The organism is Microbacterium canaveralium, from assembly GCF_047238045.1.
GTDB lineage: Bacteria > Actinomycetota > Actinomycetes > Actinomycetales > Microbacteriaceae > Microbacterium.
In genome coordinates, this window is record NZ_JBDFMA010000003.1 from 1,754,751 (window position 1) to 1,810,414 (window position 55,664).

The window sequence follows — 55,664 nt, forward strand, 5'->3', positions numbered from 1 at the left end:
CGATCGACGCGCGGAACGTGTCGTCGGCATCCCAGAAGGCGAGCGTGTCGCGCTCGATCTCGGGGAAGCGGGGGCTGGGGACAACGGATGCCGCGGCGTCGGCCGCCGGTCCGAAGGATGAGGGGCGTGGGTAGGTCATGTCTCTCCGCAGGTCGCGATCCACCTGCAGGGACGATCCGTTCGGACCGCGGTACCACCCCGCATTGCGCCCACCGGGGTGGGCGCCGCTCTCACTGCGGCTGTGACGGGCCTGACCCGCTCGGTTCTACTGGGGGCGGTGACCCCGTTCTTCCGAGAGCTCCCCGGTGATAGCCGGATCGGTGCTGATACACCCATTCTACGCCGACGCGCTCGGGTCGGCGGGCTCGTCTCCGACAAACCAGGGTCCGGGCGCGGGAATGCCGGAGCGAACGCGGGAGTTTCTGGACTCGTGCCAAGATCTATCCCCGTGACCTCTGCTCCCCCCGTCCCCCGACCGACCTCCTCCGCACCCGCACGCCGCGTCGCGTGGGCGTCGATGATCGGCACCTCGCTCGAATCCTTCGACTTCTACGTCTACGCCTACTTCGCCGCGTTCTTCGTGGGACCGCTCTTCTTCGATCCGCTCGGCGGCATCGGCGCGACCTTCGCCGCGTTCTCGACGATCGCGCTCGCCTTCGTCGTGCGGCCGATCGGTGCCATCATCTTCGGTCACATGGGCGACCGGCTCGGCCGTCGCACCACGCTCCTGTGGACCGTGGGCATCATGGGCGTCGCGACGGGCCTCATCGGCGTTCTACCGACGTACGCCCAGGCCGGCTGGTTCGGGGCCGTGCTGCTGCTGGTGCTGCGTATCGCGCAGGGCCTTTCGCTGGGCGGAGAGTGGGGTGGCTCGATCCTTCTCGCGACCGAGCACTCCAGCCCGGTGAAGCGCGCGTTCTACGCCGCGATCCCGCAGCTGGGCTCGCCGGTCGGATCGATCCTCTCCGCGGTCGTGTTCATCGTGATGACCTTCGCACTCCCGGCCGATCAGCTCGCCGCCTGGGGCTGGCGCATCCCGTTCCTGCTCGCCCTCCCCCTGCTGCTGGTCTCGCTCTACCTCCGCTGGTCGATCGACGAGACGCCCGTGTTCGAGAACGTCGTGGCGACCGGTCGCCGCGACCGCGTCCCGTTCCTCGCGATGTTCCGCGCGCAGCCGACCGTGGTCGTCGTGGCCATCGGAGCGGCGCTGCTCGGCATCGGTTCCTACTCCCTGATGAACACCTACACGATCAACTACGGCGTCGAACGCCTCGGCTTCAGCTTCCAGGACCTGCTCGTCGCCACGACGATCGGTGCGCTCCTCCAGCTGGTCACGATCCCGCTGTTCGGCGCGTGGGCCAACCGCATCGGCTCGGCCAAGGTGGTGGCGTGGGGCGCGCTCGGCACGCTCCTCATCACGTTCCCGATGTACTTCCTGCTGCAGTTCGCGACCTTCCCGATCCTCGTCGCCACGATGATCGTCGGCGGCATCCTGCCGACCATGTCGTGGGCGGCCCTGGGCGGTCTCATGAACGACCTCTTCCCCGCCCACTTCCGTTACTCCGCGCTCTCGATCGCGTACGCCGTCGCGGCGACGATCTCCGGGTTCATCCCCCTCGCCACCGTCGCGCTCGGAAACGCCACGGGCTTCGCGTGGTGGCATCCTGGGGTCGTCCTCGCGATCCTCTCGGCCGTCACTCTCGTGGCGGCCTGGATCGCCGTGCGGCGCCGCCCGGTGGCCGAGACGGTCTGAGCGGTCGCCGCCCACTCACCGCCGCGCGCCGTCGTGCGGTCTTCGGCGGAGGTTCAGTGGGCTGAGCGGTTGCGGGGCGCGGCGGTCGCTCAGTGATTCGCGCAATCTCAGTCGGCATCCGGGATTCGGGCTGAGGTTGTGCGGATCGCTGAGGTTCTGAGGGGCGCCGAGGGTGTGAGGGCTCTGTGGCTGATCGAGTGCGAATCACCGAGCTTCTGCATCGCCGCACCCGGAGCGTGCCTCCGTCACCCCCGCATCCGCAGCCCGCAGCAGCGCCGTCGCGTGCCGCGAGGGCCGGCTGACCTCCCGGTAGACTCGATCGGCATCCCACAGTCAGGCACGCACACACGGTGCCGCACATATCGCTTGAGGAGTACCCATGTCGCAGATCCCGGACAAGCCCGCCCTGGAGGGCCTCGAGCAGAAGTGGGATGCCGCGTGGACCGAACGCGGCACGTACGTCTTCGACCGGGCCCGTGCGGCCGAGGTGGGCCGCGCCGGTGTCTTCTCCGTCGACACCCCTCCCCCGACGGCATCCGGAAGCCTGCACATCGGGCACGTCTTCAGCTACACGCACACCGACGTCAAGGTGCGGTTCGAGCGCATGCGGGGCAAGACGGTGTTCTACCCCATCGGCTGGGATGACAACGGCTTGCCCACCGAGCGTCGCGTCCAGAACTACTACGGCGTTCGCTGCGACCCCTCGCTGCCGTACGACCCCGACTTCACGCCCCCGATCGCGGGTGGCGACAACAAGAGCAGCAAGGCAGCCGATCAGGTTCCCATCAGCCGCCGCAACTTCATCGAGCTGTGCGAGCTGCTGACCGTCGAGGACGAGAAGGCGTTCGAGGCGCTGTGGCGCGACCTCGGACTCAGCGTCGACTGGGGCCAGACGTACCGCACGATCTCGGACGACGCGATGCGCACCAGCCAGCTGGCGTTCCTGCGCAACGTCGAGCGCGGCGAGGCGTATCAGGCCCTCGCCCCCACGCTGTGGGACGTCGACTTCCGCTCGGCGATCGCGCAGGCCGAGCTCGAAGACCGCGAGCAGCCCGCCGCGTACCACCGTCTGGGCTTCCACAAGACGGACGGCTCCGGCGACGTGTTCATCGAGACCACCCGCCCCGAGCTGCTTGCCGCGTGCGTGGCGCTGGTGGCCAACCCCGCCGACGAGCGGTATCAGCCCCTCTTCGGCTCGACCGTGCGCACGCCGCTCTTCGACGTCGAGGTGCCGGTGCTCGCCCACCCGCTCGCGCAGCAGGACAAGGGCTCGGGCATCGCCATGATCTGTACGTTCGGCGACGTCACCGACATCATCTGGTGGCGTGAGCTCGACCTCCCCAACCGCACGATCATCGGCAAGGACGGCCGTATCGTCGCCGAGGCCCCGGATGTCATCGTGACGGATGCCGCGAAGGCGGCGTACGCCGAGCTCGCGGGCAAGACCGTGTTCAGCGCCAAGAAGCGCATCGTCGAACTCCTCCAGGAGTCGGGTGAGATGGAGGGCGACCCGAAGCCCTTCACGCACCCGGTGAAGTTCTTCGAGAAGGGCGACCGTCCGCTCGAGATCGTCTCGACCCGCCAGTGGTACATCCGTAACGGCGCGCGCGACGCCGAGCTGCGCGAGCGTCTCATCGCCCTCGGGCGGGAGATGTCGTGGCATCCCGACTTCATGCGCGTGCGCTTCGAGAACTGGACCAACGGGCTCACCGGCGACTGGCTCGTGTCGCGCCAGCGGTTCTTCGGCGTGCCGATCCCGGTCTGGTACGGCCTCGACGAGAACGGGGAGCGCGACTACTCCCGCGTGCTGACCCCCGACCTCGCGGCGCTTCCCGTCGACCCCACGACGGACGTGCCCCCGGGCTACACCGAGGACCAGCGCGGCGTCGCGGGCGGCTTCGACGCCGAGCGCGACATCCTCGACACGTGGGCGACGTCCTCTCTCACGCCGCAGCTGGCCGGTGGCTGGCAGCGCGACGAGGAGCTGTGGAACCTCGTCGCCCCGTTCGATCTTCGTCCGCAGGGCCAGGACATCATCCGCACGTGGCTGTTCTCGACGATGCTGCGCAGCGCTCTCGAAGACGGCCGGGTGCCGTGGACGGATGCCGCCATCTCGGGCTTCATCGTCGACCCCGACCGCAAGAAGATGTCGAAGTCCAAGGGCAACGTCGTCACACCGGCCGACGTGCTGCAGCAGCACGGCTCCGACGCCGTGCGGTACTGGGCGGCGTCCAGCCGCCTCGGCACCGACGCGGCCTTCGACCCGCAGAACCCGACGCAGATCAAGATCGGTCGGCGCCTGGCGATCAAGCTGTTGAACGCGGCGAAGTTCGTGCTGTCGTTCCCGGTGCCCGAGGGGGCCGAGGTCACCCACGCGCTGGATGCCTCGATGCTCGCCACCCTCGACCGCGTGGTCACCGACGCGACGGCGGCGCTGGAGTCGTACGACCACGCCCGTGCCCTCGAGATCACCGAGTCGTTCTTCTGGACCTTCTGCGACGACTACCTCGAGCTCGTCAAGGAGCGCGCCTACGACCGCTCCGATGTCGGTCAGGCGTCGGCCGCCCTCGCGCTGCGCACGGCCCTGTCGACGCTCGTCCGCCTGTTCGCTCCGGTGTTGTCGTTCGCCACCGAAGAGACCTGGTCGTGGTTCGAGGAGGGGTCGGTACACACCGCCGCGTGGCCCGAGCCACTCGGCATCGAGGGCGACGCCGTCGTGCTGACCGCCGTGGGTGAGGCACTCATCGGCATCCGACGCGCGAAGACCGAGGTGAAGGCCTCGCAGAAGACGCCGGTCCTCTCCCTCACGATCCACAGCCCGCACGTGGCGGCATTGCGCCTGGCCGAGGGCGATCTCCGCGCCGTGGGCCGGATCGAGACGATCACCTTCGTCGAGGCCGACACCACCACCGTCACCGACATCGTGTTCGCACCGCAGGAGGACTGATGCAACTCGGAACCCGCTGGACCGCCCGCGAGCAGCCCCCGGCCGCCGTGCCCGCCGTTCTGCACGCGCAGATCGCGGCCGTCGAGGCGGCGCTGAACCCCGATGGACTCAGCGCCCCCGCTCCGCGATGGACGCTGACCTTCCTCGAGGGTCGGCCGGTCGCCGAGCTCGACACCGGCGTGATCGTCTCGCAGGATGCCTCGGGCGAGGTCACCGTGCGCTACGACACCGACGACGAGTTCGCCTGAGGTCTCAGCGGGGCGTGAGGTAGCGCCACACGTCGTCGCTCATCTCCCGCGATGCCCGCCGTGCCGTTCTCAGCGCAGGCTCCGCCTCGGCTCGGAGGGCACGGTGGCGCATGCGCTCCTCGGCGAACCTCGACATCGCGTGGGCCAGCGCGAGGAGTGCCGCTTCTGCGCGTGTCGGGCGGACCGGTTGCGCGACGGCAGACGTCGTGGTGGCGCTCATGCGCTGCCCTTCTCGATCGGAAGGGGGAAGACGTCCGCGCGCATCGTGACGGCGCGCACGTCGTCGCCGGTCTGGTTCCGGTAGCGCTTCACGGTCTCGTCGATGAGTGCCTGCACACGGGCGATGAGCTCGGCGGACTGTGCAGGCGTGAGCCTCGCCGTCGCGGTCGTGATGACCGACGCCTCACGCCACTCCTCCGGTTCGTCCCAGCCGTGCGCCACGAAGTGCATGAGCTGCTGATGCCGCAGGGCGAGCGTCTCGGATTGCACGACCTCCATGACCGCGCGCCCGGACGGCGTGTTCTGCATCTCGGGATTGGTCAGCGTCACGCTCCCCGCGGGCCGCTCCCACCATCTTTCGCGCGCGGTCCCGCGACCCGCGACCTCACGGATGAGATCGTGGCGCGCCAGCGCACGAAGATGGTAGCTCGTCGCCCCGGTCGACTCCCCCGTGAGCTCGGCGAGACTGCTCGCCGTCTGAGGACCGTACTGGCTGAGGATGTCGAAGAGTCGGACGCGGAGGGGATGCGCCAGCGCGCGGAGCGCCCCGGCATCCAGGACCCGCCCTTCCTGCGTTCGTTCTTCCGTCATGTTGCAAAGATACCTTTGCAGACAGTTGTTTGCAACGTTCTCTCTGCATCCACGTCCGAGAGCACTTAGGCTGGAACGATGACGGATGCCGTGACCAATCCCCTCCTCGCTCCGACGCCGCTCCCCTACGATCTGCCGCCGTACGGCAGCATCCGGGTCGAGCATTACCTTCCGGCCTTCCATGCCGCGTTCGCGGCGCAGCGGGCCGAGGTCGACGCGATCACCGCGCAGACCGACGCGCCGACGTTCGAGAACACGCTGGTGGCCCTCGAGCGCAGCGGCGCCCTGCTCGACCGGGTCGCCCGCACCTTCTACACCGTCGCGTCCGCCGACGGAACGGCTGAGGTGCAGGCCGTCGAGGAGGAGCTGGCGCCCCTCATGTCCGCACACGGCGACGCGATCCAGCTCGACGCGGCGCTCTTCGCGCGCGTGACGGCCGTGCACGACGCGCTCGACACCCTCGACCTGGATGCCGAGAGCCGGTACCTCGTGGAACGGCGCCACCGCGAGATGTCCCTCGCGGGTGCGGGCCTCGACGACTCCCAGAAGCAGCGCCTGACCGATCTCAACCAGCGTCTCTCGACCCTCACCACGACGTTCGAGAAGAACCTCCTTGCCGACACCAACGACCTGGCCGTCGTGTTCGACGACGCCACAGAGCTGGACGGGCTGAGCGACGGCGAGCTTTCGGCGGCCGCGCAGGCCGCGACCGAGCGCGGACTCGAAGGCCGCTACGTCGTCACCCTCACGCTGTACACGGGCCACCCGTACCTCGCTTCGATCACGAACCGCGAGAGCCGTCGCCGCCTCCTGGAGGCGTCCCGCGCTCGCGGCACCCGCGGCAACGCCCACGACAATCGTGCGACGCTGCGGGAGATCGTCCGCTTGCGGGCCGAGCGCGCGGCGCTCCTCGGCTATCCGTCGCATGCGGCCGCGGTCCTCGCGGATCAGACCGCCGGATCCCCGGACGCGGTGCACGACCTGCTGCGCCGGCTCGCGGTGCCCGCGGCGGCGAACGCCCGTGCCGAGCAGGAGGCGTTGCAGCGCATCGCCGATGGCGACGGCATCCGGATCGAGGCGCACGACTGGGCGTTCTACACCGAGAAGGTCCGTGCCGAGCAGTACGACCTCGATCGTGCCGCCCTGCGCCCGTGGTTCGAGGCCGAGCGCGTGCTGCGGGACGGGGTGTTCTCGGCCGCCGAGCAGCTGTACGGCATCCACATCGCCGAACGCCACGACCTGCAGGGATATCACCCCGACGTGCGTGTCTTCGAGGTTCACAACGCCGACGGCAGCGAGCTCGGGCTGTTCCTCCTCGACCTCTACACCCGTGATTCCAAGCGCGGCGGCGCGTGGATGAACTCGATCGTCACGCAATCGCGCCTTCGGGGCACGGCGCCGGTCGTCGTGAACAACCTCAACGTCAACAAGCCCGCGCCGGGCACGCCGACCCTCCTGACGCTCGACGAGGTCACGACGCTCTTCCACGAGTTCGGGCACGCCCTGCACGGTCTGTTCGCCACCGTCACCTACCCGCATTTCGCCGGCACGGCGGTGCACCGCGACTTCGTGGAGTTCCCCAGCCAGGTGAACGAGATGTGGATTTTCTGGCCCGAGATCCTCGCCCACTACGCGCGGCACCACGAGACGGGCGAGCCGCTGCCCGCGGACGTCGTCGAACGGCTCCACACCTCGGAGGCCTTCAACCAGGGCTTCGCCACGAGCGAGTACCTCGCGGCATCCTGGATCGACCAGGCCTGGCACGGGTTGTCGGTCGACGATGCGGCGCGGGACATCGACGTGTCCGCGTTCGAGGCGGCGGCTCTCGCCGACATCGGGCTCGACAACCCCGCGGTCCCGACCCGGTACGCCTCCACGTACTTCGCGCACGTCTTCTCGGGCGGATACAGCGCCGGGTACTACTCGTACATCTGGAGCGAGGTCCTCGACGCCGACACCGTCGAGTGGTTCCGCGAGAACGGCGGCCTGACACGCGAGAACGGCGACCGCTTCCGCCAGCGTCTCCTGGGTGTCGGCGGATCGGGCGATCCGCTCGCGGCCTACCGCGACTTCCGCGGCCGGGATGCCGAGATCCAGCCGCTGCTCGAACGTCGCGGCCTCATGGTCTGACGGGGGTGCGGGTGTCGGTGGGAGCACCGGCACCCGGAGAGCGTCGAGCGTCGACGGCGTCCGCGTCAGGCGCTCTTGCGCTTCTGCGCCAACACCACCGTCGCGGGAACTCCGTCTTCGACGGATGCGCGAGTGATGACGACCTTCGCGACGTCGTCCGCAGACGGCACGTCGAACATGACCGGACCCAGCACGTCCTCCAGGATCGCCCGGAGCCCGCGGGCACCGGTCTTGCGGGCCACGGCGAGGTCGGCGATCGCGCGCAGGGCCTCTTCCTCGAACTCGAGCTGGACCCCGTCGATCTCGAACATGCGCTGGTACTGCTTCACCAGAGCGTTGCGCGGAGCCGTGAGGATCTCCATCAGGGCATCCTGATCGAGCGGCGAGACGGATGCCACGACCGGGAGGCGACCGATGAACTCGGGGATGAGGCCGAACTTGTGCAGGTCTTCCGGGAGCACCTCGCTGAAGAGGTCGGGCGCGTCCTCCTTGCGGTGGAGCGGAGCGCCGAAACCGACGCCGTGCTTGCCCACGCGCGCCGAGATGATCTCCTCCAGACCCGCGAAGGCCCCGGCCACGATGAACAGGACGTTCGTCGTGTCGATCTGGATGAACTCCTGGTGCGGGTGCTTGCGGCCGCCCTGCGGCGGAACCGACGCGACGGTGCCCTCGAGGATCTTCAGCAGGGCTTGCTGCACACCCTCGCCGGACACGTCGCGCGTGATCGAGGGATTTTCGGCCTTCCGCGCGATCTTGTCGACCTCGTCGATGTAGATGATCCCGGTCTCGGCACGCTTGACGTCGAAGTCGGCGGCCTGCAAGAGCTTCAGCAGGATGTTCTCGACGTCTTCGCCGACGTATCCGGCTTCCGTGAGGGCCGTGGCATCCGCCACCGCGAACGGCACGTTGAGACGCTTCGCGAGCGTCTGCGCCAGGTACGTCTTGCCGCATCCGGTCGGGCCGAGGAGCAGGATGTTGCTCTTGGCGATGTCGATCTCTTCGGCGCGCTGCTCGGCCGGCTGCAGGGTGCCGTGGGCACGCACGCGCTTGTAGTGGTTGTAGACGGCCACGGCGAGGGCGCGCTTGGCGGGCTCCTGACCGACGACGTACTCCTCGAGGAAGCCGAAGATCTCACGCGGCTTCGGCAGATCGAAGTCGGCGACCTCGCCCGAGGACGATTCGGCCATGCGCTCTTCGATGATCTCGTTGCAGAGCTCGACGCACTCGTCGCAGATGTAGACGCCGGGACCGGCGATCAGCTGCTGCACCTGCTTCTGACTCTTGCCGCAGAAGGAGCATTTGAACAGATCGGCGCTTTCTCCGATGCGTGCCATGCTCGTGCCTCCTCATCCCCGGCCACTCGCCCGAGTGACTTTGAGCCTAACCTCTGCTCGGGACATTCGAGGGCATTTGTGCGAGGTGCCGCGATTGTGATCGCCGACGGCGGACAATGCCGCCGTCCCACGCGAGTCGCCCCGAATCGTCACCTCCGGCACGTCCCGAGCGACGACTCCTGGTGGCTCACGGGGCGGAGGGGCCGAGTGCCCCACCGGGAACGACGATGCCCCGCCGGTGGTATTCCGGCGGGGCATCGAGGGAGGCGCTCAGGCAGTCAGAGCCGCCGGGACGCGCTTGCGAGTCGTCAGCACCTGGTCGACGATGCCGTACTCCATCGCCTCCTGGGCCGAGAGGATCTTGTCGCGGTCGATGTCCTTGTTGACCTTCGCGACGTCCTGGCCGGTGTGCCGCGCCATGGTCTCTTCGAGCCACGTGCGCATGCGCATGATCTCGGCGGCCTGGATCTCGATGTCGGACGCCTGTCCGTGACCCGACTCGCCGACGGCGGGCTGGTGGATCAGGATGCGGGCGTTCGGCAGAGCCAGACGCTTGCCGGGGGCGCCGGCCGCGAGCAGCACCGACGCCGCCGAGGCGGCCTGACCGAGCACGACCGTCTGGATCTGCGGTGACACGTACTGCATCGTGTCGTAGATCGCGGTCATGGCCGTGAACGAGCCACCGGGCGAGTTGATGTACATGATGATGTCGCGGTCGGGGTCCTGCGACTCGAGCACGAGCAGCTGGGCCATGACGTCATCGGCCGAAGCGTCGTCGACCTGGACGCCCAGGAAGATGACGCGGTCCTCGAAGAGCTTGTTGTACGGGTCCTGACGCTTGTAGCCGTAGGCCGTCCGCTCCTCGAACTGGGGCAGGATGTAGCGGCTGTTCGGCATCTGCGCGGCGCCGCCGCCGAAGGTGGGAGTGTGCATTACGGTGTCCTTTCCTCTCGCCCTCGGCCTCAGGCCGCGGTCCCGCCGCCACCGGCGACGTCGGTGGCGTGCTCACGCATGTGGTCGACGAAGCCGTACTCGAGCGCTTCCTGCGCCGTGAACCAGCGGTCGCGGTCGCCGTCGGCGTTGATCTGCTCGACGCTCTTGCCGGTCTGCGCGGCGGTGATCTCGGCGAGACGCTTCTTCATGTCGAGAATCAGCTGCGCCTGCGTCTGGATGTCGCTCGCGGTTCCGCCGAAGCCACCGTGCGGCTGGTGCAGCAGCACGCGGGCGTTCGGCGTGATGTAGCGCTTGCCCTTGGTGCCGCTGGTCAGGAGCAGCTGGCCCATCGACGCGGCCATGCCGATACCGACCGTGACGATGTCGTTCGGCACGAACTGCATCGTGTCGTAGATCGCCATGCCGGCCGTGATCGAGCCGCCGGGCGAGTTGATGTAGAGGTAGATGTCCTTCTGCGAGTCCTCTGCCGCGAGCAGCAGGATCTTGGCGCAGATCTCGTTGGCGTTCTCGTCACGCACCTCCGAACCGAGCCAGATGATGCGGTCCTTGAGCAGCCTGTCGAAGACGCTCGTTGCCATAAGGGGTTCGGGCATTTGTGCTCCTCTTCCGGTGATCTGCAACGAATCTACCGGCGGGATTCGGGGCGGGTCGCCGTGTTCGCCGCGGGCGGATCAGGCGTGTCCGTCCGCGATCTCGCGGGCGTATCCGGTCACGGAGCGGGTGTAGAGCGGAAGGTGCGGGGCGAGCGTTTCCAGCGCGATGGATGCCGCCCGCTCGGCCTCCCCCGCCGACACGAGCGCGAGCGCGTAGAACGCCGCTGCGGCGTCGTGCAGAGGTCCGCGGGGCTGGCGCTCGTACTCGGCGCGCAGCAGGGCGAGCGCCTCGTCGATCTTGCCGAGATTGCGGATGGTGCTCGCCAGCTGGATCGTCGCACGCGTCCGGCGCTCCTCGTCCAGGCCTCGGTCGAGGGCACGACGGTAGAGCACCTCGGCCTCGGCCTCGAGGCCGGCCGAGTCGCGGGCGCCGGCCCGCTCGAACAGGGCGACGGGGTCGTCCTCAGGACGTTCGGTGGCCAGCGCGTCGATCCGCTCGACGACCTCGGCCTCGCTCAGGGTGTCGTCGCTCCACACGCCGTCGATGCGGTCCTGCCAGTCGTCCACGAGTGTTCTCCCCTGTGTCGGCGCGGCGCCTTCTTGCCGCAGTCACTCGGCGGAACAGGCGGTGACGAAAACAGGGGGCGGATGCCGTGGCATCCACCCCCTGTCCTCGAACGGTGTTACTCGCTGTCGGCGGCCTTCTTCTTGGCCGGGGCGCGCTTCTTGGCGGGGGCCTTCTTGGGGGCCTCCTCGGCGGCGGCCTCTTCGGCCTCGACGACGGCGTCCGCGTCGGCTGCGGCGTCGGCGATCTCCTGCGCCTCCTCGACGACCTCGTCCTCGGCGTCGGTGGGCTCTTCGCCCTCGACGGCGACGAAGCCGGTCAGGTCGACGGGCTTGCCGTCCGTGTCGACGACGGTGACCTTGCCGAGCGCGATCGCGAGCGCCTTGTTCCGGGCGACCTCGCCGACCATCGCGGGGAGCTGGTTGCCCTGCTGCAGCGCGTTGACGAAGTCCTGCGGGGCCATGCCGTACTGGGCGGCCGACTGGATCAGGTACTGCGTCAGTTCGTCCTGCGAGACCTGGACATTGGCATCCTCGGCGATCTTGTCGAGGATCATCTGGGTGCGGAACTGCTTCTCGCTCGCCTCGGTGACCTCGGCGCGGTGCACGTCGTCCTCGAGGCGGTTCTCGCCCTCGAGGTGCGTGTGGACCTCGTCCTCGATGAGCTGCGGCGGCACCGGGATGTCGACGGCCTCGATGAGCGCCTCGACGAACTTGTCGCGCGCGGCGGCACCCTGCGTGAAGACCGACTGCTCCGAGACGCGCTCGGCGAGCGAGGCGCGCAGCTCTTCGAGGGTGTCGAACTCGGATGCCATCTGCGCGAAGTCGTCGTCGGCGTCGGGGAGCTCGCGCTCCTTGACGGCCGTGATCGTGACCGAGACCTCGGCCTCTTCACCGGCGTGGTCGCCACCGACGAGCTTGGAGCGGAAGGTGGTCTGCTCGTCGGCGGTCAGCGATTCGATGGCCTCGTCGATGCCCTCGAGCAGTTCGCCGGAGCCGACCTCGTACGACACGCCCTCGGCGCGGTCGATCTCGGCGCCGTCGATGGTGGCGACCAGGTCGAGCTCGACGAAGTCGCCCGTCGCGGCGGGACGGTCGACGGTGACGAGCGTGCCGAAGCGGGCGCGGAGTCGGTCGAGCTCGGCATCCACCGCGGCCTCATCGGCCTCGAGGGCGTCGACGGTCACGGTGATCGTGTCGTACGCGGGAAGGTCGAACTCGGGGCGGACGTCGACCTCGACGTCGACGATGAGGTCGCCCGAGTAGTCCTTGAGCTCGGGGAGCTCGACGATCTCGGCGCTGGGGCGGCCGATGACACGCAGCTCCTGGTCTTCGACGGCCTGGCGGTAGAACCCGTCGAGACCCTCGTTGACGGCGTGCTCGATGACGGCGCCGCGACCGATGCGCTGGTCGATGATCGGCGCGGGCACCTTGCCCTTGCGGAAGCCGGGGATCTGCACGTCCTGAGCGATGTGCTCGTAGGCGTGGGCGATGCTCGGCTTGAGCTCTTCGGGCGAGACCGTGATGTGGAGTTTGACCCGGGTCGGGCTGAGCTTCTCGACGGTGCTGTTGACCATGCGGTGTGTTCTCCTCGTGTGGCCCGCGCGCACGCGGGGGCCGGCTAGGCCTGTGGTCTGTGGGGCCGTTGCGTCGGGGCGACAGGATTTGAACCTGCGGCCTCCCGCTCCCAAAGCGGGCGCTCTACCAAGCTGAGCTACGCCCCGGGGCGACGCGCATGACGCGTTCGACGAAACGACCCCTGAAAGTCTAGTCGATCGACGTGCGGGGGCCGGTGCGAGAGCCTCGCACATGTCGAGACTCCGGCCCGAGTCCCTTGATGGATGCCGCGCCCCGGTGCTCGAAAACAGGGGATGCCACGAGAACAGACCGTTTCGGGCGAGGATCGCCCTGTCGTCGGCGAATCCCCTGTTCTGGTGCCACCCGTGTTCATGACTGGGTCTGTCGTGAAGTAGAGTTGTCGACGCTGCGGTGCGCCGCCGCGGGGATGTAGCTCAATGGTAGAGCCTCAGTCTTCCAAACTGATGGTGCGGGTTCGATTCCCGTCATCCCCTCCATTTCGTCTTTCAGCTGAGCGCTGAGTCGTCCCCCAAGACCGCGCGGAACGAGTCCGGCAGCACGACGTTCTCCCCCGCTCCCGCGAAGAACCCGGCCACCTGCTGTGGTCGGTATCCGGCGATGCCGCAGCCCACCTCCGTGACGAGGAACCGCAGCTCCGGATGCTCCGCCGCGAAAGCGACGAAACGTCTGGCCTGGTCCTCGAACACCGCCAACCCCGACATGGTGTCGATCCCGTACGACTGGCCCTGCAGCCCCTCGGACTGACCCCACACGGCACCGAAGCGGTCGAGAGCGAACCGCGCCGCACCGCCGCCGTGAGCTCCCGATGCGTTGGAGCCGAAGACGAAGATCTCACCGGGTTCGAGCGTCTCGATGTGCATGGCGCCACGCTACGCGCGGGCTGCCGACGGTGCAGGGGGTTGCCGGACCGTAGGCTCGCAGGAATGATCGCCTGGGCGAACCGCTGGCAGATCCCGGTGTACCTCGGGGCGATGCTCGCGGGTGCCGTGGCCGGTCTCGTCGCGCCGGGAACGACACCGGTGCTGGAGGCGCTCGTCACCCCGTTCCTGATCCTGCTGCTGTTCGCGACGTTCCTCTCGGTTCCCTTCGCCTCGATCGGTCGCGCGGTCCGCGACCTGCGATTCCTCGGCGCGGTGCTGGCCCTGAACTTCGTCCTCGTGCCCCTGTTGGTCTTCGGTCTGTCGCGGTTCGTCGCCCACGACCGGGCTCTGCTCGTGGGAGTCCTCCTGGTTCTCCTCACGCCGTGCATCGACTACGTCATCGTGTTCACCCGATTGGCCGGTGGTGAGGCATCCCGGTTGTTGGCCGTGTCCCCGGTGCTCATGCTCGCGCAGTGCGCGCTGCTGCCCGTCTTCCTCGGTCTGTTCGCCGGGAGCGAGGTCGTGGCCACGATCGACGTCGGCCCCTTCGTTCTGGCATTCGTCGCGTTCATCGCGCTACCGCTCGGCCTGGCGGCGCTCATGCAGCGGTCGGGCCGCCGGTTCGCCGCAGCCCGCGTCGTCGAACGAACGATGGATGCCGCCATGGTTCCACTCCTCGCCCTGACCCTGGTCGTGGTCGTCGGTGCGCAGATCGACAGGGTCCGCGCCCACGCGGTCGCGCTGCTCGGCGTCGTGCCGGTCTACGTCGCGTTCCTCGTCGTCGCGCCGGTGCTCGGCATCCTCGTCTCCCGACTGTTCCGGCAGGACGCCGGCTCGGCCCGCGCTGTCGTGTTCTCGGGGTCGACGCGCAACTCCCTCGTGGTCCTGCCGCTCGCGCTGGCCCTCCCCGAGCCGTTTGCCCTCGCCTCCGCCGCCGTCGTCACGCAGACGCTCGTCGAGCTCCTCGGGATGGTCGTCCTGGTGCGGGTGGTGCCGCGCGTCATCGTGCGGTGAGTCAGAGCTGAATCGCCGCGGCGTGCCGCTCCGAGTGCCCGAGGTACGTTTGCGCGTTGCGGAGGATGCCCTCCCGCTCCTCGGGCGTCAGCGCGCGTCGCACCTTCGCGGGGACGCCGGCGACGAGCGATCCCTCGGGGATCACGGCGCCCTCGAGGACGACCGCTCCCCCGGCGACGAGGCATCCGGGCCCGATGTCGGCGCCCGAGAGCACGACGCTTCCCATTCCGATGAGCGAACCATCGCCGATCGTGCAGCCGTGCACGACCGCGTTGTGCCCCACCGAGACATCGGCGCCGATCGTCACCGGGCGGCCACGGTCGACGTGGACCGAGACGTTGTCCTGCAGGTTGCTTCGCGGGCCCAGCACGATCGCCGCCGCGTCGCCGCGGACCACGGCGTTGTACCAGACGCTCGACCCCGCGCTCAGGGTCACCGCGCCGATGATGCGGGCACCGGATGCCACGAACGCCGTCTCGTGGACCTCCGGCGTCGCGTCGGGAAGGGCGAGGACCGTGGCATCCGCTGAGATCTTCATGCGCCGAGACTATCGGTCGACTGAGGTGAGGATTGCCTTCCCACCAGGGATTTAGCCCAGCCTCATCTTGCTTGCGGAATGTTCTGGGGTGAGTAGCGTTGCTGTCATCACGACTTCGGTACGACCCTCAGGAGATCTCATGAGCACCGTTCAGACGCCCGCCGCCACCACCGTCGACTCGACCATGGCCTCCAGCACCGCCCAGTTCCTCTCGCCCGTCGTCCTCGGTCTCGAGGCCCTCGTCGTCAACGGCAAGCAGGCGCACTGGCACGTCCGCGGGTCGAACTTCATCGGCGTGCACGAGCTGCTCGACACGGTCGTCGCCCACGCGCAGGACTGGGCGGACCTCGCCGCGGAGCGCATCGTCGCCCTCGGCCTGCCGATCGACTCGCGCCTCTCGACCGTCGCCGCCAAGGCCAAGGAGACCGCGGTCCCCGCCGGTTTCGCGCAGTCGGACGTCGTCATCCGCGCCGTGATCGCCGACATCGACGCCGTGCTCGTCGACATCCAGACCGCGATCGACGGTCTCGACGAGACCGACCTGTCGAGCCAGGATGTCGCGATCGAGATCAAGCGCGGCCTCGACAAGGATCGCTGGTTCCTCTTCGCGCACCTCGCGGCCTGAGTCTCTCTTCGAAAGGGGGCGACGCTTCGGCGTCGCCCCCTTTCGCTTCGCGTGAGGGCACGTCGCGCGGATCAGGGATCAGGACGCGTGCGTCACGCGTCCGGCGAGCAGCGTTGTGCGAACCGACATCGCGCGCAGAGCACGCTCGTCGGCCGTCCGCGGGTCGGCATCCACGAGCACCAGATCCGCGGGGGCACCCGGCGTGATCTCGGCCGGGGCCGTCGAGCCGCCGGCGGTGGATGCCGCGATCGCGGTGTCGATGTCGACCCGCTGGTACGGCTGCCACGCGTCGCGGCCATCGCGCGTGCGGAACACGGCTGAGGCGATCGCCGCCCACGGATCCAGTCCCGCCACAGGAGCGTCGGAGCCGAAGCGCAGGTTGGCGCCGCTGTCGGCCAGCGCCCGCAACGGGTACGGCTGAGCCGATTGCTCGGCCCAGATCGCATCCGTCATATCGCGGTCGTCGAGCGCGTGCTCGGGCTGCACACTCGCCGCCACGCCGAGTCTCGCGAACCGTGGGATGTCGGCGTGGGCCACGAGCTGAGCGTGCTCGATGGTGCCGACCGCACCGGTACGGGCGTACGCGTCGAGGGCGTGGGCATTCGCGACGTCGCCGATCGCATGGATCGCGCACTCCAGACCGGCCGCGGTCGCGCGTGTCATGAGGTCGACGAGGTCGTCGGGCGGGATGGTCAGCAGACCGTGGTTGTGGACCTCGCCCGGGTAGTGGTGGGCGCACGCGGCGGTCCGTGTCCCCAACGAGCCGTCGGTGATGGCTTTCAGCGGACCGACGCGCACGAGGTCGTCCGTCGCCCCGCGGACGGGGTCGCCCGTGCGCAGCCCCTCCGCGATCGCACGGTCGAGATGCCGCGGATACGTGCCGTACGACACCCGGAGGGTGTCGAAGCCGCGCGCCACGCGCCGCTGCCACGGCTCGTCGTTCCACGTCATGTCGAGGTCGACCAGGCCGACGAGCCCGCGAGCGGCGGCCGCGCGCGCCATCCGCTCGACGGCACGGTCGGCGAGGTCGGGGTCGACGGCGTTGATCCGTCGCGAGATCTCGAACGCGTCCTCTTCGCGCAGAACACCGGATGCCGGTGGCAGATATCCCTCGCGGCGGAAGGCCGCGGAGTTCATCCACACACTGTGCACGTCGGCGTTCACGAGGTACGTCGGGATCTCGCCGGTGGTGGCATCCAAGAGTGTGAGCGTCGGCTCATCGGGCCACAGGCCGTCACGGAAGCCGACGCCGACACGGCGACCTCCGTCACCGGCCGGCGACGACCCGATGATGGTGGCCGCCTCCCGCGCCGAGCCCGCGTCACCCAGAGGGACACGATCGGTCGTGAGCGCCCACTGCACGACGTGCACGTGGTGGTCCCACAACCCCGGAAGCAGCCAGCCTCCGTCGCCGTCGACGACGACCCCGCGCGGGCGAAGGTTGCCCGTCGGCGCGATGTCGAGGATGCGCCCGGCCGCGAGCACGAGATCGACGGGCTCGTCGGGGGTCGGGAGGAAGGCACGGCCGGGCCCGGCGACACGCACCGCCCGAACGAAGCCCGCGGTCTCGCCGATCATGCGCGCGGGCGCGCATCGGCGGCGCGGCGCATCTCTGCGGCGAGGGCCGGGTTTGAAAACGGCCCCTCGCCAAGCCCTTCGATGATGGTGTCGACGACCTCGGCCGGGCGGTTCTGACTGAGCTTCCGCTTCGCCACCACGCGGGTCGGGGTGAGACGGAACCCGACGGTGCCCGCGGCGAGCCGGTCCACGAACGCGGGATCGTTCGGCGCACGGTACAGCCCACGACCCTCCGCGCCCTCGAAACGCTCCACCAGCCGGTCGAGCACCCGCAGGTTCTCGTCCGGTGTCAGCAGCTCCGGGATGCCACTGAGGTGGGCGGAGACGAAGTTCCACGTCGGCACCGCCGGGACATCGCCGTACCACCGGGGCGAGATGTAGCCGTGCGGCCCTTGCACGACGATGAGCAGCTCACGGTCACCGAGACCGAGGATCGCGTCGTCGGGCTTTCCCACGTGTCCCAGGATCGTGAGGTCGTCGCGGTCGTCGTCGAGGAGGACGGCGTAGTGGGACGCCACCAGGCCGTCGGCACCGGTCGAGACCAGCGTGACCCACGGGTGACTCTCGATGAGGCGTCGGATCTCGCCGACATCGGTCATCGCGAAACTCGGATTCTGCCGCACCGGATCAGCCTAGAGCGCTCAGGCCTGGCACTTCGGGCACCAGTACAGCTTGCGTCCCGCCGCTTCCTCGACCAGCACCGTCGTGCCGCAGACCCGGCAGGGCAGCCCGGCGCGGTGATAGACCCAGTGCCGGTCGTCGCGGTGCGCCATGGCTTGCCGGTAGGCCTCGGGGTCGAGGTCGTCCATCGTCATCATCTGCCCGGTCTCGACGCCGATCGCGAGCAGCCGCACCCAGTCGCGCCACATCTCACGGACCGTCTCCTCGGGCACCTCACGGCCGGGGGTGTGCGGGTTCTGGCGGGCGCGGAACAGGATCTCGGCCCGGTAGACGTTGCCGATCCCGCTGACCACGGCCTGATCCATCAGCAGCAGACCGATCGCGGTGGGCTTGCGCTGCACCGTCGCGACGAACCGCTCCTCCCCCTCGACGATGTCGTCGACGAGGGGATCGGGCCCGAGTTTCGCGATCGTCGCCGCAACCTCATCGGGAGTCTGGAGTTGGCACGCGGTGGGGCCGCGGAGATCGGCGCACGTCGTCTCGGTCAGCAGACGCAGTCGCACCGCACCGACGACCGGCGGTGGCCACTCCGTCTGCTCCTCGAGGCCGGTCGTCTGCTCCGACATCCGGACGCGGGCACGCCGGGGAGCCCCGATCGAGGTGAGGGAGTTCTCGCCGGCGGCATCCAGGATCGGCTCATCCAGGACGGTGCCGCGCTGGTTGGTGTGGCCCATGCGGCCGTTCGCGGACGCGATGGTCGCGTCGATCGCCACATCTCCGGCGAAGTCCCACGCGCCGTACATGCCGAGGTGCACGCGCAGCCACACGTCGGGGTCGAACCGCAGGAACATCTGCTTGCCGACGGCGCGGACCTCGACCGCCTCCCGGCCGTCGATGACGGACGCGCCCTCGGCGAACCGGCCCTGAGGACTGGATGCCGCGACCGTGCGCCCCACGATGTTGCGGTCGAACTGCCGAGCGATGCGGTGGACGGAATGCCCTTCGGGCATCAGCCTGCCTCGGGGTCGAACGAGTCGCTCGCGTCGAGCACGTCGGGCTTCGTCTCCGACTCGCGCGGATCGGGCAGCAGGATGCCGTCCTGCTCGTACGCGGCCAGCTGCGCGATGCGGCGGGCGTGGCGCTCTTCGCCCGAGAACGGGGTCTCGATGAACCGGTCGATGAACGACGCGGCCTCGTCGAACGTGTGCTGGCGGGCGCCGATGGCGATCACGTTCGCGTCGTTGTGCTGGCGCGCCAGCTCGGCGGTCGCGATGTTCCAGACGAGGGCGGCACGGACCCCGAGCACCTTGTTGGCCGCGATCTGCTCGCCGTTGCCCGAGCCGCCGAAGACGACGCCGAGCGTCTCGACGCCGTCGGCCTGATCGCGCACGACCGCCTGAGCGGCGCGGATGCAGAACGCCGGGTAGTCGTCGAGCGGGTCGTACTCGATGGGGCCGTGATCGACGACCTCGTGGCCCTGGGAGGCGAGGTGGTGCTGCAGCTGGGTGGAGAACTCGAGACCGGCGTGATCGGTGCCGATGTGAATGCGCATGGGCCCATCCTAAAGAGAGCCGCCGACACCGTGGGCGCACACGACGACGCCGCCCACCCCGAGTCGGAGCGAGCGGCGTCGAGGCATCGTCAGGGCCGCAGTCCCGCGGCGACGGGCTTGAACCCGGCGCGGACGTTCTCGCAGCACCCCGGGCGGCAGACGTCGTACCAGGGGCCGAGGTCGGTCACGTGCGGACGCTCGGACTTCGGCGTGCCGGCGAGGCGCTCCTCGACCAGGTCGACGAGGCCGGAGACGTACGCGGGGTCGACGCCCGGAGTGGGCGTGCGGACGGCGCGGATGCCGGCCTCCTCGGCCGCCTCCATCGCCTCGGTGTCGAGGTCCCACAGCACTTCCATGTGGTCGCTGACGAATCCGAGCGGGACGATGACAACGGCCTCCGCCCCGCGGCCGGGGAGCTCGGCGATCACGTCGTTGACGTCGGGCTCGAGCCACGGCTGCGATGCGGGGCCGGAACGCGACTGGTACACGAGTTCCCACTCGACGTCGGCGACGGCCGCCGCGACCTCGGCCATGACGTACGCGGCGACAGCCTTGTGCTGCGCCTCGTAGGCGCCACCCTCGCCGAAGTCGACGTCACGGGGGCCGGACCGCTGGGCGTCAGCGGTCGGGATCGAGTGGGTGGAGAAGAGCACGCGGATCTTCTCCGGCGCGATGCCGTCCGCAACGTAGGAGGACACGGCATCCTTGACGCCCTCGACGAAGGCGGAGACGAAGCCGGGGTGGTCGAAGAACTGCCGCACCTTGTCGATCGTGACCGTCTCGCCGAGCCCGGTGGCCTCGAGCACGCGGGCGTAGTCCTCGCGGTACTGGCGGCAGCTGGAGAACGAGCTGTACGCGCTGGTCGCGATGGCGAGGAGAGTCGTGTCGCCGGCGTCCGCCGCCTCGGTGACGGCCTCCTCGAGGTAGGGCGCCCAGTTGCGGTTGCCCCAGTAGACGGGGAGGTTCAGTCCGCGGCGCGCGATCTCCGCCTCGAGAGCGGCCTTCAGCGCGCGGTTCTGCGCGTTGATCGGGCTCACACCGCCGAAATGGCGGTAGTGATGGGCGACCTCTTCGAGGCGCTCATCGGGGATGCCACGCCCGCGCGTGACGTTGCGCAGGAACGGGATCACGTCGTCCTGCCCCTCGGGCCCGCCGAAGCCGGCGAGGAGGATGGCGTCGTAGGCCACGGGCGTCTCGACCCACTTGGGTCCGGATGCCGCGGCAGGAGACGCGTAAAGGACGGTTTCGGGGGTGGTGTCCGTGTCGGTCGTACTCACCCCGACATCCTCCCACCAACCTCATCAGCCCGGCCCTGGGGTATCTCGACACTAGGCTTATACGGTTGTCGTCGGCGCCAGCAGTGCCATCCGCGACGATCCACCCACATCCTCGGGAGAACGCCAGTGCCAGGAGAGAACCTCACCCGCATCGAAGCGCAGGAGCGCCGCGCGATCGTCGACACGCACGAATACGACGTGCGGCTCGACCTCACTCGTGGCGACGAGGTGTTCGGTTCGGTCACCACCGTCCGCTTCACCGCGACCGAGGGGGCATCGACGTTCATCGACCTCATCGCGCGCACGGTCAACACGGTCACCCTCAACGGCCGCAGCCTCGACCCGGCCGAGGTCTTCGCCGACTCGCGCATCGCGCTGGACGGCCTCGCCGCCGAGAACGAACTCGTCGTCGATGCGGACTGCGAGTACACGAACACCGGCGAGGGCCTGCACCGCTTCGTCGACCCCGTCGACGGCGAGGTCTACCTCTACACGCAGTTCGAGGTGCCCGATTCGCGTCGCGTGTTCACCGTCTTCGAGCAGCCCGACCTCAAGGCCGAGTTCACCTTCACGGTGACGGCCCCCGCCGCCTGGAAGGTCGTCTCCAACTCCCCCACACCCGAACCGCGCGAGGTCGGAGACGGCGTCGCCGAGTGGAGCTTCCCCGCGACGCCGCGCATCTCGTCGTACATCACCGCCCTCATCGCGGGCCCCTACGAGTCGACGTTCTCCGAGCTCACGAGCGCTGACGGCCGCGTCATCCCGCTCGGCGTGTACGCCCGCAAGAGCCTGTGGCAGTACCTGGATGCCGACTACGTCTTCGACAAGACCCGTCAGGGCTTCGCGTACTACGAGGAGAAGTTCGGCTTCCCCTATCCCTTCGCGAAGTACGACCAGCTCTTCGTGCCCGAGTTCAACGCGGGCGCGATGGAGAACGCCGGCGCCGTGACGTTCACCGAGACGTACGTGTTCCGCAGCAAGGTCACGGATGCCGTGAAGGAGCGTCGCGTCGTGACGATCCTGCACGAGCTGGCGCACATGTGGTTCGGCGACCTCGTCACCATGAAGTGGTGGAACGACCTCTGGCTGAACGAGTCGTTCGCCGAGTGGGCCTCCACCATCGCGACAGCCGAGGCCACCGAGTGGGAGGCGGCCTGGACGACCTTCAACGCGATGGAGAAGACCTGGGCCTACCGCCAGGACCAGCTGCCCTCGACGCACCCCGTCGTCGCCGAGATCAACGACCTCGAAGACGTGCAGGTGAACTTCGACGGCATCACCTACGCCAAGGGCGGGTCGGTCCTCAAGCAGCTCGCCGCGTGGGTCGGCATCGAGCAGTTCTTCGCGGGCGTCGCGGCGTACTTCCAGAAGCACCAGTGGTCCAACACCGAGGTCGGCGATCTGCTCACCGAGCTGGAGACCACGAGCGGCCGCGACCTGGGCGACTGGGCCAAGAAGTGGCTCGAGACGGCGGGCGTCAACACGCTGTCGCCGCTCATCGAGCAGGACGACCACGGATCGCTCACGCGCTTCGCGATCGTCCAGACCGCCCCGTCGGACTACCCGACCATCCGTCCGCACCGTCTCGGCGTCGGCTTCTACTCGCTCTCCACGTCCGGCCGTCTCGAGCGGGTGCACCGCGTCGAGCTCGACGTCGACGGCGACCGCACCGAGGTACCGGAACTGCGTGGCATCCGTCGTCCCGACCTCGTGCTGCTGAACGACGACGACCTCGCCTACGCGAAGATCCGTCTCGATGAGCGCTCGCTCGCCACGGCCATCGCGCACCTGAAGGACATCGCCGACCCGCTCGCGCGCTCGCTCGTGTGGGGCGCCGCGTGGGATCAGACCCGGGATGCCGAAGCCTCGGCGACCGACTACATCGACCTGGTGCTACGCAACATCGGTTCCGAGACCGAGTCGACGACCGTGCGCACGACGCTCGCGCAGCTCCAGCTCGCCGCGAACAGCTACGTCGCCCCCGCCACGCGCGCGACCGCCCGTGAGCGTGTCGCGGACGGCCTGTGGGAGCTCGCCCAGTCCGCGGAAGCGGGCAGCGACAGCCAGCTGCAGTTCGTCACCGCGTTCGCCTCGGCGGCGGCCACGCCGGCACACGTCGAGACGGTCCGCTCACTGCGCGACGGTGAGACGGTGCTCGACGGGCTCGAGATCGACACCGACCTGTCGTGGCAGCTGCTCGTGGCCCTCGCTGCGGGCGGTGCAGTCACGGCGGACGACATCGACGCGGCCCGCGCCGCCGACAACACTGCGAAGGGTGGCGAGTTCGCGGCGCAGGCCAAGGCCGCGCTGCCCACGGTCGAGGCCAAGCAGGAGGCCTGGAGCTCGCTGATCGACAGCGCCGACGCGCCGAACACCATCGTGCGTTCGGCCGCGCTCGGGTTCACGCACCCCGCGACGGTCGACGTGCTCGCGGAGTTCGTCCAGCCGTACTTCGACATGTTGCTGCCGATCTGGGAGAGCCGCAGCTACCAGATCGCGCAGTACCTGATCGTGGGGCTGTACCCCGCCGCACTGGCGAACACGCAGCTGCGCGACGCCACGCGCGCCTGGCTCTCGGCGCACAAGGACGCCGCTCCGGCGCTTCGTCGCCTCGTGAGCGAGAACCTCGCGGGTGTCGAGCGCGCTCTCGCGGTGCAGGAGCGCGACGCGCAGTAGGGCAACGGCCTCGACGGACGCCCTCTCCCGCTTCGGTGGGAGGGGGCGTACCTCTTGCGATGTACTCCCCCACCCGCGGGATCCACCCGCGGACGGACGCGCCGACGGCCCGTGCTTCCTAGCGTGGAAGCATGATCGTCGCAGACCACCTCACCAAGAGATTCGGTACCCGCACCGCCGTATCCGATGTCTCGTTCACCGTTCCTCCGGGGCGCGTCACCGGGTTCCTCGGCCCCAACGGCGCGGGCAAGTCCACCACGATGCGCATGATCGTCGGACTCGACCGCCCGAGCGCGGGCAGCGTCACCGTCAACGGCACGCCGTACGACCGGCTCCGCGCCCCTCTCACCGAGGTGGGCGTCCTCCTCGACGCCAAGGCCGTGCACACCGGACGCTCGGCACGCAACCACCTGCGCGTCATGGCCGCGATCCACGGGATCGGGCCGCGACGTGTCGACGAGGTCATCGAGCTCACCGGCATCGCCTCCGTTGCCGACAAGAGAGCGGGGGGCTTCTCGCTCGGCATGGGCCAGCGCCTCGGAATCGCCGCGGCGCTTCTGGGCGATCCGCACACGCTGATCCTCGACGAGCCGGTCAACGGTCTCGACCCCGAGGGCGTGCGGTGGGTGCGCGAGTTCGTTCGCCACATCGCGGCCGAGGGCCGCACGGTCCTGCTCTCCAGCCACCTGATGAGCGAGATGGCTCTGACCGCCGACCACGTGATCGTGCTCGGGCGCGGACGCGTCCTCGCCGATGCGCCCTTGGGTGAACTCGTGCGGTCGTGGACCACCGAGGCCGTGCTCGTCCGCTCCCCCGAGCTCACGCGGCTCGTCGAGGTGCTGGTGCCGGAAGGAGTCGCGACGACGCTCGCCGAGCCGGGGCTCGCCCACGTCGTCGGCGCCTCCGCGGCCGTTGTCGGCGACATCGCCGCCCGCCACGGCATCCCCCTCCATGAACTGACCCCGCGCAGCGGCTCGCTCGAGGACGCCTACCTCGCCCTCACCGATGACGCGATCGAGTACAAGACGAAGGAACTCGTATGACCGCCCTCACCGCGCCTCGGCGCACGACGTTCACGGATGCCACGACCGGTCCGACATTTCTCCGGACGCTCCGCGCCGAACTGCTCAAGCTGACGACGCTCCGCTCGACGTGGTGGTCGCTCGCGATCGCGGCCGCCCTGTCCGTGGCCATCGCGTGGCTCTTCGGCTCGGCGTCGGACGGTGGCGACCCGATCCTGGGTGTCGTGGTCTCGGCACAGTTCACGATGCTCGTCGCCGGCGTCCTCGGTGCCATCGCGGTCACCGGCGAATACGCCACCGGCATGATCCGCTCCACCCTCACCGCGAATCCTCGTCGTGTTCAGGTGGCCCTCGCCAAGAGCGTCGCGATCGCGCTCGTCGTGGGCGCGGCGACCGCGGTCACGTACCTCGTCTGCCTCGCGGTCACGGTGCCCACCTCATCGGTCGCCATCGTCTGGTCGGACCCGGCCCGAGCCGTGCTTCCTCTGGTGTTCGGGATCGCTGCGATGGTCGCGTACGCGCTCATCGGCATGGGCTTCGGGCTCCTCATCCGCAATGGCGCCGGCGCGATCGCCGCCACCGTGGGGGTGCTGTTCGTCGCCCCGATCGCGGTGAACCTGTTCGCCCTGGGCGGCGCGTCGTGGCAGTGGGTGGTCGACCTCGGCCGGTACCTCCCGGTCGCCGCCGGATCCGACCTCACGGCGATCCCTACGGGTGACGTTCTGGTCCCGGCCCTCACCCTCGCCGCGTGGGTGGTCGGGCTCGTGGGGGCGGGGATGGTCCTGCTCCAGCGCCGCGACGCCTGACCCGAGGGGGTCGACGGATGCCTCGGTGCCCAGGTGGCACCGAGGCATCCGTCGTTAGCATGAAGGGGATGCCTGTACTCGCCAGCACACCGGAACCCAGCCCCACGCCCAACGGTCTGACGGACCCTTCCACCTGGGCGTGGCTCGGGGAGCGCCTGCTGGAATTCGGCGGCGTCATTCTCCGGATCGTCGGGATCATCATCGGCGTCATCGTCGCCGCCTGGGTCCTTCGCGTCATCATCCGCCGTGTCGTCGACCGCATCGTCAACGGCGCCAAGAAGAACGCCCGCGTCGACGACACGCAAGCCCTCGACCGGTCTCCGCTCGCGGCTGTCCGGCTCGTGCAGCGCACACGAACCCTCGGCACGATCCTGCAGAACATCGTCAACGTCGTGCTCGTGATCGTCGCGCTCGTGTGGATCGCGGGCATCGTGGCGCCCAACGCCCTGGCATCCCTCACCCTCCTCACGGCCGCGATCGGTGCCGGACTCGGCTTCGGCGCGCAGAACATCGTCAAGGACGTCCTGAACGGGATCTTCATCGTTGCGGAGGACCAGATCGGCATCGGCGACGTCGTCGATCTGGGGCTCGCCACCGGCATCGTGGAGTTCGTGAGCGTCCGCATCACGCATGTGCGTGACGTCAACGGCACGCTCTGGTACGTCCGCAACGGCGAGATCACTCGCATCGGCAACATGTCGCAGGGCTGGTCGCGCGTCATCATCGACCTGGCGGTGCCGGTGGATGCCGACATCGACGACGTCGAGAAGGCCATGCTCGGTGCCGCCAAGGCGCTCGCCAAGGAGCAGAAGTGGCGCTCGCGCATCATCGAGCAGCCCGAGATCTGGGGCTTGGAGTCGATCAGCGGGGACGCCCTGGTCATCCGCCTGGTCATGAAGACCCGCTCGAGCGCGAAGGACGACGTGGCGCGCGAACTCCGGGTCCGCCTGAAGCGAGCGATCGACGACATGGGGCTCACGCTGCCTCAGCTGAACTCCATCGTGCTGACCGGAGCCGAAGGCGCTCAGAGCGTGCGCGGGGCCCACCCGCCGAAGACGAAACCGACCCCCGTCACCACCGCGACCGAGCGGCCCGTCTGGCGACCGCGGCGGAAGAGGCTGGCCGTGTCGGACACGGTGCTCGACGCGGATGCCGTAGCCACCGAGATTGCGGCCGAGAAGGCCCGTGCGAAGAAGGCGAAGCCGGTCGCGAAGGCCGAGACTCCCGCGCCGCCCGCAGACGCCCCGCCCGCAGACGCCCCGCCCGCAGACGCCCCGCCCGCAGCCGACGACAGCGTGCACAAGCCCACTCCCCCCGCCGTGCGGGCCGACGACGACGGAGCCTCCGCGTGAGCGAACCGATCAGCTTCTACGAACAGGCCGGCGGGATGGACACGTTCCGGCGCCTGGTCGACGCGTTCTACCGCGGGGTCGCCCACGACGACGTCCTCAAGCCGATGTATCCCGAAGAAGACCTCGGGCCTGCGGCCGAGCGTCTCACGCTGTTCCTCGCGCAGTACTGGGGTGGGCCGACCACGTACAGCGAGAACCGCGGGCACCCGCGCCTGCGCATGCGGCACAATCCCTTCCACGTGAACCCCGACGCGCGCGACCGGTGGCTGCGGCACATGCGGGCGGCCGTCGACGAGATCGCGCTTCCTCCGGCCCTCGAAGCACCCATGTGGGACTACCTGGAGCGCGCCGCCCACGCGATGGTCAACACGTTCGAGCCGCGCGGTATCGGACCCGTCGAGGGCGGGCGCCCCGCTACGGGACTCCCCGTCCGCGCGGCGGAAGCCCCGCGCGGGGAGGGCGGAGCGCCGGTCGGCTGATCGACGGCGGCGCACTGTTTCGGCGGTGCGTTCGCTTGCGGAGAGCGGCGCGAGCAAGCGCAGCCCCCGCGAGCGAGGCGTCAGCGGTCGAAGATATCGCCCAGACCCGGGAGCTCGAACCCGGAGATCCGTTCTCCCAGGCCGCTGAGACCCTCACCTGCGCCTGAGATCGCCTCCTGCGCGCCACCGGCGGCCTCACCGATCGCCTCGGCTCCGAGCCCCTCGGCGAGAGCAGGGACTTCGACCCCGGATGCCATCGCCTCCAGGTCGACGCCTGCAGCGATTCCCGAGAAGTCGACGCCCGCCCCCACCGCCTGAGCGATCAGCGGCGCCGCCACCGCACTCGCGACCGCCCCGCCGGCGACGACGGCGAGGAGCCCTCCGGCACCGAGGACGCCCGCTCCGACGAGTCCGCCGCGGCCGGTCCGGGCGAGCAGAGCCGACATGCCGCCGGGGCGCTGTGCCTCGGCGCGGCCCGCCGCGCGGGCGAGGTCGGCGGGGGCGTCGCTGCGCGGCCGGTCGTGCGGTGCGAATTCGGCATCCATCCGACCGCGCACGTGGGCGCGTTGCGCCGGGGTGAGGCGTTCGAACGCCTCGCGATGGAGCCGCTCCACCTGGTCGGGGTCGGCGGTGCGAAGGAGGTAGTCGTAGCGGGCGATGGCGGCGCGGTCTTCCGGGGGGAGCGCGGCCGCGGAGACGGTCGGCGGAGCGTACCGATGACCGGTCTCCGTCGCCCCCGCAGCGCCGGGTACCGCATCCGCGCGCGTGACCCGAGCAGGTGCGGCGGGGGTCTGCGACGAACGGCGGTCGCCCGTGACAGCATCCGCGGCCGTCCGGACGAGGTCACGCCAGTCCGTTCCCGCGGCCGATCCGCTGCGGGACGAGGGCCGCGAAGAGCCGGTCTTGTCGACGGCGCGGGCGGCGAGATCGAACAGGCGGGAGATCTTGGACATGGGGACACCTCTCGACGGGCGGCACGTGGCCGCGACGTCAAGGTCTCTTCCGTTCCGAGGAACCGACGTGCCCGGAGCCCAACCGTGGGCTCGTGATGACGAGGACGTCGTCGAGGAATACTCCCCTTGCGTAGAACCGACGGTAGCGCCGGTGGCTATGAGGCCGCTGGATCAGCGACCCGTGGCCCGCACCGCCGTGAGCCCGGAGCGCACCGGCCCGCGGACGAGCACGTGTCCGCGGGTCAGCGTCACGCGCGTCCACACGCCGCTCGTACGGACCGCGGCCTCCTCGGCCCCGGCGATGAACCCCAGCGCGTAGGCCGCGAACGCCGTACCCAGCGGCAAACCCCCGAGGGCATCGTCCGGTTGACCCCACACCTGAGCGCGCACCGTTCGCACGACATCCTCGCCCGGGTCGGCGGGCAGGGCATCGGCGACCGCAGCGATCCCGTACTGCGCGCGCGCCGCCAGGACGGCGCTGTCGAGGGCGTCGGACTGCAGCCAGCCGCCACGAGGCGGGGAGACACCGGCCCAGGCCGGCGCGCTCGCGATCTCGGGCAGCACGACCGCTGAGGCATCGTCGGGGGCGATCGAGAGAGCGGATGCCTCGACCACCAGGTCGCACTGCAGCTCCGGGTCGACGGGTGACACCCGCAGACCGAGCACGGTGGGCGTGGCATCCAGGAGCCCGCGGGGCGCCAGCGGAGCCGCGGTCGTGACGAGGACGCCGCCGTCTGCGCGGAGCCGGACGGAGCCGTCACCGAGCCGAACGGATCGGGACGCGAACGTGAGCAGGTCGGCTGCCGCCTGCGGATCGGGGAACATCAGGCGGGCGGACACCCGCCCTAAACTATCAAGCGACGCAGACCTCTGCGCGAGACGGGAGTGAGCGTGACCGACGCCATCGACCCCGTGGCCTCGCTGCTCGCGGTGCTCGACCTCCGCGACGCGGGAGCACGGACCACCGAGGACATCTTCACCGGTGTCTCGCAGCCGATGCCGTCGGGTCGTGTGTATGGCGGCCAGGTGCTGGCGCAGTCGATCGTCGCCGCGTCGCGCACCCTTCCGCCCGAGCGCACCGTGCATTCGATGCACGGATACTTTCTTCGGCCGGGCGACCCCGCTGCCGGCATCACGTTCTCGGTCGACCGGATCCACGACGGGCGGTCGTTCTCGACTCGGCGCACGCAGGCTTTCCAGGCCGGCGTGCCGATCTTCTCGATGATCGCCTCGTTCCAGGACGAGGGGCCGGGCCTCGAACACGCCGAACCGATGCCCGTCGGCATCCCGTTCCCGGAGGACCTTCCGCCGTTCGACGACAGCCAGCTGCACCCGGTCAGCCGCAAGCTCTTCTCGGAACGACCGGTGGATGTCCTGCATGTGCCGTCGCCCGTGTACACGTCGGTCGAGGGCCCGCACGTGCCGCGTCAGGCCGTGTGGATGCGCACGCGACGCGAGCTCCCCGACGACCCGGCGGTGCACCGCGCCGCGCTGGCGTACCTGAGCGATCTGACGATCCAGGAGACGATCCTGCGCGGTCACGGAGTCCCATGGAGCGTACCGGGCCTCCGGGTGGCGAGCTTGGACCACGCGATGTGGTGGCACCGGCCGGGGCGCGTCGACGACTGGCTGCTCTACGTGCAGGAGTCGCCGAACGCCCGCGGCGGCCGCGGACTCTCCACCGGGCGCATCTACACGCGCGAGGGGACGCTGCTGGCGAGCGTCGCCCAGGAGATCATGGTGCGGGTGCCGGGCGAATAGCCGGTCAGCGCGCGGTGCCGCGCCGGCGGTACTCGATGGGGTCGCCCACGTACGGGCCCCAGGCGGATCGCTCGGTCTCGCTCCACCGGATGGGGCGGCCGCTGGCCGTGTCGACGAGCACGACCACCGCGGTGGCGCGGGCATAGAGAACGGGCGCGTCGTCGCTGATCGGGCTGAAGACCTCGAAGCAGATGTCGGCGCTGGAGCCGCCCATCGCACCGATCCACAGGCGCACGTCGAGCGGTCGCTGACTGTACGGCACCGGGCGGAGGTACTCGATCTCCTGCCGCGCGATGAGGGTCGCTCGCTCTCCCCCGCTCTCCAGCACGCTCATGTCGAACACGGCGGTCGGCAGGGCGTCCCCGGCTTCGTCCCCGCGCCAGAACGCGCGGAGTCGTGCCTCTTCCAGCAGCTTCAACATCGACGTGTTGTTGACGTGCCCGAGTGCATCGAGATCTCCCCACCGCAAGTGGATGGGGATGTGGAGCCGCTCGGGCCCGGCCGGAGCCGAGCCCGAGGAGGGCGTCAGGTCAGTCACGCGTGAGCTTGCGGTAGGTCGAGCGGGAGGGGTTCGCCGCATCGGCGCCGAGACGCTCGACCTTGTTCGCCTCGTAGGCCTCGAAGTTGCCCTCGAACCAGTGCCACTGGTCGGGGTGCTCGTCGGTGCCCTCGTAGGCGAGGATGTGCGTGGCGATGCGGTCGAGGAACCACCGGTCGTGCGTGATGACCACCGCGCAGCCGGGGAACTCGAGCAGAGCGTTCTCGAGCGAGCTCAGGGTCTCGACATCGAGGTCGTTGGTCGGCTCGTCGAGGAGGAGCAGGTTGCCGCCCTCCTTCAACGTCAGCGCGAGGTTCAGACGGTTGCGCTCACCACCGGAAAGCACGCCGGCCTTCTTCTGCTGGTCGGGTCCCTTGAAACCGAACTTCGACACGTAGGCCCGCGAGGGGATCTCGGTCTTACCGACCGTGATGATGTCGAGCCCGTCGGACACGACCTCCCACAACGTCTTCTCCGGGTCGATGTTCGCGCGCGACTGGTCGACGTAGCTGATCTTGACCGTCTCGCCGATCTTCAGCGTGCCGCCATCGAGGGGCTCGAGACCGACGATCGTCTTGAACAGCGTGGTCTTTCCGACACCGTTGGGGCCGATGACGCCGACGATGCCGTTGGGGGGCAGGTTGAAGCTCAGGTTGCTGATGAGAGAGCGGTCGCCAAAGCTCTTCTCGAGCTTCTTCGCGTCGATCACGATGCTGCCGAGACGAGGGCCGGCGGGGATCTGGATCTCGTCGAAGTCGAGCTTGCGCGTGCGCTCTGCCTCGGCGGCCATCTCCTCGTAGCGCGCCAGACGCGCCTTCGACTTCACCTGGCGGCCCTTGGCGTTGGACCGCACCCACTCGAGCTCTTCCTTGAGGCGCTTGGCGAGCTTGGCGTCCTTCTTGCCCTGGACGTCGAGACGCTGGCCCTTCTTCTCGAGGTAGGTCGAGTAGTTGCCCTCGTAGGGGTAGAGGTGACCGCGGTCGACCTCGGCGATCCACTCCGCGACGTTGTCGAGGAAGTACCGGTCGTGGGTGATGGCGATGACGGCGCCCTTGTAGGCCTTGAGGTGCTGCTCGAGCCAGAGCACGCTCTCGGCGTCGAGGTGGTTGGTGGGCTCGTCGAGCAGCAGCAGGTCGGGCTTCTGCAGCAGCAGCTTCGCGAGGGCGACGCGGCGGCGCTCACCACCGGACAGCGGCACGACCGACGCGTCGGCCGGCGGGGTGCGCAGGGCGTCCATCGCCTGCTCGAGCTGAGAGTCGAGGTCCCACCCGTCGGCGGCGTCGATCTCTTCCTGCAGGGTGCCCATCTCGGCCAGCAGCGCGTCGAAGTCGGCGTCGGGGTCGGCCATGAGCGCCGAGATCTCGTTGAAGCGGTCGAGCTTCGGCTTGATCGCGACTCCGTCCTGGATGTTCTCCAGCACGGTCTTGCTGTCGTCGAGTTCGGGCTCCTGCATGAGGATGCCGACGGTGAATCCGGGACTCAGCCGGGCCTCGCCGTTGGACGGCGTGTCGAGGCCCGCCATGATCTTCAGGATCGTGGACTTACCGGCCCCGTTCGGGCCGACCATGCCGATCTTGGCGCCGGGTAGGAACGACATCGTGACGTCGTCGAGGATCAGCTTGTCGCCCACGGCCTTGCGGGCGCGGACCATGGAATAGATGTATTCGGCCATCGAGGACGTACCACCTTCGATTGAGGATGAGGGCCGCGCCCTCCCGGGTCGCGGAGTCGAATGTCTGCGCTGCGCCCGGGTGCGCGGAAGTCGTCTCCAGCCTAGCAACGCCACCCTGAGCGGTGCCCCGCCGACGCACTCGGCCGAACGATCACCAGTCGATGGCGCGGGTCTGACCGATCAGGCATCCCCCGGTCGACAGACCGGGCAGAACAGCGGCGACGGGATCGCCGATCGCGGGACCGACCTGGCCGACGAGGCACTCCTCGCCCCACCGCACCGAGAACTCGATGCTCTCGGCCGGGTTGCCGATCGTCGTCTGGTCGGGGGTGACCTGCATCGCCGTCTTGTCGAAGCCCGCGGCCACGAGCGCGTCGACGTAGGCGCGGCCCGAGGCCTGTGCCGGGCCGCCCCACACGTCACGGGTGACTCGGGTGAAGAGCGGCAGGTTGTCGGTGGCGGAGCCGTTCGACTCGAGGGTCGGAGCGATCGTCGGAGACGGAGCAGGGGCAGTTTCCGCGGAGCCCGACGTCGTCGCCGAAGGCGCCGTCTCGGGCGGCGGGGGTTCGTTCGCCGTGCACCCCGCGAGGGCGACGACCGCGGCCAACGCCAGCGCAGCGACCGGACGGGGATTCAGGCGGATCACCCGCTCGAGTCTACGGACCGCCCGCGCACTGCCCGTGCCGCTCAGAACGGTGTCGCGTCGCCCACCTCGACGAGCGTGGAGTCCGAGCCGCCGCCGCGCGCCTCCGTCACCGAAGACGTGTCTCCGAGCCCTGCCGGCTCCTCGCCGGGGACCGCCCAGGCGTCCGCGTCGCTCGCGGTCTCGGCAGCCGATCGTCCCTCCGGCGTCGTCGCTCCGTCGCCCGGAGACCGTTCGGGCCGACGGAAGGCCGAGACACCCCAGCGCAGGTCGTGCCCGACCGCGTCGGCGGTGACATCGGCGCTCACGCCACGCTTCGCGTCCGTCTCCCACTCCCGCAGCCGTAGTCGGCCGGCGACGATGACGCGCTCCCCTTTGTGGAGCGATGCCAGGGCGTTGCGGCCCAGCTCGCCGAAGACGGAGACGGCGTAGTAGTTCGTGTGGCCGTCGATCCACTGGCCGCGCTCACGGTCGAAGCGCCGCTCGCTGACCGCCAGCCGGAAGGCGGCGATCGGATCGCCGCCACGGGTCGCGCGCTCCTCCGGATCTCCGACGATGTTGCCGACGAGGGTGATGTGGTCGCTCATGATGTGTCCTCTCTCGATGTGGGCTCCGGCACCCGTGTGCCCGACGGGCGCCGGAGCCACCGTAAGAATGTCCGGATTCTTCGCCGCCGCGCGGGCGTCTCGGACCGTTCCGTGGAGAGATCGGGCGGGCGAGGCCGTGGGGAGGACCGGTACCGAACCAATGTCGGAGGTCCCTCGTACCGTGGGCGCATGACCACCGCACTCTGGAACGACCTCGCACCGGCACCGCGCCCGGCTGGGTGGGGCGCGGCGACGCACGTCGCAGCGGGTCTGTGGCGCATCGCCGACCCGCGCGGCGTCGTCGTCGGACACGTGCGCGCGATCGCCGCCGACGGAGGCTGGCGCTACGCCGCCGAACGATTCCACGCGGCGAGCGGACGCTTCCGCCGTCTCGGCGAGTTCTGGTCGTCCGCCGACGCGTTGGAGTGCCTGCGCTACACGCGATGACCCCGCTCGGGCTGCACGACGCGCGACGACGCCGCCCCACTGCGCTACGCGCTGTGAAGCCGCCGGCGACCGGCCGCGGTCGGCTCAGACCCGGCGAGCGGCCATCGTCGGTTCAGACCACCGCCGCGAGATCGTCGAGCGCGGCACCCACGGGCGTGCCGCGCACGTCGTCCCACGCCGCTCGCAAGATGTCGACGGCTCGCTCCAAGGTGTGGGGCGCGGCGGTGAACGGGATGCGAAGACGACGGTCGTGCCCGCCATCCACCGCGAAGCGCGAACCGGCCGAGAGAAGCAGGCCACGCGCACGCGCGTTCATGACGAGCGGAGTGCTCACGGGCTCGCCGATACCGACCCACAGCGACACTCCCCCGTGCACGGTCGGAATGTCCCACTCGGGGAAGGTCTCGACGAGGGCGCGTGTCACGGCATCGCGGCCCGCGCGCAGCAGGTCGGCGCGCTGTGCGCTGATCTCGTCGAGCCGGCCGATGACCCGAGCGGCCACGGCCTGCTCGAACTCGGGAGTTCCGAGATCGTGCACCGGGCGTCCACTGGCAAGGCGTCGGATGATGTCGGCTTGAGCACGCACCCACCCGACACGCAGGCCGCCCCACACCGTCTTGCCGAGGGATCCGACGCGAACGATACGGTCCGCGTCGGGGAACGCGGTCGACTCGGTCTGTCGGTCGATGTCGAGTCCGGCGGTCGTCTCGTCCAGGATGAGGATCGTACCGGCCCTCTGCGATCCGTCGACGAACGCGTTCACTTCCGCGCGACTCATCGTGCGACCGGTCGGGTTGTGGAACTCGGGCATGAGGTACGCGAGCGCCGGAAGCACCCGCGCGAACGTCTGCGCGGCGCGGTCGAGGTCCCATCCCGTATCAGGGGTGACGGGAACGCCCACGAGGCGGGCCCCGGCCGCGCGGAAAGCGTCCGCTCCGTGCGAGTACGTCGGCGTCTCGATCAGCACGCGATCAGCGCGCGACAACAGCACCGACGCGATCAGGTGCAGCGCGCTCTGCGCCCCCGTCGTCACGAGGACCTCATCCGCACCGGTCGGGAGCCCGCGGTCGCGATAGTGCTGCGCGATCGCCTCGCGCAGACCGACCTGACCGACAACGTCGTAGCCCGTCCGAGAGAGGAGGGCCGCGGCATCCTGCGCGACCTCCGCGAACACGGCCGGCAAGCCGGGCCACGCGGCGGGACTCGCCTGCTGCAGGTCGATCACGCCGTCGCGCCGGTCGTCGGCGCCGGGATCGGTCCGCCGCAGAGGCAACGTGACGCTGCCGCTTCCGCGCAGGCTCTCGATGTGTCCCGAGTCGCGCAGGCTGCGGTAGGTCGCAGCCACGGTGGTGCGGCTGAGGCCCAACGCCGCGGCGAGTTCACGCTCTGCCGGCAGCGCCGTCCGCGGCGCGATGCGGTTGTCCAGACACAGCAACCGGATGCCGTCGGCCAGCGATTCGTACGCGGGTCCGCGGCCACGCCAGCCGCCGAGCGCCTCGGCGAGAGCACGAGCGGAGATGCGGGAGTCCATGGGGCCAGAATAGTCAAATTGGACCCCTTGCATAGACCCAATCGCGTGATTGGATCTCCTCCGTGACCTCCCGGATCCTCCGTCTCCTCATCGGCCTCGCCCTCTACGGCTTCGGTTGCGCCCTCACCATCGCGGCAGGCCTCGGCGTCGACCCGTGGACGGTCTTCGCCGAAGGTCTTTCGCGCGTGACGGGCATCGGCGTCGGATGGATCACGAACATCGTCGGACTCGGGGTCCTGCTGCTCTGGATCCCCCTGCGCCAGCGACCGGGGTTCGGCACGGTGGCGAACATCCTGCTCGTCGGGACGAGCATCCAGCTCTCGCTGACTGTCCTGCCCCACCCCGGCGACCTGGTCTGGCAGGTGGCATTGCTCGTGGGCGGCGTGGTCACTGTGGCCGTGGCATCCGGTCTCTACATCGGCGCGCACTTCGGCCCGGGCCCGCGCGACGGTCTCATGACCGGACTCCACGCACGCCTCGGCTGGCCGATCTGGGTGTGCCGTCTCGCCGTCGAGGGCACCGTGCTCGTCGCCGGTTGGCTGCTGGGCGGAACCGTCGGGATCGGGACGGTCGTGTTCGCGCTCGGCATCGGTCCGCTCGTCCACGTCGCGCTGCCGCTCTTGGCGGCACCCGAGCCGCAGCGGCGTCTTCGCCGCCCGGCCCGGGTGTGAGGCCGCCGCGCCGCACGGCATCATCGCCCGCGGCGCGGTGTGGAACTCAGTGCTCCCGGAACTCGGGGCGGTCGCTCCCGGGCTTCAGGTGCGAGTGCAGGGCGTTCTTCGCGATGGCCATGGTCGGGTAGACACCGAGCCGCTCGTCCTTGCCCGTCATGTGTACGGCGTAGCCCTCGGCATCTTTCTGGATGGTGCCGACGACGCCGCCCGGACCGTAGGCGACCCACAGGCGCCGTGTCGTCGTATCGGACATGGTGCTCCTTTCGTTCGATCTGGCCGGACACTACGCCCGCGCCAACGACGCCGCTAGGGGGTCGACCACGCGGAGAGCGGTCACCGATATCCTGGTGCGGACCCCCAGTAGCTCAGTGGATAGAGCAGCGGCCTTCTAATCCGCCGGTCGCACGTTCGAATCGTGCCTGGGGGACCGACTCCACGTCCGACCCCGTCAGTAGGATGACGGGATGGTAAGCGCCTCTGAGAACGACCGGCTCGTCTGGATCGACTGCGAGATGACGGGACTCGACCTCGCGGTCGACGAGCTCGTCGAGATCGCGATCGTCGTCACCGATTTCGAGCTGAACGTCCTCGATCCTGGCTTCCAGGTCGTCATCAAGCCCGACGCGTCGGCGCTGGAGAACATGGGCGAGTTCGTCACCGAGATGCATCGCTCGTCTGGACTGCTCGACGAGATCCCCCACGGTGTGAGCCTCGCGGATGCCGAGTTCCAGGCGCTCGAGTACATCCAGCGTTTCGCTCCCCTCGAGGGCAAGGCGCCCCTCGCCGGAAACACCATCGGGACCGACCGCATGTTCCTCGCGAAGTACATGCCGCGCGTCGATCGGTGGCTGCACTACCGCAACGTCGACGTGTCGAGCATCAAGGAGCTGTCGCGTCGGTGGTACCCCCGTGCGTATTTCAACGCTCCCGCGAAGAACGGCGGGCACCGCGCTCTTGCCGACATCCTCGAGTCGATCCGCGAATTGGCGTACTACCGCAAGGCCGTTTTCGTGCCCGAGCCCGGCCCGACCAGCGACGAGGCGAAGGGCGCCGCATCGTCGGTCGTTTCGTCGTTCGCGCGAGACGTATGACATAATCGTTCAGTTGTCCGCTGCGGCGGACGCATGGTGGCTATAGCTCAGTTGGTAGAGCACCGCGTTGTGGTCGCGGGGGTCGCGGGTTCAAGTCCCGTTAGCCACCCCACATCGAAGGCCCGCTCCCGGCGGGCCTTCGTCGTTCCGGCCGGCGCCCCTCGGCGGCTCATAGAATCGACCGGGCGGGGCGAATCGGCATCCGCCGCCATCGTCCGCACGATCGGGAGACCCCATGCACGAGGACGTCGGAGAGCACGCGACTCTCGATCTCGACGCCGAGGCGTTCGAGGCTCTCGTCGTCGCCGAGCTCGACCGTCTCCCCGATGACATGGTCGAAGGACTCGACAACGTCGTCTTCGTGGTCGAAGACCGCCCCGAGGACGGGTCGCTCGACCTCCTCGGTCTCTACGACGGCTGGGCGTTGACCGAGCGCGACCGGTACGGGGTGGGCGAGCTCCCCGACCGGATCATCGTGTACCGCGAGCCGCACCTGGCCGCATGCGCCGACGAAGACGAACTGCGTGACGAGATCCACACGACGCTCGTGCACGAGATCGCGCACTTCTACGGGATCGACGATGCGCGGCTGCACGAACTCGGATGGGCGTGATGGCAGGCATCGCCGCCCCCGACCTCGACGAGGTCACCGAGATCGAGGTCGCTCCCCCGACGTCGTGGCAGACCGTCGTGTGGAACGATCCCGTGAACCTGATGAGCTACGTCGTCCACGTGTTCCGCACGTACTTCGGGTTCGACGCGGACACGGCGCACCGGCTGATGCTCTCGGTGCACCACGACGGCCACGCCGTCGTCGCGCGCGGCCCTCGCGAGCTCATGGAAGTGCACGCGCAGGCGATGCACGACTACGGACTCTGGGCCACCGTGCGAAAGGACGAGCGATGAACGACCGCATCGTCGTGATGGAGATCAGCGGGCTCGAGGCGCTGCACCTGGCGGGCATCGTCGGGCAGTTCCGCGATCTCGTCGTCGATGCCGGCCGCGACGACGACCCGGCCGTGATCCGTCTGCTCCCCGACGCCTATCCCGACGACGAGGAGGCGAGCCGCGAGTTCCGGAGGCTCACGGGCGCCGACATGCTCGACCGCCGCGCCGACGACGCACGGACGGTACTCCACACGCTCGGCATGGACGGCGGCGACCTCGACCCCGGGAGCGACCCGGACACGACGATCACGGTGGCCCTCGGCGAGACCGAGGCGCGCGCGTGGATGCGGACCCTCTCGGCGGTTCGCCTCGTGCTGGCCACGCGACTCGGCATCCAGGACGACGACGACCATCGTCCCGGTGACGCGCGCTTCGGCATCTACGACTGGATCGGCTACCGTCTGGACGGCCTCGTCACCGCTCTCGACCGTGAGCTCGACGATCCGTCCGGCCGCTGATCCGGTCAGACCGTTCCGCCGCCGCTGATCACGGCAGGAAGACGACCAGGGATGCCAGGGCCTGCGGCTCGTGCTCCCGGAGGTGAGCGGACTCCTGGGCCGCCCAGCGATCCCAATGCGGACGGTACGTGTCGCCGTCGCGGCGCAGCGCCCGGTCCTTACGGGCGATGTCGGGCGCATCCACCCACACCCGGACGTCGGCGAGCGACGCCGCGGCGGGAGTGAGGAGCCCCGAGCCCTCGACGACGAGCGGCAGCGACGGGTCGACGGCGTGCGCCTCCGCGCGCTCCCCCGCCTCCCAGTCCCAGCGCTGCCAGACACCGATGGCGCCCTTCGCGTGCGGCAGAAGGATCGACTCCCGCGCGTAGTCGGCACCCTCGGCGAGACCGCCCCATCCCGGATAGAGGTCGTCCAGCGCGACGAGCTGCACACGACCGCGCCCCGGCCACGCGGTCACCAGTCGCCGCGCGAGCGAGCTCTTCCCCGCCCCACTGCGGCCGTCGATCAGCACCACCGGGTTGGACGCGCCGACCGCCCGCACCCGCGAGAACACCGCCCCGACCGCAGCGGTCAGGGCGGCGTCGAGGGGATCGCCGCTACTTCTTGAGGGCGCGGATGACACGGCTGAGGGCGCGACCGGCCACCCACACGAACGGGATGCCGACGGCGAGCAACGACACCAGGTTCGGGTCGAAACGCAGGTCGTCGCCACGGCGGATGTACGCGCCCAACGGCAGCGTGTACCCGCCACCGCCGCCGCCCTCGTTGCCGTTCTCGTCGGAGCCTCCGCCGAATCCGGCCCAGATCAGGGCGACGGGGACGATGCGGACGCCGTCGACGTCCTGCTGCTCCCCGTAGGCGGACGTGACGCCGAAGCTGGTGGCCTGCTTGCCGAGTTCCAATGCGATGTTGGGCATGGGCCCACCGTACCCGGCCGCGACGGTCGCGCCCAGGGGCGTTGCGCCCGCGGGCGGGCCGTGTCAGTGCTCGTACGAGGGACGGGGGTTCGTCGGCAGCGCGCCGCCGCCGCGGGCGGGACCGAGGAGCGAGCCGCGGGTCACGGCGCCGCGTCCGAACCGCGCGGTGGCACCGTCGAGAGCCCCCTCGACGCGCCGCCACTCCGCGTCGTCGTCCCACAGCGTCGCGGCCGCTGACATCGGCCGGAGCTTCTCGCCGCGCACACCGACGAGCCGCACCGCTTGTCGGCGGTCGATTCCGTCGAACAGCTCGATCGCGGCATCGCCGATCCGTTGGCCGACCGACGTGGGTTCGGGCAGCGTCCGCGAACGACTCAGCGTCGTGAAGTCGCTGAAGCGCACCTTGATCGAGATCGTGGATGCCTCGAACTCCTGACTGCGCAAGCGCGCACCGACGCGGTCGGCGAGCCGCCGCAGCTCGACGTGCAGCGTCCGGGTGTCGGAGATGTCGGTGTGGAAGGTCTCTTCGTGGCCGACGCTCTTCTCGACCCGGCTCGTGTGCACCTCGCGAGCGTCGATCCCGCGCGCGAGGTGCCAGATGCGCTCGCCCATCGCCTGGCCCAGCACCTGCTCGAGCACCGGACGGGGCGTGTCGAGCACGTCGGAGATGAGCCGGATCCCTCGCGACTCCAGCGACTCGGCCGCCTTCGGCCCGACGCCCCAGAGGGCGCGGACGGATCGCGGACGCAGGAACGCCTCGGTGTCGGCCTCGGCGACGATGAGCAGGCCGTCGGGTTTGGAGATCGTGGATGCCATCTTCGCCACGTGCTTCGTCGCGGCCACGCCGACGCTGCACGTCAGGCCCGTGCGCTCTTTGACGCGGGCACGGAGGTCGCGCGCGATCTTCCCCGGGCTCCCCCACAGTCGCCTCGCGCCGCGCACGTCGAGGAACGCCTCGTCGATCGAGAGCGGTTCCACGAGCGGCGTGATCTCGTCGAAGATCGCCATGACCTGCCGCGACATCTCGGTGTATCGCGAATACGGCGGGTTCACCACGATCGCGTTCGGGCACAGGCGAAGCGCGACCGCCACCGGCATGGCCGACTTCACGCCGTACCGACGTGCCTCGTACGACGCGCTCGAGACGACGCCGCGCCCCTCGGACCCGCCGATGATGAGGGGCTTGCCCGCGAGCAAGGGGTCATCGAGCACGGCCACCGACGCGAAGAACGCATCCATGTCGACGTGCAGGATGCCCGCTCCCGTGTCGTCGGCGTCGGGCGGCGAGACGATGCGCCCCGTGCCGTCCCCGCGTCCCATGGCATCCATTCTCCCCCGGGCCTCCGACATTGCGGCCGGGCGGGTGTCGGTCGCTCGCAACCTCAGCGATTCGCGCAACCTCAGTCGAAAGTGCCCGAACCCGACTGACCCGCGGCGAATCGCTGAGCCTATGCAACGGCCTAACCCACCCGGCAGCGCCGGCCCGACAGCCGTGCACAGCCTCAGCGATCCGCGCGGCCTCAGCGATCTGCACTACCTCAGCCGGAAGCCCTCAAACCCGACTGACCCACGGCGAATCTCTGAGCTTGCGCACCCACCGCAACACCCCGGCGAACGACGGATGCCACGGCCCCGGTCGCGCGGACCGGTGGAGCCGTGGCATCCGGGGGTTCTTACTGCGCGGCGGCGCGTTCCAGCACGAGCTCGCGCACACGCGCGGCGTCGGCCTGACCCTTCATGGCCTTCATGACGGCGCCGATGACGGCGCCGGCGGCTTGGACCTTGCCGTCGCGGATCTTCGCGAGCACGTCGGGCTGAGCGGCGAGGGCGTCGTCGATGGCGGCAATGAGCGCACCGTCGTCCGACACGACGGCGAGCCCGCGGGCGTCGACGACCTCCTGCGGAGTGCCTTCACCGGCGATGACCCCCTCGAGCACCTGGCGCGCGAGCTTGTCGGTCAGCGTTCCGGCGTCGACCAGCTTCTGCAACGCGGCCACGTTCTCGGGGCTGACGAGCTCGGCGGGCTCGCGTTCCTCGGCGTTCGCGATGCGGCTGATCTCGCTCAACCACCACTTGCGGGCGGCGGCGGGAGTTGCACCCGCGGCGACGGTGGCTTCGACCTCGTCGAGCAGCCCGGCGTTCACGACGCCCTGGAAGTCGATGTCGGCGAAGCCCCAGTCGGCCTTGAGACGGCGACGGCGGGCGGCGGGCGGCTCGGGCAGAGCCGCGCGCAACTCCTCGATCAGCTCCGGCGCCGGAACGACCGGCAGCAGATCCGGCTCGGGGAAGTACCGGTAGTCATCGGCATCCGACTTCGGACGCCCGGGCGACGTGCGCCCGGTGTCCTCGTGCCAGTGGCGCGTCTCCTGCGTGATCGTGCCGCCCGCGGCGAGGATCGCGGCCTGCCGCTGGATCTCGTACCGCACCGCGCGCTCGACCGACCGCATCGAGTTGACGTTCTTCGTCTCGGTGCGGGTGCCCAGCTTCTCCTGCCCCCGCGGGCGCAGCGACACGTTCGCATCGCAGCGGAGGTTGCCGCGCTCGAGACGTGCCTCCGAGATGCCGAGGGCGCGCACGATGTCGCGGATCGTCGCGACGTACGCCTTCGCCAGTGCGGGGGCCGAGTGCTCCGCGCCGACGATCGGCTTGGTCACGATCTCGACCAGCGGCACCCCCGCGCGGTTGTAGTCGACGAGGGAGTACTCCGCGCCCTGGATGCGACCGGTGGCCCCACCCATGTGCGTGAGCTTGCCGGCATCCTCTTCCATGTGCGCGCGCTCGATCGGCACCGTGACGATCGTGCCGTCCTCGAGCTCGACCTCGACGGAACCCTCGAACGCGATCGGTTCGTCGTACTGCGAGATCTGGTAGTTCTTGCCGAGGTCGGGGTAGAAGTAGTTCTTCCGCGCGAACCGGCTCGACGGCGCGATCGAGCAGCCGAGGGCAAGGCCCAGGCTGATCGACGAGCGGATCGCCTCGGCGTTCACGACCGGCAGTGCACCCGGCAGGCCCATGTCGACCGGGGCGACGAGCGTGTTCGGCTCGGCGCCGTGGTTCGCCTCGTTCGCCGGGTTGGGCGCGGCGGAGAACATCTTCGTCGCGGTGTTCAGTTCGACGTGGACCTCGAACCCGAGGACCGGCTCGAACATCTCGAGCGCCTCGTCGAAGTCCATCAGCGCATCCTTGGCCATCAGCGCGTCGCTCCGTTCGTGAGGGAAGGGGCCCGGTCCAGCAACGGACCGCCCCACTGGTCGACGAGCAGCGCCTCGAGGGCCGCGCCGACACGATACAGACGCGCGTCCTCGCGGGCGGGAGCGAGGAACTGGATGCCGACCGGCAGCCCGTCCTCCTCGGCCAAGCCGCTCGGGATCGAGATGCCCGGGACACCGGCGAGGTTCGCCGGGATCGTGGTGACGTCGTTGAGATACATCTGCAGCGGGTCATCGATCTTCTCGCCGAGGCGGAAGGCGGTCGTCGGTGCCGACGGCGTGGCGATGACGTCCACGTCGGCGAACGCCGCGTCGAAGTCCTGCTGGATGAGCGTGCGGACCTTCTGCGCGCTGCCGTAGTAGGCGTCGTAGTACCCGGCCGACAGGGCGTACGTGCCGAGGATGATGCGGCGCTTGACCTCGGGACCGAACCCGGCGTCGCGGGTGGCGGCCATGACGTTCTCGACCGTCGGGGTTCCCTCAGGGGTGACGCGCAGACCGAAGCGCACCGAGTCGAACTTGGCGAGGTTGCTGGATGCCTCCGCGGGGAGGATCAGGTAGTACGCCGCGACGCCGTACTCGAAGTGCGGCGCGCTGATCTCGACGATCTCCGCACCCTGCGCCTCCATCGCCGAGAGCGCCGCGCGGAACGAGTCCGAGACGCCCTTCTGGAATCCGCGGTCGTCGAGCTCGCGGATGACCCCGACCTTGAGGCCCTTCAGCACGGCACCCGACGCACCCTCGCGCGCGGCGGCCGCGAACGACGGCCACGCGTCGGAGAGCGACGTCGAGTCGTGCGGGTCGTGTCCGCCGATGACGTCGTGCAGAAGACCGGCGTCGAGCACGGTGCGGGTCACGGGACCGACCTGGTCGAGGCTGGATGCCAGCGCGATCGCGCCGTAGCGGCTGACTCCGCCGTACGTGGGCTTCACGCCGACCGTGCCGGTGACGTGAGCGGGCTGACGGATCGACCCGCCCGTGTCGGAGCCCAGGGCCAACGGCGCCTCGAACGCGGCCACGGCCGCGGCCGAACCGCCACCCGAACCGCCGGGGATCCGGTCGAGGTCCCAGGGGTTCCGGGTCGGGCCGTAGGCGGAGAATTCCGTGGAGGACCCCATGGCGAACTCGTCCATGTTGGTCTTACCGAGGGGCACGAGACCGGCCGCGCGAGCGCGCGCCACGACGGTCGCGTCGTACGGCGACATGTAGCCCTCGAGGATCTTGGATCCGCTCGTGGACGGCATATCGGTCGTGACGAGGACGTCCTTCACGGCGAGCGGCACACCGGCGAGCTTGCCGAGCTGTTCACCCGCGGCGCGGCGGCGGTCGATGTCGGCCGCGACGTCGAGGGCGTGGTCGCTGACGTGGAGGAAGGCGTGCACGTCGCCGTCGACGGCGGTGATGCGATCGAGGTGCGCCTGCGTCGCCTCGACGCTCGACACCTCTTTCGCGGTGAGCGCGGCGGCGAGGTCGGCGGCGCTCAGGCGCGTGAGGTCGGTCACTGCTCCTCCCCCAGGATCGCGGTCACGCGGAACCGGCCGTCGGCCTGGTCCGGCGCGTTCTGCAGCACCTGCTCGAGGGTGAGCTGCTGCTGCACGACATCGGGGCGGAAGACGTTCTGCAGCGGGATCGGGTGGCTCGTGGCGGCGACGTCGGGCGTTGCCACCTCGGACACCTTCGCGATGTTGTCGACGATGGCATCCAGCTGCCCGGTGAGGCGCTGCACCTCGTCGTCGCTCAACTGGATCCGAGCGAGCACACCGAGATGGCGCACGAGATCAGGGGTGATTTCAGACACTCCGCAAGTCTAGTTCGCGGGCACCGCGCACCGGGACCGGGCCCGGCCTACGCTGGAACCGTGACGAGCTTCGACCCGCCTCGCCCCTGGACCGCCAGCTACGCCGCCGGAGTGCCGGAAGACCTCGATCCGCAGTCGGGGTCGCTCGTGGACATCCTCGATGCCTCGACGCGCGACTACCCGGATGCGCCGGCGCTGGAGTTCTTCGGCCGGACCACCACGTACGCCGACCTCTCGGCCGAGGTCACGCGTGTCGCCGCGGCGCTGGCCGCGCACGGCGTGCGGGCCGGCGACCCCGTCGCGATCGTCCTGCCGAACTGCCCCCAGCACATCGTGGCCTTCTACGCCGTGCTGCGCCTCGGCGCGGTCGTCGTCGAGCACAACCCGCTCTACACGCCGCGCGAGCTGCGCAAGCAGTTCGAGGATCACGGCGCGAAGCACGCGGTCGTGTGGAGCAAGGTCGTGAAGACCGTGCAGGAGTTCCCCGCCGACCTCCGCGTCACGACGCTCGTCTCGGTCGATGTCACACACGCCATGCCGCTGCGTATGCAGGTGGCCCTGCGCCTCCCCGTCGCCAAGGCGCGGGAGGCACGCGCAGCGCTCACCGAGAAGACCTCGGATGCCACCCCCTGGACGCAGCTCGTCCGCCACGACCCTCTCCCGGAGTCCCACCCGCGCCCGGCGACCGGCGATCTGGCGATCATCCAGTACACCAGCGGCACGACGGGCACACCCAAGGGGGCGATGCTCTCGCACGCCAACCTGCTGGCCAACGCCGCCCAGTCGCGTGCATGGGTGCCGTCGATCGTGCGCGGCGAGGGCTGCGTCGTCTACGCCGTCCTGCCGATGTTCCACGCGTACGGGCTGACGCTGTGCCTCACCTTCGCGATGTCGATGGGGGCGCGCTTGGTGCTCTTCCCGAAGTTCGACCCCGATCTCGTCCTCGCCGTGACGAAGCGGCATCCCGCGACCTTCCTGCCGCTCGTCCCACCGATCGCCGAGCGACTCCTCGCCGCCGCCGAGGCGCAGGGCGTGTCGCTCGCGGGCACCGACATCGCGATCTCGGGTGCGATGGCTCTCCCGCACGACCTGGTGGTGCCGTTCGAGAAGGCGACCGGCGGCTACCTCGTGGAGGGCTACGGCCTCAGCGAATGCTCGCCCGTCCTCATGGCCAACCCCGTGGCCGAGAACCGCGTGCCGGGCACCGTGGGACTGCCGCTGCCGGGCACCGAGTGCCGCGTCGTCGATCCCGACGATCCGCACACCGACGTCGAGCCGGGCGCGCGCGGCGAACTCGTCGTGCGCGGGCCGCAGGTGTTCTCGGGCTACTACGGCAAGCCCGAGGAGACCGAGGCGGTCTTCGTCGACGGATGGTTCCGCACCGGCGACATCGTCACGATCGACGAGGGCGGATTCGTCCGCATCGTCGACCGCATCAAGGAGCTCATCATCACGGGCGGGTTCAACGTGGCCCCCACCGAGGTGGAGAACGTCCTGCGCCAGCACCCGGGGATCGCCGACGTCGCCGTGGTGGGGCTGCCGAGCGAGCACTCCGGCGAAGAGGTCGTCGCCGCCGTCGTCGCCTCCCCCGATTCGACCCTCGACCCCGAAGAGGTGCGCACCTTCGCGCGCGGCATCCTGACGCCGTACAAGGTGCCGCGTCGCGTCGTGGTCGTCGACGAACTGCCGAAGTCGCTCATCGGCAAGGTGCTGCGCCGTCAGGTCAAGGAACGTCTACTCGCGGACTGACCCAAAGCGGCGGGTCACTCCTCCGAGGGTGCCGTGGCGGTCTCGAGCGCGGCGGGACCCTGGGTCACGAGGAGGTGGAAGCCGGCGGCATCCAGGATCCGGATGCCGAGCTCCTCCGCCTTCGCCAGCTTGGAGCCCGCGCCGGGGCCTGCGGCGACGAAGTCCGTCTTCTTCGACACGCTCGACGCCGCCTTGCCACCCGCCTGGATGATCGCCTCCTGAGCGCCCTCGCGGGTGTAGCCCTCGAGGGAGCCGGTGGCGACGACGGTGAGTCCGGCGAGGACTCCGCCCGCGGCGGCTGCCGCTCCGGGGCCGGGATGACCGGGGATCGAGAAGCGCACGCCCGCGGAGGTCCAACGGTCCACGATCTCGCGGTGCCAGTCGACGTCGAACCAGTCGATCACGGCGTCGGCGATGATGCCGCCGACGCCCTCGACGGCCGCAAGCTCCTCGCGGGAGGCGGCACGGATGGCATCCAGGGACCCGAACCACTGCGCCAGGGCACGCGCGGCGACGGGACCCACATGGCGGATGTTGAGCGAGACGAGCAGACGCCAGAGGTCTTTCGTCTTCGCCTTCTCGAGCTCTGCGACGAGCTTGACGGCCTGCTCGGAGGGCAGTGCCTCGCGGTAGTCCTTCCGGATGCCGCGACGTCGCCGCTCGGCCGGATCGAGGTCTTCCGTTCCAGGCGGGTAGGTCGCGGCGCCGAGCTTCTGGAACGGCGCCCGCCGAACCTCCTCGCCGGTTCTCTCGTCGATCTTGCGTTCGCCGGTCTCGGCGTCGCGCACGACGACCTCGATCGGCACGAGCTGCTCGACGGTGAGGTCGAACAGACCGGCCTCGGTGTCGAGCGGCGGCTCGGCCGGAACGTCGGGCTGGGTCAGTGCCGCAGCCGTGACCTCGCCGAGCGCCTCGATGTCGAGGGCCCCCCGCGAACCGATGTGCTCCACGCGGCCACGGACCTGCGCGGGGCAGGATCGCGCGTTCGGGCACCGCAGATCGATGTCACCCTCTTTCGCCGGGCGCAGAGGCGTCCCGCACTCGGGGCAGTCCGCCGGCATGACGAAGGCGCGTTCCGTACCGTCGCGCAGCTCGACCACCGGGCCGAGCACCTCGGGGATGACGTCGCCGGCCTTGCGCAGCACGACGGTGTCGCCGATCAGTACGCCCTTGACCTTGACGACGTCCTGGTTGTGGAGCGTGGCCTGCCGCACGACGCTGCCGGCCACCCGCGCAGGCTCCATGACGGCGAACGGCGTCGCCCGACCCGTGCGGCCGACGGACACCACGATGTCGAGCAGCTTCGTGTTGACCTGCTCGGGCGGGTACTTGTACGCGATCGCCCAGCGCGGTGCGCGGCTCGTCGCGCCGAGCTCGTCGTGCAACGCCAGTTCGTCGACCTTCACGACGACGCCGTCGATCTCGTGCTCGACATCGTGCCGGTGCTCGCCGTAGTGCGCGACGAAGTCGAGCACCCCCTCGACGGTGGACTCGACCCGGCTGTACGGCGAGGTCGGAAGCCCCCACGACTTCAGGAGGTCGTAGATCTCGCTCTGGGCGGCGACGGGCGGGTCGGGCCAGGCGCCGATGCCGTGGACGTACAGGGCGAGCGAGGCGATCCGCGCGAGACCCGCCTCGAGCTCGAGCCCGGTCTTCTTCTCGATCTGCTGTCGCAAGCCGCCGCTCGCGGCGTTGCGCGGGTTGGCGAACGCCGGGAAACGACGCGCCGCCGCCTGCTCGGCCTTCTCTTCGTCGAACGCCTTCGCCCCGCCGCGCCGTGCGGTCGCGCGCTCGCGCGCCTCGGCCACAGCCCGCTCGCGATACTCGCCCTGGAGTCGGTTGAGGTTCTCGAACGCCGCCACGGGGATGAAGACCTCGCCACGCACCTCGACGAGGGTGGGATGCCCGACGCCCGTGAGCTCCCGCGGGATGCCCGCGACGCGGAGCGCGTTGTCGGTCACGATCTCGCCGACGCGCCCGTCGCCGCGCGTTGCGGCGGAGGTCAGCACGCCGTTCTCGTACCGCAGGCTGATGGCGAGCCCGTCGATCTTGAGCTCGCTGAGCCACTTCACCGGTCGCCCGGCGGACGCTTCGGTCTTGATCGCCCAGTCGCGCAGCTCGTCCGGGGAGAACACGTTGTCGAGGCTCAGCATCCGCTCGGCGTGCTCGATGGTGACGAGGTCGGTCGCCTCAGCCGCACCCACCGAGAGAGTGGGGCTGTCCTGACCCTGGAGCTCGGGATACAGCCGCTCGATGGTCTCGAGCCGATGCATCCAGCCGTCGTACGTCGCGTCGTCGACGAGCTCGGCATCCCGCCCGTAGTAGGCGTCGCGGGCGTCGACGATGCGCTGCGTCAGGTCGGCCGCCTCGCCGCGCGCCTCGTCGAGGGTCAGGTCGGGAAGCTGGTCGTGCTCGGTCACGCCTCCAGCTTAGGGACGGCTCCCGACATCGCCGGCGGGGGTTGTGGCGCACACGGGCACGGGAGGAGTTTCCCGGGGCGGAGGGGCGATCCCGGGGCCGTGGTCCTCCCGTCTCCGAATCTCCTCCGCGGCCCTGAGCCGCGACGAGACCGCAGCTGACCGAGGAAGCGGGTCACACCTCGGCGGGGACGGCGGACACCGTGCGCGCGATCGTGAACTGTCCGATCACCCGCGTGCCGTCGTACAGCACCGCCGTCTGGCCGGGCGCGACGCCGTCGAACGGCTCGTCGGGACGCACCGTGAGCACGCCGTCCTCGAGCACCGCGATCGCGGGCACCGGGTCGGCGTGGGCGCGGATCTGCACGTGGCATCCGAATTCCGTTGCCTCCGGCGCACGTCCGGCCCACGTGAAGCGGTCACCGGAGATCTCGGCGCACGCCAGCGCCTCTTTCGGGCCCACGACGACGGTGTTGTTCACGGGCCGCACCTCGAGCACGAATCGCGGCTTGCCGTCGGGCGCGGGGACGCCGAGCTGCAACCCGCGGCGCTGCCCGACGGTGAACGCGTGCGCTCCCTCGTGGCGTCCCACGACCGCGCCGGAGCGGTCGAGGATCTCGCCCTGCTCGGCGCCCACGCGATCCGCCAGCCACCCGCGCGTGTCGCCGTCGGGGATGAAGCAGATGTCGTGGCTGTCGGGCTTCTGCGCCACGGAGAGACCGCGTTCCTCGGCCTCGGCGCGCACGACGGCCTTCGACGGGGTCGATCCGAGCGGGAAGTACGTGTGCGCGAGTTGCGCGGCGGTCAGGACGCCGAGCACGTACGACTGGTCCTTCGCGGCATCCGAGGCCCGGTGGAGTTCGCGCCCGCCGGGCGTCTCGACGAGCGTCGCGTAGTGGCCCGTGCACACCGCGTCGAAACCGAGCTCGAGGGCCCGCTCGAGCAGCGCCGCGAACTTGATCTTCTCGTTGCAGCGCATGCACGGGTTCGGGGTGCGTCCGGCGCGGTACTCGGAGACGAAGTCCTCGATGACGTCGTCGCGGAACCGCTCCGAGAAGTCCCACACGTAGAACGGGATGCCGAGCTTGTCGGCGGCGCGTCGGGCGTCCATCGCGTCCTCGATCGTGCAGCACCCCCGGCTTCCTGCTCGGAGGGTTCCCCCGGCGCGCGAGAGCGCCAGGTGCACACCCACGACGTCGTGCCCCGCCTCGACCGCGCGGGCCGCAGCCACCGCGGAGTCCACGCCACCGCTCATCGCCGCCAGAACTCGCATCGTCCCAGTCTACGAACCGCCCGCTGAACGGGCGCCGGATGCCACGGCCCGCTCGTACGCGGACGGGAGCGCCGCGAGGACGGCATCCACGTCGTCGTCCGTCGACGTGCGCCCGAGCGTGAGGCGGAGGACCGAGCGTGCGGCGCGATCGTCGAGGCCCAGGGCGAGGACGACGTGAGAGGGCTCGGCGACGCCCGCCTGACACGCGGACCCGGTCGACACCGAGATGCCGGCCATGTCGAGAAGGAACAGCAGCGTCTCCCCCGCCGCCCCCGGGAAGAGCACGTGCGCGTTTCCCGGCAGTCGGTCGTCCGGGTCGCCGAGGAGACGCGCGGCCGGGATGGCCTCCTGGATGCCGTGCACCAGGCGCCGGCGGAGCGCCTCCAGCCGCACCGACTCGCGCTCGCGTTCCGCCTCGGTCGCGGCAGCGGCGGCGGCGAACGCGGCTGCCCCCGCGGCGTCCTGCGTCCCGGCGCGGAGTCCGCGCTGCTGCCCGCCGCCGTGCAGCAGCGGGGTGAGTCGCGCGTGGCGGGAGACGACCGCGGCACCCACTCCGACAGGACCGCCCACCTTGTGCGCCGACACGGACAGCGCGACGAGGCCACCGGGGTCGGACCCGGGCCCGCGCCACCGCGCGAAGTCGACGGCCACCTGCCCGAGCGCCGAGACGGCGTCCAGGTGCAGGGTCACACCGGCATCGGCGGCGGCGCGCGCGAGACCCGCGGCGTCCTGCACCGTTCCGACCTCGTTGTTCGCCACGAGCGCGGTGGCCAGGGCCGCCCCCGGCAGCGCGACGGCGAAGTCGGTGACGGGGATGCGGCCGATCCCGTCCAACCGCACGGGTCGGACGCTCGCGCCGGCCTCCCCGGTAAGCCAGGCCACCGTGTCGAGGGTCGCGTGATGCTCGCCGTCCGGCAGGACGATCGCGTCGGTGGACGGCACCCGCGACCACCACATGCCCTTGAGCGCGAGGTTCGTCGCCTCGGTGCCACCCGAGGTCAGCACGACCTCGATGGGCTGGCATCCGAGGATCTCGGCGAGCTGCTCCCGGGCGTCCTCCAACAGCCGCCGTGCCGCCTGACCGGCCCCGTGGATCGACGAGGGATTGCCCAGCACCTCATGCGCGGAGAGCCACGCGTCGCGCGCCTCCGGCCGCAGCGGGGTCGTGGCGGCGTGGTCGAGATAGACCGACATTCACCCTCCCGCTTCCCATCCGAGTCCTTCACTACCCTAGGACGCATGGTCCCACCCGAAGCGGCCCTGTCTGCTCCCTCTGCGCTCCTCGCCCCGTCGTTGAACGACCTCGGCGTCCGGCCCGGTCAGGACGGGGGCACGCTCCGGGTGTGGTCGGCGCACGCCGACGCGATGCACCTCGTCGTCTTCGACGACGTCGATCTCGACTGGGCCGTCGAGACCGTGCCGATGACCCCCGTCGGTGGCGGGGTGTTCGAGGCGACCAGCCCTCTGCTGCGACCCGGCGCACGTTACGCAGTGCGCGTGGGCGGACCCCACGCGCCCGGCAACACGTTCAACCCGCAGACGTTGCTCCTCGACCCCTACGCGCGGGGTCTCGTGTCCGGCGGCTTCGGCGACTGGCGCTCCGTCGTCGTCGACGGCGGCTTCGACTGGGGCGGAGTCGCCAAGCCGCGCGTCCCCTTGGACCGCACGGTGATCTACGAGGGTCATGTGAAGGGGCTGACCAAGCGGCATCCCCGGGTTCCCCCGGCCCTGCACGGCACGTACGCGGGCCTCGCCCACCCGGCGATGATCGAGCACTTCCTGTCGCTCGGGATCACGAGCGTCGAGCTGCTGCCGGTGCACGCGTTCGCGACCGAGCCGCGTCTGCTGCACCTGGGACTGACCAACTATTGGGGCTACAACTCCCTCAACTTCTTCACGCCGCACGCCGCGTACGCGACCTCCGCGAGCCGCGCGGAGGGCCCCGAGGCCGTGCTGCGGGAGTTCAAGGGCATGGTGCGACTCCTGCACGAGGCGGGTCTGGAGGTCATCCTCGACGTCGTGTACAACCACACCGCGGAAGAGGGCATCGGTGGCCCCCGCTCGAGCTTCCGCGGAATCGACAACCGCTCGTACTACCGCCAGACCGACGAGGGCGTCTATATCGACGAGACCGGGTGCGGCAACGCGGTGAACACGTCGACGGATGCCGCCGCCCGCCTCGTGCTCGACTCTCTTCGCTACTGGGCTGAGGACGTGCAGATCGATGGCTTCCGATTCGACCTCGCCGTCACGCTCGGCCGCGACGAGAACCACTCCTTCACCCCCGACCATCCGCTCCTGAAGGCCATCCGCGACGACGAGGTGCTCGCGGGCACGAAGCTGATCGCCGAGCCGTGGGACGTCGGCATGGGCGGCTGGCAGACCGGCAGCTTCGGCGACGGGTGGCTCGAGTGGAACGACCGCTATCGCGACCGCGTCCGCAATTTCTGGCTCAGCGACATCGACTACGCCCGCCGCGCCAGCACCGCGCCGGTGGGCATCGGAGGGTTCGCCACACGTCTTGCAGGGTCGTCGAACACGTTCTCGGAAGAACGCGGTCCGCTCGCGAGCGTCAACTTCGTCACCGCCCACGACGGGTTCACTCTGCGCGACCTCGTCTCGTACGACGTCAAGCACAACCTCGGCAACGGCGAACAGAACCGCGACGGGGCCGACACCAATCGCTCGTACAACCACGGCGCCGAAGGCCGGACCGACGACCCGCGCATCCTCGCGACGCGCCGGAAGGCGATGCGCAATCTTCTGGGGACGCTCCTTCTGTCCGCCGGGGTGCCCATGATCACCGCGGGCGACGAGATGGGACGCACGCAGCGCGGCAACAACAACGCGTATTGCCACGACTCCCCGCTCACGTGGCTCGCGTGGGACCTCGCGCCGTGGCAGGAGGATCTGTTCGCGCACACCCAGCGTCTCCTCCGCCTCCGCCGGGAGAACCCCGCTCTGCGTCCCGTCCGTTTCGCGCGTCTCGGGGAACACATCCCCTCCGCCTCGCTCATGGACTGGTTCGACGAGCACGGCGAGACCATGTCGAGCGAGCGCTGGACCGATCCCTCGCACCGCACGCTCCAGTACCTCGCGACCTCGACGCCCGAGAACGAGGAACTCAACCGCATCCTGCTCGTCGTGCACGGGAACGAGAGTCCCGTCGAGGTCACGCTGCCCGACCTCGCGGAGGACGTCGAGTACGTCTCGCTGTGGTCGAGCGCCGACGAGACGCCCTCGGACGACACCCCTCGCCTCTCGCCCGGTGATGTCGTGCCCTTCGTCGGGACATCGATGCGTCTGTTCCGCGTCGACATCCCGATCTGACGCAGCGTCGGGGAATCGGTCCCCTCTGTCAAGGCCTGGGGCAAGCCCTGCGGGAACGTCGGCGCCCCACGATAGGTTCGGAACGTGGCCACCACGACGACGACACCGATGCCCGTTCCCGCTTGGCGCAGCGCCTCCTCGATCCCCGTACGTCCGATCACCCCGACGCCCTCGAAGGGTGTGGTCACGCCGCGGCTTCCGCTGGCGCTCCCGCATCCGTCCGTGCCAGGCGGCCGATTCCGTCCGTCCGCCTACGTCGGCGAAGCCGTTCCCTTCACCGTCACCGCGTTCCGCGAGGGACACGACCGGATCGGCGTGCAGGTACGACTCTTCTCCCCCTCCGGCGACGAATCGCTGCACCGGCTCTCGCCGCTGAACGACGGCTTCGACCGGTGGTCGACCCTCATCGCGCCGCTCGAGCAGGGCGTGTGGAGGTTCCGCTTCGAGGCGTTCGCCGACGAGTTCGCCACGTGGGAACACGCCGCCGACGTGAAGATCGCCGCGGGCGTCGACTCCGCGCTGATGCGCGAGATGGGTGCGCTGCTCTTCGATCGCGCGCGCGGTGAGAAGAAGCGCCCTGCCGCCGACAAAGATCTCCTGTACGCCGCGGCACGGACCCTCCGCGACCCCGACACGCACGATGACGTCGCGCTGCAGGTCGTGCGCGACCCGGAGATCGCGGCCGTCTTCGACGCTCGCCCGCTGATGGGTCTCGTCTCGGCCGGGAAGGATGCCGAACTCCTGGTGGAGCGCGAACGCGCGGGCGTCGGCGCGTGGTACGAATTCTTCCCCCGTTCCGAGGGTGCGACCCGTGGCGAAGATGGTTCCGTGATCAGTGGGACGTTCCGCACGGCCGTGGATCGACTGCCGGGCGTCGCGGGGATGGGCTTCGACGTCCTGTACCTGCCGCCCATCCACCCGATCGGCGAGCAGAACCGCAAGGGGCCCAACAACACCCTCGTGACCTCTCCCGGCGACCCCGGCTCCCCCTGGGCCATCGGCGGGCCGGCCGGCGGACACGACACCGTCCACCCCGACCTCGGCACGCTCGAGGACTTCCGCGCGTTCGTCGCGGCCGCCGGCGAGAACGGCATCGAGGTCGCGCTCGACCTCGCGTTGCAGGCCTCGCCCGACCACCCCTGGGTCGCCGAGCATCCCGAGTGGTTCACGACGCTCCCCGACGGGTCCATCGCGTTCGCCGAGAACCCGCCGAAGAAGTACCAGGACATCTACCCGGTCAACTTCGACAACGACCCCGTAGGCATCCGCGCCGAGGTACTCCGCATCGTGCGGCACTGGATCGCCCAGGGCGTTCGCATCTTCCGCGTCGACAACCCGCACACCAAGCCGCTGCAGTTCTGGGAGTGGCTGATCGCGACCGTGAGCGCCGAAGACCCCGACGTCGTGTTCCTCGCCGAGGCGTTCACGCGCCCGGCTCCGCTGCAGGGGCTCGCGATGGCCGGCTTCCAGCAGAGCTACACGTACTTCACGTGGCGCAACACCAAGCAGGAGCTCGAGGAGTTCTTCGACGGGCTCGCGCACGACACGGCCGACTTCCTGCGGCCGAACCTCTTCGTGAACACCCCCGACATCCTCACCGAGTACCTGCAGTTCGGCGGACGGCCGGCCTACAAGATCCGCGCCGCCCTCGCGGCGACCGCGGCACCGACGTACGGCGTCTACGCCGGCTACGAGCTGTACGAGAACGTCGCGCGCCCGGGGTCGGAAGAGAACATCGACAACGAGAAGTACGAGTACAAGTTCCGTGACTGGTCCGGTGCCGAGGCGTCCGGCGACTCCCTCGCCCCGTACCTGCGCCGACTCAACGGCATCCGCCGTGACCACCCGGCCCTGCGCCAACTGCGGAACCTCCACGTCCAGTGGAGCGACGACGACGCCATCCTCGTCTACGCCAAGCACCTCGATGCGGCGCTGTCGCCGACGGGCGCGGCGGACACCCTCATCGTCGTGGCCAACGTCGATCCGCACTCCGCGCGCGAGACGACCGTCCACCTCGACACCACCATCTGGGGTATCGAGCCCGGCACGCCCTTCGAGGTCGAAGACCTCATCACCGGTGCCGTCTGGACGTGGACCGACCACAACTTCGTGCGCCTGGACGCATTCGCCGAACCCGTGCACATCCTGCACGTGAAGGAGTCCCGATGACCTCGCTTCCCCCCGAGCTCCTGGATGCCGTCGCCCACGGCGCCCACCACGATCCGCACAGCATCCTCGGCGTGCACGAGACCACGGACGGGTGGCTCATCCGCACGCGCCGGCCACTCGCCCGTGAGGTGGTCGCCGAGCTCGACGACGGCACGAAGGTCGAGCTC

At 69.9% G+C, this 55,664-nt stretch carries 54 protein-coding genes and 4 tRNA genes (2 of these 58 cut by a window edge); 25 read left to right on the plus strand and 33 right to left on the minus strand.

Annotation, left to right across the window (positions count from 1 at the left end):
- Positions 1–139 carry the start of an isoleucine--tRNA ligase gene (gene ileS / locus ABC271_RS09350; protein WP_412924608.1) on the minus strand. The gene continues 3,248 nt to the left of window position 1, outside the view, so 139 of the gene's 3,387 nt are visible here — the first part of the coding sequence; its start codon is at positions 137–139; its stop codon lies beyond the left edge, outside the window.
- A gap of 309 nt (positions 140–448) precedes the next feature.
- Here ileS and ABC271_RS09355 point away from each other — a divergent pair, with 309 nt between their 5' ends.
- The 3 genes from ABC271_RS09355 (at position 449) to ABC271_RS09365 (ending at position 4,948) form a co-directional block, all read left to right on the plus strand.
- Positions 449–1,753, plus strand: a complete 1,305-nt coding sequence (locus ABC271_RS09355) for an MFS transporter (RefSeq protein WP_412924609.1) — start codon at positions 449–451, stop codon at positions 1,751–1,753.
- A 379-nt stretch (positions 1,754–2,132) separates the two neighbouring features.
- Positions 2,133–4,700, plus strand: coding sequence for a valine--tRNA ligase (gene valS / locus ABC271_RS09360; protein ID WP_412924610.1), 2,568 nt, complete (start codon positions 2,133–2,135; stop codon positions 4,698–4,700).
- Positions 4,700–4,948, plus strand: a complete 249-nt coding sequence (locus ABC271_RS09365; RefSeq protein WP_412924611.1) for a hypothetical protein — start codon at positions 4,700–4,702, stop codon at positions 4,946–4,948. Before valS ends, ABC271_RS09365 begins: the two co-directional genes overlap by 1 nt.
- Positions 4,949–4,952: 4 nt before the next feature.
- On the opposite strand, the gene ABC271_RS09370 is transcribed toward ABC271_RS09365, so the two are convergent.
- Positions 4,953–5,168: a hypothetical protein gene (locus ABC271_RS09370; protein ID WP_412924612.1), complete on the minus strand. Its 216-nt coding sequence runs from the start codon at positions 5,166–5,168 to the stop codon at positions 4,953–4,955.
- On the minus strand, positions 5,165–5,758 hold the full coding sequence (locus tag ABC271_RS09375) for a helix-turn-helix domain-containing protein (protein WP_412924613.1): 594 nt from the start codon (positions 5,756–5,758) through the stop codon (positions 5,165–5,167). The genes ABC271_RS09370 and ABC271_RS09375 overlap by 4 nt, the downstream gene beginning before the upstream one ends.
- A gap of 78 nt (positions 5,759–5,836) precedes the next feature.
- On the opposite strand from ABC271_RS09375, the gene ABC271_RS09380 reads away from it, so the two are divergent.
- The gene (locus tag ABC271_RS09380; RefSeq protein WP_412924614.1) at positions 5,837–7,888 is read left to right on the plus strand and encodes a M3 family metallopeptidase; all 2,052 of its coding nucleotides are present in this window, start codon (positions 5,837–5,839) and stop codon (positions 7,886–7,888) included.
- A 65-nt stretch (positions 7,889–7,953) separates the two neighbouring features.
- Here ABC271_RS09380 and clpX read toward each other — a convergent pair whose 3' ends face one another.
- The 6 genes from clpX to ABC271_RS09410 all read right to left on the minus strand — a co-directional run bounded on the left by clpX (position 7,954) and on the right by ABC271_RS09410 (position 13,057).
- Positions 7,954–9,222: an ATP-dependent Clp protease ATP-binding subunit ClpX gene (clpX, locus tag ABC271_RS09385; protein ID WP_412924615.1), complete on the minus strand. Its 1,269-nt coding sequence runs from the start codon at positions 9,220–9,222 to the stop codon at positions 7,954–7,956.
- Between the two features lie 270 nt (positions 9,223–9,492).
- Positions 9,493–10,155 carry an ATP-dependent Clp protease proteolytic subunit gene (locus ABC271_RS09390; protein WP_412924616.1) on the minus strand — a complete coding sequence of 221 codons (663 nt, stop codon included), beginning with the start codon at positions 10,153–10,155 and terminating at the stop codon, positions 9,493–9,495.
- A gap of 29 nt (positions 10,156–10,184) precedes the next feature.
- The gene (locus ABC271_RS09395) at positions 10,185–10,769 is read right to left on the minus strand and encodes an ATP-dependent Clp protease proteolytic subunit (RefSeq protein ID WP_412924617.1); all 585 of its coding nucleotides are present in this window, start codon (positions 10,767–10,769) and stop codon (positions 10,185–10,187) included.
- Between the two features lie 78 nt (positions 10,770–10,847).
- Positions 10,848–11,336 carry a tetratricopeptide repeat protein gene (locus ABC271_RS09400; protein WP_412924618.1) on the minus strand — a complete coding sequence of 163 codons (489 nt, stop codon included), beginning with the start codon at positions 11,334–11,336 and terminating at the stop codon, positions 10,848–10,850.
- A gap of 116 nt (positions 11,337–11,452) precedes the next feature.
- Complete coding sequence (gene tig, locus ABC271_RS09405; RefSeq protein WP_412924619.1) at positions 11,453–12,910, minus strand: trigger factor; 1,458 nt, start codon at positions 12,908–12,910, stop codon at positions 11,453–11,455.
- 73 nt (positions 12,911–12,983) lie between these two features.
- A tRNA-Pro gene (locus ABC271_RS09410) sits at positions 12,984–13,057 on the minus strand.
- Positions 13,058–13,334: 277 nt separating this feature from the next.
- On the opposite strand from ABC271_RS09410, the gene ABC271_RS09415 reads away from it, so the two are divergent.
- A tRNA-Gly gene (locus tag ABC271_RS09415) sits at positions 13,335–13,408 on the plus strand.
- A gap of 9 nt (positions 13,409–13,417) precedes the next feature.
- Here the strand turns inward: ABC271_RS09415 and ABC271_RS09420 are convergent.
- Entirely contained in the window at positions 13,418–13,792 is a 375-nt protein-coding gene (locus tag ABC271_RS09420) for an A1S_2505 family phage non-structural protein (RefSeq protein WP_412924620.1), read from the minus strand.
- Between the two features lie 63 nt (positions 13,793–13,855).
- On the opposite strand from ABC271_RS09420, the gene ABC271_RS09425 reads away from it, so the two are divergent.
- On the plus strand, positions 13,856–14,806 hold the full coding sequence (locus ABC271_RS09425; protein ID WP_412924621.1) for an arsenic resistance protein: 951 nt from the start codon (positions 13,856–13,858) through the stop codon (positions 14,804–14,806).
- 1 nt (position 14,807) lies between these two features.
- Here the strand turns inward: ABC271_RS09425 and ABC271_RS09430 are convergent, their stop codons facing one another.
- Entirely contained in the window at positions 14,808–15,344 is a 537-nt protein-coding gene (locus tag ABC271_RS09430) for a gamma carbonic anhydrase family protein (protein ID WP_412924622.1), read from the minus strand.
- A 139-nt stretch (positions 15,345–15,483) separates the two neighbouring features.
- Here ABC271_RS09430 and ABC271_RS09435 point away from each other — a divergent pair, with 139 nt between their 5' ends.
- On the plus strand, positions 15,484–15,969 hold the full coding sequence (locus ABC271_RS09435) for a Dps family protein (protein WP_412924623.1): 486 nt from the start codon (positions 15,484–15,486) through the stop codon (positions 15,967–15,969).
- A 78-nt stretch (positions 15,970–16,047) separates the two neighbouring features.
- Here the strand turns inward: ABC271_RS09435 and ABC271_RS09440 are convergent, their stop codons facing one another.
- The 5 genes from ABC271_RS09440 to ABC271_RS09460 form a co-directional block, all read right to left on the minus strand.
- Entirely contained in the window at positions 16,048–17,547 is a 1,500-nt protein-coding gene (locus ABC271_RS09440) for an amidohydrolase (RefSeq protein ID WP_412924624.1), read from the minus strand.
- Positions 17,544–18,170 carry an FMN-binding negative transcriptional regulator gene (locus ABC271_RS09445; protein WP_412924625.1) on the minus strand — a complete coding sequence of 209 codons (627 nt, stop codon included), beginning with the start codon at positions 18,168–18,170 and terminating at the stop codon, positions 17,544–17,546. Before ABC271_RS09445 ends, ABC271_RS09440 begins: the two co-directional genes overlap by 4 nt.
- An 18-nt stretch (positions 18,171–18,188) precedes the next feature.
- Positions 18,189–19,178: an Fpg/Nei family DNA glycosylase gene (locus ABC271_RS09450; RefSeq protein WP_412924626.1), complete on the minus strand. Its 990-nt coding sequence runs from the start codon at positions 19,176–19,178 to the stop codon at positions 18,189–18,191.
- Entirely contained in the window at positions 19,178–19,720 is a 543-nt protein-coding gene (locus ABC271_RS09455; protein ID WP_412924627.1) for a ribose-5-phosphate isomerase, read from the minus strand. The genes ABC271_RS09450 and ABC271_RS09455 overlap by 1 nt, the downstream gene beginning before the upstream one ends.
- Before the next feature lie 89 nt (positions 19,721–19,809).
- Positions 19,810–20,997 (minus strand): ferrochelatase, encoded by a 1,188-nt coding sequence (locus ABC271_RS09460; protein ID WP_412924628.1) that lies wholly within the window; start codon positions 20,995–20,997, stop codon positions 19,810–19,812.
- A gap of 126 nt (positions 20,998–21,123) precedes the next feature.
- Here ABC271_RS09460 and pepN point away from each other — a divergent pair, with 126 nt between their 5' ends.
- The 5 genes from pepN to ABC271_RS09485 all read left to right on the plus strand — a co-directional run bounded on the left by pepN (position 21,124) and on the right by ABC271_RS09485 (position 27,332).
- On the plus strand, positions 21,124–23,673 hold the full coding sequence (gene pepN, locus ABC271_RS09465; protein WP_412924629.1) for an aminopeptidase N: 2,550 nt from the start codon (positions 21,124–21,126) through the stop codon (positions 23,671–23,673).
- 131 nt (positions 23,674–23,804) lie between these two features.
- On the plus strand, positions 23,805–24,716 hold the full coding sequence (locus tag ABC271_RS09470; protein ID WP_412924630.1) for an ABC transporter ATP-binding protein: 912 nt from the start codon (positions 23,805–23,807) through the stop codon (positions 24,714–24,716).
- Positions 24,713–25,501, plus strand: a complete 789-nt coding sequence (locus ABC271_RS09475) for an ABC transporter permease subunit (protein ID WP_412924631.1) — start codon at positions 24,713–24,715, stop codon at positions 25,499–25,501. Before ABC271_RS09470 ends, ABC271_RS09475 begins: the two co-directional genes overlap by 4 nt.
- A gap of 68 nt (positions 25,502–25,569) precedes the next feature.
- Positions 25,570–26,853: a mechanosensitive ion channel family protein gene (locus ABC271_RS09480; RefSeq protein ID WP_412924632.1), complete on the plus strand. Its 1,284-nt coding sequence runs from the start codon at positions 25,570–25,572 to the stop codon at positions 26,851–26,853.
- A complete protein-coding gene (locus tag ABC271_RS09485; RefSeq protein WP_412924633.1) occupies positions 26,850–27,332 on the plus strand; it encodes a globin in 483 nt (160 codons plus the stop codon). Before ABC271_RS09480 ends, ABC271_RS09485 begins: the two co-directional genes overlap by 4 nt.
- Positions 27,333–27,412: 80 nt before the next feature.
- Here ABC271_RS09485 and ABC271_RS09490 read toward each other — a convergent pair whose 3' ends face one another.
- Together ABC271_RS09490 and ABC271_RS09495 are read right to left on the minus strand one after the other, a co-directional pair.
- Entirely contained in the window at positions 27,413–28,285 is an 873-nt protein-coding gene (locus tag ABC271_RS09490; protein WP_412924634.1) for a cation-transporting ATPase, read from the minus strand.
- A 171-nt stretch (positions 28,286–28,456) separates the two neighbouring features.
- Positions 28,457–29,125: a DUF8185 domain-containing protein gene (locus ABC271_RS09495; RefSeq protein ID WP_412924635.1), complete on the minus strand. Its 669-nt coding sequence runs from the start codon at positions 29,123–29,125 to the stop codon at positions 28,457–28,459.
- A gap of 51 nt (positions 29,126–29,176) precedes the next feature.
- On the opposite strand from ABC271_RS09495, the gene ABC271_RS09500 reads away from it, so the two are divergent.
- Entirely contained in the window at positions 29,177–30,046 is an 870-nt protein-coding gene (locus ABC271_RS09500) for an acyl-CoA thioesterase (protein ID WP_412924636.1), read from the plus strand.
- Positions 30,047–30,050: 4 nt separating this feature from the next.
- Here the strand turns inward: ABC271_RS09500 and ABC271_RS09505 are convergent, their stop codons facing one another.
- The 4 genes from ABC271_RS09505 to ABC271_RS09520 all read right to left on the minus strand — a co-directional run bounded on the left by ABC271_RS09505 (position 30,051) and on the right by ABC271_RS09520 (position 33,486).
- Complete coding sequence (locus tag ABC271_RS09505) at positions 30,051–30,584, minus strand: acyl-CoA thioesterase (protein WP_412924637.1); 534 nt, start codon at positions 30,582–30,584, stop codon at positions 30,051–30,053.
- A complete protein-coding gene (gene ettA / locus ABC271_RS09510; RefSeq protein WP_412924638.1) occupies positions 30,577–32,256 on the minus strand; it encodes an energy-dependent translational throttle protein EttA in 1,680 nt (559 codons plus the stop codon). Before ettA ends, ABC271_RS09505 begins: the two co-directional genes overlap by 8 nt.
- A gap of 151 nt (positions 32,257–32,407) precedes the next feature.
- Positions 32,408–32,902: a DUF6993 domain-containing protein gene (locus tag ABC271_RS09515; RefSeq protein WP_412924639.1), complete on the minus strand. Its 495-nt coding sequence runs from the start codon at positions 32,900–32,902 to the stop codon at positions 32,408–32,410.
- Positions 32,903–32,943: 41 nt separating this feature from the next.
- On the minus strand, positions 32,944–33,486 hold the full coding sequence (locus ABC271_RS09520) for a single-stranded DNA-binding protein (protein WP_412924640.1): 543 nt from the start codon (positions 33,484–33,486) through the stop codon (positions 32,944–32,946).
- A gap of 189 nt (positions 33,487–33,675) precedes the next feature.
- On the opposite strand from ABC271_RS09520, the gene ABC271_RS09525 reads away from it, so the two are divergent.
- Positions 33,676–33,933: a hypothetical protein gene (locus ABC271_RS09525; RefSeq protein ID WP_412924641.1), complete on the plus strand. Its 258-nt coding sequence runs from the start codon at positions 33,676–33,678 to the stop codon at positions 33,931–33,933.
- A 112-nt stretch (positions 33,934–34,045) separates the two neighbouring features.
- Here ABC271_RS09525 and yczR read toward each other — a convergent pair whose 3' ends face one another.
- The gene (yczR, locus tag ABC271_RS09530; RefSeq protein ID WP_412924642.1) at positions 34,046–35,464 is read right to left on the minus strand and encodes a MocR-like transcription factor YczR; all 1,419 of its coding nucleotides are present in this window, start codon (positions 35,462–35,464) and stop codon (positions 34,046–34,048) included.
- Positions 35,465–35,526: 62 nt separating this feature from the next.
- Between yczR and yczE the strand changes: the two genes are divergently transcribed.
- Positions 35,527–36,135 (plus strand): membrane protein YczE, encoded by a 609-nt coding sequence (gene yczE / locus ABC271_RS09535; protein WP_412924643.1) that lies wholly within the window; start codon positions 35,527–35,529, stop codon positions 36,133–36,135.
- Between the two features lie 46 nt (positions 36,136–36,181).
- Here yczE and ABC271_RS09540 read toward each other — a convergent pair whose 3' ends face one another.
- Entirely contained in the window at positions 36,182–36,391 is a 210-nt protein-coding gene (locus ABC271_RS09540; RefSeq protein ID WP_412924644.1) for a methyltransferase, read from the minus strand.
- A 101-nt stretch (positions 36,392–36,492) separates the two neighbouring features.
- Here ABC271_RS09540 and ABC271_RS09545 point away from each other — a divergent pair.
- The 6 genes from ABC271_RS09545 (at position 36,493) to ABC271_RS09570 (ending at position 38,635) form a co-directional block, all read left to right on the plus strand.
- A tRNA-Arg gene (locus ABC271_RS09545) sits at positions 36,493–36,565 on the plus strand.
- A gap of 37 nt (positions 36,566–36,602) precedes the next feature.
- Positions 36,603–37,229 (plus strand): oligoribonuclease, encoded by a 627-nt coding sequence (gene orn / locus ABC271_RS09550; protein ID WP_412924645.1) that lies wholly within the window; start codon positions 36,603–36,605, stop codon positions 37,227–37,229.
- A gap of 36 nt (positions 37,230–37,265) precedes the next feature.
- Positions 37,266–37,341 (plus strand) — tRNA-His (locus ABC271_RS09555).
- A 123-nt stretch (positions 37,342–37,464) separates the two neighbouring features.
- Positions 37,465–37,842 (plus strand): metallopeptidase family protein, encoded by a 378-nt coding sequence (locus ABC271_RS09560; RefSeq protein ID WP_412924646.1) that lies wholly within the window; start codon positions 37,465–37,467, stop codon positions 37,840–37,842.
- On the plus strand, positions 37,833–38,135 hold the full coding sequence (gene clpS / locus ABC271_RS09565; RefSeq protein ID WP_412924647.1) for an ATP-dependent Clp protease adapter ClpS: 303 nt from the start codon (positions 37,833–37,835) through the stop codon (positions 38,133–38,135). The genes ABC271_RS09560 and clpS overlap by 10 nt, the downstream gene beginning before the upstream one ends.
- The gene (locus tag ABC271_RS09570; protein WP_412924648.1) at positions 38,132–38,635 is read left to right on the plus strand and encodes a DUF2017 family protein; all 504 of its coding nucleotides are present in this window, start codon (positions 38,132–38,134) and stop codon (positions 38,633–38,635) included. Before clpS ends, ABC271_RS09570 begins: the two co-directional genes overlap by 4 nt.
- Before the next feature lie 28 nt (positions 38,636–38,663).
- Here the strand turns inward: ABC271_RS09570 and ABC271_RS09575 are convergent, their stop codons facing one another.
- From ABC271_RS09575 to gatC, 6 genes are all read right to left on the minus strand, one after another.
- Positions 38,664–39,257, minus strand: coding sequence for a nucleoside/nucleotide kinase family protein (locus tag ABC271_RS09575; RefSeq protein ID WP_412924649.1), 594 nt, complete (start codon positions 39,255–39,257; stop codon positions 38,664–38,666).
- Positions 39,232–39,552, minus strand: coding sequence for a hypothetical protein (locus ABC271_RS09580; protein WP_412924650.1), 321 nt, complete (start codon positions 39,550–39,552; stop codon positions 39,232–39,234). The genes ABC271_RS09575 and ABC271_RS09580 overlap by 26 nt, the downstream gene beginning before the upstream one ends.
- A 63-nt stretch (positions 39,553–39,615) precedes the next feature.
- A complete protein-coding gene (locus ABC271_RS09585) occupies positions 39,616–40,872 on the minus strand; it encodes a DNA polymerase IV (protein ID WP_412924651.1) in 1,257 nt (418 codons plus the stop codon).
- A gap of 353 nt (positions 40,873–41,225) precedes the next feature.
- Positions 41,226–42,743: an Asp-tRNA(Asn)/Glu-tRNA(Gln) amidotransferase subunit GatB gene (gatB, locus tag ABC271_RS09590; protein ID WP_412924652.1), complete on the minus strand. Its 1,518-nt coding sequence runs from the start codon at positions 42,741–42,743 to the stop codon at positions 41,226–41,228.
- A complete protein-coding gene (gene gatA / locus ABC271_RS09595) occupies positions 42,743–44,263 on the minus strand; it encodes an Asp-tRNA(Asn)/Glu-tRNA(Gln) amidotransferase subunit GatA (protein WP_412924653.1) in 1,521 nt (506 codons plus the stop codon). Before gatA ends, gatB begins: the two co-directional genes overlap by 1 nt.
- Entirely contained in the window at positions 44,260–44,559 is a 300-nt protein-coding gene (gene gatC, locus ABC271_RS09600) for an Asp-tRNA(Asn)/Glu-tRNA(Gln) amidotransferase subunit GatC (protein ID WP_412924654.1), read from the minus strand. The genes gatA and gatC overlap by 4 nt, the downstream gene beginning before the upstream one ends.
- A 60-nt stretch (positions 44,560–44,619) precedes the next feature.
- Between gatC and ABC271_RS09605 the strand changes: the two genes are divergently transcribed.
- On the plus strand, positions 44,620–46,308 hold the full coding sequence (locus tag ABC271_RS09605) for a long-chain-fatty-acid--CoA ligase (protein WP_412924655.1): 1,689 nt from the start codon (positions 44,620–44,622) through the stop codon (positions 46,306–46,308).
- A 14-nt stretch (positions 46,309–46,322) separates the two neighbouring features.
- On the opposite strand, the gene ligA is transcribed toward ABC271_RS09605, so the two are convergent.
- The 3 genes from ligA to ABC271_RS09620 form a co-directional block, all read right to left on the minus strand.
- Positions 46,323–48,728 carry an NAD-dependent DNA ligase LigA gene (gene ligA, locus ABC271_RS09610; RefSeq protein WP_412924656.1) on the minus strand — a complete coding sequence of 802 codons (2,406 nt, stop codon included), beginning with the start codon at positions 48,726–48,728 and terminating at the stop codon, positions 46,323–46,325.
- Between the two features lie 172 nt (positions 48,729–48,900).
- Entirely contained in the window at positions 48,901–49,998 is a 1,098-nt protein-coding gene (mnmA, locus tag ABC271_RS09615) for a tRNA 2-thiouridine(34) synthase MnmA (protein ID WP_412924657.1), read from the minus strand.
- A gap of 9 nt (positions 49,999–50,007) precedes the next feature.
- The gene (locus ABC271_RS09620) at positions 50,008–51,192 is read right to left on the minus strand and encodes a cysteine desulfurase family protein (protein ID WP_412924658.1); all 1,185 of its coding nucleotides are present in this window, start codon (positions 51,190–51,192) and stop codon (positions 50,008–50,010) included.
- Positions 51,193–51,237: 45 nt separating this feature from the next.
- Between ABC271_RS09620 and glgX the strand changes: the two genes are divergently transcribed.
- From glgX to glgB, 3 genes are all read left to right on the plus strand, one after another.
- Positions 51,238–53,328, plus strand: a complete 2,091-nt coding sequence (glgX, locus tag ABC271_RS09625) for a glycogen debranching protein GlgX (RefSeq protein WP_412924659.1) — start codon at positions 51,238–51,240, stop codon at positions 53,326–53,328.
- Between the two features lie 108 nt (positions 53,329–53,436).
- The gene (locus ABC271_RS09630) at positions 53,437–55,497 is read left to right on the plus strand and encodes an alpha-1,4-glucan--maltose-1-phosphate maltosyltransferase (RefSeq protein WP_412926129.1); all 2,061 of its coding nucleotides are present in this window, start codon (positions 53,437–53,439) and stop codon (positions 55,495–55,497) included.
- A protein-coding gene (gene glgB / locus ABC271_RS09635; protein WP_412924660.1) for a 1,4-alpha-glucan branching protein GlgB crosses the window boundary here: on the plus strand, positions 55,494–55,664 show its 5' portion. The gene runs 1,968 nt beyond the window's last position; the window shows 171 of its 2,139 coding nt (coding positions 1–171); it begins with the start codon at positions 55,494–55,496; its stop codon lies off the right edge, out of view. The genes ABC271_RS09630 and glgB overlap by 4 nt, the downstream gene beginning before the upstream one ends.

What these genes read in the sequence shown, in the direction of transcription:
- valS (WP_412924610.1), top strand. Translation starts at nt 2,133, where the DNA reads ATGTCGCAGATCCCGGACAAGCCCGCCCTGGAGGGCCTCGAGCAGAAG.
- ABC271_RS09365 (WP_412924611.1), top strand. Translation starts at nt 4,700, where the DNA reads ATGCAACTCGGAACCCGCTGGACCGCCCGCGAGCAGCCCCCGGCCGCC.
- ABC271_RS09370 (WP_412924612.1), bottom strand. Translation starts at nt 5,168, where the DNA reads ATGAGCGCCACCACGACGTCTGCCGTCGCGCAACCGGTCCGCCCGACA.
- ABC271_RS09375 (WP_412924613.1), bottom strand. Translation starts at nt 5,758, where the DNA reads ATGACGGAAGAACGAACGCAGGAAGGGCGGGTCCTGGATGCCGGGGCG.
- ABC271_RS09380 (WP_412924614.1), top strand. Translation starts at nt 5,837, where the DNA reads ATGACGGATGCCGTGACCAATCCCCTCCTCGCTCCGACGCCGCTCCCC.
- clpX (WP_412924615.1), bottom strand. Translation starts at nt 9,222, where the DNA reads ATGGCACGCATCGGAGAAAGCGCCGATCTGTTCAAATGCTCCTTCTGC.
- ABC271_RS09390 (WP_412924616.1), bottom strand. Translation starts at nt 10,155, where the DNA reads ATGCACACTCCCACCTTCGGCGGCGGCGCCGCGCAGATGCCGAACAGC.
- ABC271_RS09395 (WP_412924617.1), bottom strand. Translation starts at nt 10,769, where the DNA reads ATGCCCGAACCCCTTATGGCAACGAGCGTCTTCGACAGGCTGCTCAAG.
- tig (WP_412924619.1), bottom strand. Translation starts at nt 12,910, where the DNA reads ATGGTCAACAGCACCGTCGAGAAGCTCAGCCCGACCCGGGTCAAACTC.
- ABC271_RS09420 (WP_412924620.1), bottom strand. Translation starts at nt 13,792, where the DNA reads ATGCACATCGAGACGCTCGAACCCGGTGAGATCTTCGTCTTCGGCTCC.
- ABC271_RS09425 (WP_412924621.1), top strand. Translation starts at nt 13,856, where the DNA reads ATGATCGCCTGGGCGAACCGCTGGCAGATCCCGGTGTACCTCGGGGCG.
- ABC271_RS09430 (WP_412924622.1), bottom strand. Translation starts at nt 15,344, where the DNA reads ATGAAGATCTCAGCGGATGCCACGGTCCTCGCCCTTCCCGACGCGACG.
- ABC271_RS09435 (WP_412924623.1), top strand. Translation starts at nt 15,484, where the DNA reads ATGAGCACCGTTCAGACGCCCGCCGCCACCACCGTCGACTCGACCATG.
- ABC271_RS09440 (WP_412924624.1), bottom strand. Translation starts at nt 17,547, where the DNA reads ATGATCGGCGAGACCGCGGGCTTCGTTCGGGCGGTGCGTGTCGCCGGG.
- ABC271_RS09450 (WP_412924626.1), bottom strand. Translation starts at nt 19,178, where the DNA reads ATGCCCGAAGGGCATTCCGTCCACCGCATCGCTCGGCAGTTCGACCGC.
- ABC271_RS09455 (WP_412924627.1), bottom strand. Translation starts at nt 19,720, where the DNA reads ATGCGCATTCACATCGGCACCGATCACGCCGGTCTCGAGTTCTCCACC.
- ABC271_RS09470 (WP_412924630.1), top strand. Translation starts at nt 23,805, where the DNA reads ATGATCGTCGCAGACCACCTCACCAAGAGATTCGGTACCCGCACCGCC.
- ABC271_RS09475 (WP_412924631.1), top strand. Translation starts at nt 24,713, where the DNA reads ATGACCGCCCTCACCGCGCCTCGGCGCACGACGTTCACGGATGCCACG.
- ABC271_RS09480 (WP_412924632.1), top strand. Translation starts at nt 25,570, where the DNA reads ATGCCTGTACTCGCCAGCACACCGGAACCCAGCCCCACGCCCAACGGT.
- ABC271_RS09490 (WP_412924634.1), bottom strand. Translation starts at nt 28,285, where the DNA reads ATGTCCAAGATCTCCCGCCTGTTCGATCTCGCCGCCCGCGCCGTCGAC.
- ettA (WP_412924638.1), bottom strand. Translation starts at nt 32,256, where the DNA reads ATGGCCGAATACATCTATTCCATGGTCCGCGCCCGCAAGGCCGTGGGC.
- ABC271_RS09520 (WP_412924640.1), bottom strand. Translation starts at nt 33,486, where the DNA reads ATGAGCGACCACATCACCCTCGTCGGCAACATCGTCGGAGATCCGGAG.
- ABC271_RS09525 (WP_412924641.1), top strand. Translation starts at nt 33,676, where the DNA reads ATGACCACCGCACTCTGGAACGACCTCGCACCGGCACCGCGCCCGGCT.
- yczR (WP_412924642.1), bottom strand. Translation starts at nt 35,464, where the DNA reads ATGGACTCCCGCATCTCCGCTCGTGCTCTCGCCGAGGCGCTCGGCGGC.
- ABC271_RS09540 (WP_412924644.1), bottom strand. Translation starts at nt 36,391, where the DNA reads ATGTCCGATACGACGACACGGCGCCTGTGGGTCGCCTACGGTCCGGGC.
- orn (WP_412924645.1), top strand. Translation starts at nt 36,603, where the DNA reads ATGGTAAGCGCCTCTGAGAACGACCGGCTCGTCTGGATCGACTGCGAG.
- ABC271_RS09560 (WP_412924646.1), top strand. Translation starts at nt 37,465, where the DNA reads ATGCACGAGGACGTCGGAGAGCACGCGACTCTCGATCTCGACGCCGAG.
- clpS (WP_412924647.1), top strand. Translation starts at nt 37,833, where the DNA reads ATGGGCGTGATGGCAGGCATCGCCGCCCCCGACCTCGACGAGGTCACC.
- ABC271_RS09570 (WP_412924648.1), top strand. Translation starts at nt 38,132, where the DNA reads ATGAACGACCGCATCGTCGTGATGGAGATCAGCGGGCTCGAGGCGCTG.
- ABC271_RS09580 (WP_412924650.1), bottom strand. Translation starts at nt 39,552, where the DNA reads ATGCCCAACATCGCATTGGAACTCGGCAAGCAGGCCACCAGCTTCGGC.
- ABC271_RS09585 (WP_412924651.1), bottom strand. Translation starts at nt 40,872, where the DNA reads ATGGGACGCGGGGACGGCACGGGGCGCATCGTCTCGCCGCCCGACGCC.
- gatB (WP_412924652.1), bottom strand. Translation starts at nt 42,743, where the DNA reads ATGGCCAAGGATGCGCTGATGGACTTCGACGAGGCGCTCGAGATGTTC.
- mnmA (WP_412924657.1), bottom strand. Translation starts at nt 49,998, where the DNA reads ATGCGAGTTCTGGCGGCGATGAGCGGTGGCGTGGACTCCGCGGTGGCT.
- ABC271_RS09620 (WP_412924658.1), bottom strand. Translation starts at nt 51,192, where the DNA reads ATGTCGGTCTATCTCGACCACGCCGCCACGACCCCGCTGCGGCCGGAG.
- glgX (WP_412924659.1), top strand. Translation starts at nt 51,238, where the DNA reads ATGGTCCCACCCGAAGCGGCCCTGTCTGCTCCCTCTGCGCTCCTCGCC.
- ABC271_RS09630 (WP_412926129.1), top strand. Translation starts at nt 53,437, where the DNA reads ATGCCCGTTCCCGCTTGGCGCAGCGCCTCCTCGATCCCCGTACGTCCG.